Origin of the sequence: Cryobacterium sp. Hz7 (assembly GCF_004402815.1) — a bacterium.
In the GTDB taxonomy this organism is placed as follows: domain Bacteria; phylum Actinomycetota; class Actinomycetes; order Actinomycetales; family Microbacteriaceae; genus Cryobacterium; species Cryobacterium sandaracinum.
In genome coordinates, this window is the sequence record NZ_SOFB01000026.1 from 115,344 (window position 1) to 172,669 (window position 57,326).

General features: G+C 68.3%; 40 protein-coding genes (1 of these 40 only partly in view). 16 read left to right on the top strand and 24 right to left on the bottom strand.

Features of this window, described 5'->3' with window-relative positions; translation table 11 throughout:
• Positions 1 to 843: the 5' portion of an LLM class flavin-dependent oxidoreductase gene (locus E3N86_RS06490; protein ID WP_104099292.1), read on the bottom strand. 543 nt of this gene lie to the left of the window's left edge; 843 of the gene's 1,386 nt are visible here — the first part of the coding sequence; it begins with the start codon at positions 841 to 843; its stop codon lies off the left edge, out of view.
• A 291-nt stretch (positions 844 to 1,134) separates the two neighbouring features.
• Here E3N86_RS06490 and E3N86_RS06495 point away from each other — a divergent pair, with 291 nt between their 5' ends.
• The 3 genes from E3N86_RS06495 (at position 1,135) to E3N86_RS17070 (ending at position 4,844) form a co-directional block, all read left to right on the top strand.
• Positions 1,135 to 1,365 carry a hypothetical protein gene (locus E3N86_RS06495; protein WP_134511595.1) on the top strand — a complete coding sequence of 77 codons (231 nt, stop codon included), beginning with the start codon at positions 1,135 to 1,137 and terminating at the stop codon, positions 1,363 to 1,365.
• Positions 1,366 to 1,716: 351 nt separating this feature from the next.
• Complete coding sequence (locus tag E3N86_RS16990) at positions 1,717 to 2,646, top strand: hypothetical protein (protein WP_174776138.1); 930 nt, start codon at positions 1,717 to 1,719, stop codon at positions 2,644 to 2,646.
• Positions 2,647 to 2,861: 215 nt separating this feature from the next.
• Positions 2,862 to 4,844: a DUF2207 domain-containing protein gene (locus E3N86_RS17070; protein WP_194087814.1), complete on the top strand. Its 1,983-nt coding sequence runs from the start codon at positions 2,862 to 2,864 to the stop codon at positions 4,842 to 4,844.
• A gap of 159 nt (positions 4,845 to 5,003) precedes the next feature.
• On the opposite strand, the gene E3N86_RS06510 is transcribed toward E3N86_RS17070, so the two are convergent.
• Complete coding sequence (locus E3N86_RS06510) at positions 5,004 to 6,014, bottom strand: diacylglycerol kinase family protein (RefSeq protein ID WP_134511597.1); 1,011 nt, start codon at positions 6,012 to 6,014, stop codon at positions 5,004 to 5,006.
• A gap of 474 nt (positions 6,015 to 6,488) precedes the next feature.
• Between E3N86_RS06510 and E3N86_RS06515 the strand changes: the two genes are divergently transcribed.
• Positions 6,489 to 7,322 (top strand): alpha/beta fold hydrolase, encoded by an 834-nt coding sequence (locus tag E3N86_RS06515; RefSeq protein ID WP_166785036.1) that lies wholly within the window; start codon positions 6,489 to 6,491, stop codon positions 7,320 to 7,322.
• 175 nt (positions 7,323 to 7,497) lie between these two features.
• Here E3N86_RS06515 and heR read toward each other — a convergent pair whose 3' ends face one another.
• Positions 7,498 to 8,298 (bottom strand): heliorhodopsin HeR, encoded by an 801-nt coding sequence (gene heR, locus E3N86_RS06520; protein WP_134342833.1) that lies wholly within the window; start codon positions 8,296 to 8,298, stop codon positions 7,498 to 7,500.
• Positions 8,299 to 8,364: 66 nt separating this feature from the next.
• On the bottom strand, positions 8,365 to 8,943 hold the full coding sequence (locus E3N86_RS06525; RefSeq protein ID WP_241985965.1) for an MOSC domain-containing protein: 579 nt from the start codon (positions 8,941 to 8,943) through the stop codon (positions 8,365 to 8,367).
• Between the two features lie 118 nt (positions 8,944 to 9,061).
• Here E3N86_RS06525 and E3N86_RS06530 point away from each other — a divergent pair, with 118 nt between their 5' ends.
• Positions 9,062 to 9,808: an endonuclease/exonuclease/phosphatase family protein gene (locus tag E3N86_RS06530; protein ID WP_134342834.1), complete on the top strand. Its 747-nt coding sequence runs from the start codon at positions 9,062 to 9,064 to the stop codon at positions 9,806 to 9,808.
• A gap of 43 nt (positions 9,809 to 9,851) precedes the next feature.
• Here the strand turns inward: E3N86_RS06530 and E3N86_RS06535 are convergent, their stop codons facing one another.
• The 3 genes from E3N86_RS06535 to E3N86_RS06540 form a co-directional block, all read right to left on the bottom strand.
• The gene (locus tag E3N86_RS06535) at positions 9,852 to 10,052 is read right to left on the bottom strand and encodes a hypothetical protein (protein ID WP_134342835.1); all 201 of its coding nucleotides are present in this window, start codon (positions 10,050 to 10,052) and stop codon (positions 9,852 to 9,854) included.
• A 423-nt stretch (positions 10,053 to 10,475) separates the two neighbouring features.
• A complete protein-coding gene (locus tag E3N86_RS17620; protein ID WP_255408677.1) occupies positions 10,476 to 10,604 on the bottom strand; it encodes a hypothetical protein in 129 nt (42 codons plus the stop codon).
• Between the two features lie 82 nt (positions 10,605 to 10,686).
• Complete coding sequence (locus E3N86_RS06540; RefSeq protein WP_134374035.1) at positions 10,687 to 11,667, bottom strand: NAD(P)H-quinone oxidoreductase; 981 nt, start codon at positions 11,665 to 11,667, stop codon at positions 10,687 to 10,689.
• Between the two features lie 176 nt (positions 11,668 to 11,843).
• Between E3N86_RS06540 and E3N86_RS06545 the strand changes: the two genes are divergently transcribed.
• Entirely contained in the window at positions 11,844 to 16,709 is a 4,866-nt protein-coding gene (locus E3N86_RS06545) for an NAD-glutamate dehydrogenase (RefSeq protein ID WP_134511599.1), read from the top strand.
• Between the two features lie 452 nt (positions 16,710 to 17,161).
• Here E3N86_RS06545 and E3N86_RS06550 read toward each other — a convergent pair whose 3' ends face one another.
• On the bottom strand, positions 17,162 to 17,791 hold the full coding sequence (locus E3N86_RS06550; protein WP_104099246.1) for an MBL fold metallo-hydrolase: 630 nt from the start codon (positions 17,789 to 17,791) through the stop codon (positions 17,162 to 17,164).
• Positions 17,791 to 18,885, bottom strand: a complete 1,095-nt coding sequence (locus E3N86_RS06555; RefSeq protein ID WP_134374029.1) for an S-(hydroxymethyl)mycothiol dehydrogenase — start codon at positions 18,883 to 18,885, stop codon at positions 17,791 to 17,793. The genes E3N86_RS06550 and E3N86_RS06555 overlap by 1 nt, the downstream gene beginning before the upstream one ends.
• A gap of 543 nt (positions 18,886 to 19,428) precedes the next feature.
• On the opposite strand from E3N86_RS06555, the gene E3N86_RS06560 reads away from it, so the two are divergent.
• A complete protein-coding gene (locus E3N86_RS06560) occupies positions 19,429 to 19,707 on the top strand; it encodes a hypothetical protein (RefSeq protein ID WP_134511600.1) in 279 nt (92 codons plus the stop codon).
• Between the two features lie 138 nt (positions 19,708 to 19,845).
• On the opposite strand, the gene E3N86_RS06565 is transcribed toward E3N86_RS06560, so the two are convergent.
• Positions 19,846 to 22,128, bottom strand: coding sequence for an FdhF/YdeP family oxidoreductase (locus tag E3N86_RS06565; protein ID WP_134374025.1), 2,283 nt, complete (start codon positions 22,126 to 22,128; stop codon positions 19,846 to 19,848).
• Between the two features lie 187 nt (positions 22,129 to 22,315).
• Here E3N86_RS06565 and E3N86_RS06570 point away from each other — a divergent pair, with 187 nt between their 5' ends.
• On the top strand, positions 22,316 to 23,263 hold the full coding sequence (locus E3N86_RS06570) for a DarT ssDNA thymidine ADP-ribosyltransferase family protein (RefSeq protein WP_166785037.1): 948 nt from the start codon (positions 22,316 to 22,318) through the stop codon (positions 23,261 to 23,263).
• A 228-nt stretch (positions 23,264 to 23,491) separates the two neighbouring features.
• Positions 23,492 to 24,157, top strand: a complete 666-nt coding sequence (locus E3N86_RS06575; RefSeq protein ID WP_134511602.1) for a thermonuclease family protein — start codon at positions 23,492 to 23,494, stop codon at positions 24,155 to 24,157.
• A gap of 82 nt (positions 24,158 to 24,239) precedes the next feature.
• On the opposite strand, the gene E3N86_RS06580 is transcribed toward E3N86_RS06575, so the two are convergent.
• The 4 genes from E3N86_RS06580 to E3N86_RS06595 form a co-directional block, all read right to left on the bottom strand.
• Positions 24,240 to 24,740 carry a DUF6328 family protein gene (locus E3N86_RS06580; RefSeq protein WP_134374019.1) on the bottom strand — a complete coding sequence of 167 codons (501 nt, stop codon included), beginning with the start codon at positions 24,738 to 24,740 and terminating at the stop codon, positions 24,240 to 24,242.
• A 63-nt stretch (positions 24,741 to 24,803) separates the two neighbouring features.
• Positions 24,804 to 27,647 (bottom strand): cation-translocating P-type ATPase, encoded by a 2,844-nt coding sequence (locus E3N86_RS06585; protein ID WP_134511603.1) that lies wholly within the window; start codon positions 27,645 to 27,647, stop codon positions 24,804 to 24,806.
• Between the two features lie 541 nt (positions 27,648 to 28,188).
• Positions 28,189 to 30,528 carry a bifunctional diguanylate cyclase/phosphodiesterase gene (locus E3N86_RS06590; protein WP_166785038.1) on the bottom strand — a complete coding sequence of 780 codons (2,340 nt, stop codon included), beginning with the start codon at positions 30,526 to 30,528 and terminating at the stop codon, positions 28,189 to 28,191.
• A complete protein-coding gene (locus tag E3N86_RS06595; protein WP_134511604.1) occupies positions 30,489 to 32,711 on the bottom strand; it encodes a bifunctional diguanylate cyclase/phosphodiesterase in 2,223 nt (740 codons plus the stop codon). Before E3N86_RS06595 ends, E3N86_RS06590 begins: the two co-directional genes overlap by 40 nt.
• A 230-nt stretch (positions 32,712 to 32,941) precedes the next feature.
• Between E3N86_RS06595 and E3N86_RS06600 the strand changes: the two genes are divergently transcribed.
• Positions 32,942 to 33,466, top strand: coding sequence for a flavodoxin domain-containing protein (locus E3N86_RS06600; protein ID WP_104169664.1), 525 nt, complete (start codon positions 32,942 to 32,944; stop codon positions 33,464 to 33,466).
• Here the strand turns inward: E3N86_RS06600 and E3N86_RS17115 are convergent.
• Both E3N86_RS17115 and E3N86_RS06610 read right to left on the bottom strand, forming a co-directional pair.
• A complete protein-coding gene (locus tag E3N86_RS17115) occupies positions 33,463 to 36,612 on the bottom strand; it encodes a DEAD/DEAH box helicase (protein ID WP_198412887.1) in 3,150 nt (1,049 codons plus the stop codon). The two genes, E3N86_RS06600 and E3N86_RS17115, sit on opposite strands and share 4 nt — an antisense overlap.
• A gap of 199 nt (positions 36,613 to 36,811) precedes the next feature.
• On the bottom strand, positions 36,812 to 38,974 hold the full coding sequence (locus E3N86_RS06610; protein WP_134374009.1) for a S9 family peptidase: 2,163 nt from the start codon (positions 38,972 to 38,974) through the stop codon (positions 36,812 to 36,814).
• Positions 38,975 to 39,042: 68 nt separating this feature from the next.
• Here E3N86_RS06610 and E3N86_RS06615 point away from each other — a divergent pair, with 68 nt between their 5' ends.
• Entirely contained in the window at positions 39,043 to 39,741 is a 699-nt protein-coding gene (locus E3N86_RS06615) for an HAD-IA family hydrolase (protein WP_104099248.1), read from the top strand.
• 25 nt (positions 39,742 to 39,766) lie between these two features.
• Here the strand turns inward: E3N86_RS06615 and E3N86_RS06620 are convergent, their stop codons facing one another.
• A complete protein-coding gene (locus tag E3N86_RS06620) occupies positions 39,767 to 40,153 on the bottom strand; it encodes a VOC family protein (protein ID WP_104099249.1) in 387 nt (128 codons plus the stop codon).
• 85 nt (positions 40,154 to 40,238) lie between these two features.
• Between E3N86_RS06620 and E3N86_RS06625 the strand changes: the two genes are divergently transcribed.
• Positions 40,239 to 41,063, top strand: a complete 825-nt coding sequence (locus E3N86_RS06625) for a tryptophan-rich sensory protein (protein WP_134511605.1) — start codon at positions 40,239 to 40,241, stop codon at positions 41,061 to 41,063.
• The gene (locus E3N86_RS06630) at positions 41,060 to 42,739 is read left to right on the top strand and encodes an MFS transporter (RefSeq protein WP_241985966.1); all 1,680 of its coding nucleotides are present in this window, start codon (positions 41,060 to 41,062) and stop codon (positions 42,737 to 42,739) included. The genes E3N86_RS06625 and E3N86_RS06630 overlap by 4 nt, the downstream gene beginning before the upstream one ends.
• Before the next feature lie 628 nt (positions 42,740 to 43,367).
• On the opposite strand, the gene E3N86_RS06635 is transcribed toward E3N86_RS06630, so the two are convergent.
• Together E3N86_RS06635 and E3N86_RS06640 are read right to left on the bottom strand one after the other, a co-directional pair.
• Entirely contained in the window at positions 43,368 to 44,360 is a 993-nt protein-coding gene (locus E3N86_RS06635; protein WP_174721888.1) for an FHA domain-containing protein, read from the bottom strand.
• A gap of 2 nt (positions 44,361 to 44,362) precedes the next feature.
• Positions 44,363 to 44,626 (bottom strand): hypothetical protein, encoded by a 264-nt coding sequence (locus E3N86_RS06640; RefSeq protein WP_174720110.1) that lies wholly within the window; start codon positions 44,624 to 44,626, stop codon positions 44,363 to 44,365.
• 268 nt (positions 44,627 to 44,894) lie between these two features.
• Between E3N86_RS06640 and E3N86_RS17715 the strand changes: the two genes are divergently transcribed.
• Entirely contained in the window at positions 44,895 to 48,485 is a 3,591-nt protein-coding gene (locus E3N86_RS17715) for a TM0106 family RecB-like putative nuclease (protein ID WP_304990862.1), read from the top strand.
• A gap of 124 nt (positions 48,486 to 48,609) precedes the next feature.
• Here the strand turns inward: E3N86_RS17715 and E3N86_RS06650 are convergent, their stop codons facing one another.
• The 5 genes from E3N86_RS06650 to E3N86_RS06670 all read right to left on the bottom strand — a co-directional run bounded on the left by E3N86_RS06650 (position 48,610) and on the right by E3N86_RS06670 (position 54,505).
• Positions 48,610 to 48,888 (bottom strand): HPr family phosphocarrier protein, encoded by a 279-nt coding sequence (locus tag E3N86_RS06650; RefSeq protein WP_104099251.1) that lies wholly within the window; start codon positions 48,886 to 48,888, stop codon positions 48,610 to 48,612.
• A gap of 74 nt (positions 48,889 to 48,962) precedes the next feature.
• On the bottom strand, positions 48,963 to 50,648 hold the full coding sequence (gene ptsP, locus E3N86_RS06655) for a phosphoenolpyruvate--protein phosphotransferase (protein WP_104099252.1): 1,686 nt from the start codon (positions 50,646 to 50,648) through the stop codon (positions 48,963 to 48,965).
• Between the two features lie 91 nt (positions 50,649 to 50,739).
• The gene (locus E3N86_RS06660; protein WP_134511606.1) at positions 50,740 to 52,752 is read right to left on the bottom strand and encodes a fructose-specific PTS transporter subunit EIIC; all 2,013 of its coding nucleotides are present in this window, start codon (positions 52,750 to 52,752) and stop codon (positions 50,740 to 50,742) included.
• A complete protein-coding gene (locus E3N86_RS06665; RefSeq protein WP_134415534.1) occupies positions 52,749 to 53,720 on the bottom strand; it encodes a 1-phosphofructokinase family hexose kinase in 972 nt (323 codons plus the stop codon). The genes E3N86_RS06660 and E3N86_RS06665 overlap by 4 nt, the downstream gene beginning before the upstream one ends.
• Positions 53,717 to 54,505: a DeoR/GlpR family DNA-binding transcription regulator gene (locus E3N86_RS06670; RefSeq protein WP_104099255.1), complete on the bottom strand. Its 789-nt coding sequence runs from the start codon at positions 54,503 to 54,505 to the stop codon at positions 53,717 to 53,719. The genes E3N86_RS06665 and E3N86_RS06670 overlap by 4 nt, the downstream gene beginning before the upstream one ends.
• Positions 54,506 to 54,712: 207 nt before the next feature.
• Here E3N86_RS06670 and E3N86_RS06675 point away from each other — a divergent pair, with 207 nt between their 5' ends.
• The gene (locus E3N86_RS06675) at positions 54,713 to 55,888 is read left to right on the top strand and encodes an exonuclease SbcCD subunit D (protein WP_104099259.1); all 1,176 of its coding nucleotides are present in this window, start codon (positions 54,713 to 54,715) and stop codon (positions 55,886 to 55,888) included.
• Positions 55,885 to 57,326: AAA family ATPase (locus E3N86_RS06680; RefSeq protein ID WP_134511607.1), on the top strand; the 1,442-nt coding region annotated here is incomplete at its 3' end. The genes E3N86_RS06675 and E3N86_RS06680, both read left to right, overlap by 4 nt.

A 57,326-nucleotide genomic window follows, 5' to 3' on the forward strand; every position in this document is an offset into this window, starting at 1 on the left:
CAGCAGCGTGTAGATCTTCGCGGAGTACCGGTCTCGACCGGCCTGCTCGAGCGCATCCCGGATCTTGCTCACGGTCGCGGTGAGGCCGGACTTGGTCGAAGCGGCCACGAAGATCGCCTCGGCGTTGCCGGCGGCGAAGGCGATACCGCGCGGCGATGCCCCGGCCTGATAGATCACCGGCGTGCGCTGCAACGACGGCTCGGACAGGTGGATCCCCGGCACGGTGAAGTTCTTGCCGTAATGCCCGATCTCATGCACCTTGCTCGGATCGGTGAACACCCCGGTCTCCCGGTCGCGGATGACGGCATCGTCTTCCCACGAGCCCTCCCACAACTTGTACAGCACCTCGAGATATTCGTCGGCGACGTCGTAGCGGTCGTCATGCTCCAACTGGTCTTCATGCCCCATGTTGCGGGCGGCGCTCGGCAGATAACCGGTGACGACGTTCCAGCCGACGCGACCCTTCGTCAAATGGTCGAGCGTCGACATCCGTCGTGCGAACGGGTACGGATGCTCGTACGCTGTACCCGCGGTCACGCCGAACCCGAGGTTCTCGGTCACCGCCGCCATGGCGGAGACGAGCAGAATCGGGTCGTTCACGGGAACCTGGGCCCCGTGCCGGATCGCTGCTTCGTTCGAACCGCCATAGACGTCGTACGTTCCGAGCACATCGGCGATGAAAATGCCATCGAAAGTGCCTCGCTCGAGCAGCCTGGCCAGGTCGGTCCAATAGGAGAGGTCCTTGTATCGCCAGGACTGGTCAAGCGGATGCCGCCACATTCCTGAGGACTGGTGCGCGACGCAGTTCATGTCAAAAGCGTTGAAGCGAATTTGTCTGGGCATGCCACCCATCCTGCGGCGCGGTCGTTGACGGCGCCACAGCACTCGCCATTTGGCGTAACACACGGGGAGCGACGGGCTGAATCTCGCAGATCCGCCCGGAGCGGCGCGGTTTGAATCCCTCGCCGCGCACGAGACCGCAACGCTGCCGCCGACGCTGCTGGCCGCCTGGGTCGTACGGGCCACCGGCACGACGACCATATTCGCGCTGCTGTTGACCATCGTCTTCTCGGTCGCCCTTGTATCGGCTCCAGCAGTTCGGGCGCCATTCTCAGCGTGCTCGGCTGGCGCTAATTGTTCGACCTCGTGCTCCTGATCACCCTCAGCGTGCTCGTCGTGGGCGGCTTGGGGCTGAAGAACGTCACCACTCCGCGCAAGACGCCGATCGACGTGGTCTTGGTCATCCTCTCGCCGCCCGGCTTCGGCAAGCTCGTCTACGGCCTCAGCAACCTGAATGCGGAATCCGGTGGCATCGGCTCGGTTGCGGGCTGGCTGCCGACCGCTCCGGGCCCATTCGTCTGCTGATCGCGGGCTCCAGCCGCGTTCCTGTGCGGCGCCGTGATCTCGCTGTTCGCGATCCCCGCGGCGTTCTTCATTCGCCGCGCGGCAGCTGCGCCGTTCCGCGCGTGGCACGCCATCGGCGCAGCGGCGCAGCACGCGCGCAGCGAGACCAGGGCCGCCGCGCGGGGCCCGCCGAATCCGGTGTCCCGGCCCGGCTACCCATGACTTTCACAGAATACTGAGCGTTTGTTCAGAAACATGAGACAGAGTATAAGTTTCGTCTGCGCCGTCCCCCGAAAGCGCAGGCCCGATGCTCAGTAAGTTGGCGCGCGCACGCGTGCGAGCTTGCGTAACACGGAAGTCAAGCGCACATACATGCCCGAAACACCCGAAGAAATCCGCATCCGATTCGCTGCCCAAAATAAGCGAAGCAACAGCATTCCCAGCAGCAACAGCACCACCGGCCCCACCAAGATCAACCGCCCGCACCGCATCGTGCTCATCGCCACCAGTGTGCTCGCCGTCACCGGCCTCGCAGTCGGCGCCGGCTTCGCCGGTCAGTCCGCCTCCGCCACCCAGGACCGTGTCTCGGCCACAACCGAACTCGCCGACAGCACCGGCCTGCACCGTGAACAGCTCGGCGCCTACCGCGCGGTCGCCAAGGCGCACGTCGACAACTCGGCATCCATCACCCTGAACGAGGCCAATCAGGTCATCGCCGCCACCCAGGACAAGGTGGATGCCTCCAGCCTCGCCGCGGTCGCCAGCTCGCTCGCCAGCTACGAGATCCTCCCTCTCGACGAGATCACCTCGCTGACCGCCCAGACCAAGGCCGAGACTGCCGCCGTCACCGCGGCGTCGATCGAAGCCGATCGGGTCGCCGCCGAGGCCGCCGCCGCTGAGGCCGCCGCTGAGGCCGCCGCCGCCGCTGAGGCCGCTTCTCAGGCCGCCGCCGCTGAAGCCACCCGTGCCCAGTCGCTGGCCTCCGGCAACACTCCTGCCGGCGCGCGCGCCACGGCTCAGGCCATGGCCGCGTCCCAGTACGGCTGGGGCGCCGACCAGTTCTCCTGCCTGAACCAGCTGTGGCAGAAGGAATCGGAGTGGAAGTACGACGCCGTGAACTCCAACGGCGGTGCCACCGGCATCCCGCAGGCGTTGCCCGGCAACAAGATGGCGACGGCCGGCAGCGACTGGGCCACCAACGCGACCACGCAGATCGCATGGGGCCTCGGCTACATCAAGGCCTCCTCCTACGGCACCCCGTGCGCCGCCTGGTCTCACTCGCAGGCCAACAACTGGTACTGATGCCCTGATCACCCGCAGCAACAAGGCCGGTCGTCCCCTCGTGGAGGGGCCGACCGGTTTTCTCGTTGCCGGGCTCTCAGCTGTCGGTTCGCATGCACCGAAGGGACCCGTGCTGCACTAGCCTTCGAAGGGCGGATGTTGTGGGGACAGCACGGCTCGGCGCGGTCGACGCCGCATCGAGGCTCCCGGCTCCGGCAGAAACAGGGAGCGGCAACATGCACGGGATCGCACCGGCCAGACATCCGTTACGTCGATTCGTGCAGGTCGTGGCCGCGCTCGCGGTTTCGGCGGCGCTCGCGCTCGGGATGCCGGCCGTCGGGACGCCCCTGGCCGCGTCGGCAGACACCGGTGACTTCACATTCACCTCCTTCGAGGCCGACTACTACCTCTCCCGTGACGACGCCGGGCACTCCACCCTGCGCACGGTCGAGACGTTCGTGGCGCAGTTCCCGAACTTCGACCAGAACCGAGGCATGGTGCGCCTCCTCCCCAACGACTACAACGGGGTGCCGCTGAACACCACCGTCGAATCGGTCACCGACGCCACCGGAGCCCCCGTCTACTTCGAGACCTATGACCAGGGCTCCGTCACCGAGGTGCCGCTCGGCACCGATGAGTTCGTGCGCGGCCAGCAGACCTACACGATCACCTACACGCAGCAGAACGTGGTGCGCGCGTTCGCCGACACCGACGACGACGAGCTCTACTGGGACACCAACGGCACCGGGTTCGACCAGTCGTTCGGCTCCGTCACCGCGCGCGTGCACGTCGACCCGAGCGTCGCCGAGTTCCTCACCGGCGACACCGCCTGCTATTCCGGGGCCCAGGACGACGGCGCCCGGTGCGAGATCAGCCAGACCACGGATGCCGCAGTGCCCGGATCCACGGGCCAGCTGTTCACCTCGTCCGTGGAGGGTCTCGGTCCGCGGCAGAACCTGACCGTGGCCATCGGCTTTGCACCCGGCACCTTCGTGTCGGTGCCGGCCTCGGCCAGCTACAGTGCGAGCGATTCGGACAACGGCGGGGGAGAACCGGCGACCGGGCTGCTGTTCCTGGTGGCGGCTGTCGGCTTTCTCGGGGTCGTGCTCGCCTTCATCCGTCGCCGACTCGGCCAGCGCGACGCCCGCGGCCGAGGCACCATCATCGCCCAGTACAGCGTGCCGAAGGGTTACAACCTGCTGGAGGCGGGGGACCTTGCGAATCGGTCGAAGACGGCTATCGCCGCAGAGCTTGTGAGCCTGGCGGTGCGCGGCACGGTGCGCATCCTCGACTATCCGGTCAGCGCCGGCGGCGGCGACTACACGCTGCAGCTGCTGACCGTGGAAGGCGTGGACGCTCAGGAGCGAAAGCTGCTGGAGACGCTGTTCCCCCGCCTGACGATCGGAGCGACGCGGGAACTGGGGGTCGCCGACAGCACACTCGCCGCCAAACTGAGCGCGTTCCTCCCCGCCGCGACAGCGTCGGTCATCGAGCGCGGCTGGCGGGCCAAGGTGACCGGCTGCGGCGGCAGGTGGATCGCCATCGGAATGGCCGTCGTGCTGCTGCCGGCCCTGGCCATCCTCGGTGCGGTGGCGCTGATCGACGGCTCCCCGAAGTTCGGCGAGGTGATGACGGTCGCCGTCATCGCAGCGCTGTTCCTCTACCTGGCCCTCTACCTCGCCCAGGGCACGGTGCAGCTCACCGATTCCGGGGCCGATCAGCGCGACTACCTCAAGGGACTGAAGGTCTATCTAGAGCTCGCCGAGGAGGAGCGTTTCCGCATGCTGCAGAGCCCGGACGGCGCGCTGCGGGTCACGATGCCTGCCATGCCGGGTGTCGCTTCGGGGGCGCTGCCGAGCCCGGTGACGGATGCCGCCGGCGCACCCGACACCGTCGAACTGGTCAAGCTCTATGAGGAGCTGCTCCCCTTCGCGGTGCTCTGGGGCGTCGAACGGGACTGGGCGAAGGAGCTCGTCGTGCTCTACGAGCACGGGGCGCCGGCGCCGGGCTGGATCGTGTCGCAGGGAGGCTTCACCGCGAGCGGCTTCGGCGTCGCCATGAACGGTTGGGTCGCCTCGGTCCTCACCTCTGCCACGGTTCCCGTCAGCTCCAGCAGCGGCGGCGGATACTCCGGCGGCGGAGGAAGTTTCTCCGGCGGCTCCGGCGGCGGCGGGTTCTCCGGCGGTGGCGGTGGCGGAGGCGGTGGCGGCGGCCGCTGACGGCTGTGCAGCCGTCCCGCAGCCGTCCCGCAGCCGCTGCCCGTCGTGCCGGCGCGGGTGCCGCGCCGCTTCGCTGGTGGCATGCCATCCGCAGAGCGGCGCACCTCCCGCGCGTCGAGCAGAGTGGAACGGGAAAGGGCGACGGATGCCCCGCGCCGCCTACGCGGCGTCGCTCGGCACGCGCAGGGTGAGGCTACCGGCATCCACCCAGGTCTTGAAGGCCACGGCGGTGCCGAACCCGTCGCCGTCGAGTTCGATCTCTTCCGGACGGTTGAGCCGCAGCACGAGCTTCGTGCCGGTGGCGTAGTTGAGCGCGTCGACATCATTGGTGCGCAGTTTGCGGCCCAATACCGTTCGGCTGAGCACGCCGTTCTCCCACAGCACCTTAGACAGAATTTGCAGCCAGCCGCCGAAGCCCTCCGGCTTCAGTACGACCACGTCGAAGAGTCCGTCGTCGAGGGCGGCGTCGGGAATCAGCTCGATGCTGGCCGGAAGCGACCCGCAGTTGCCGACCATGATGGTGTGCGCGCGCATCGCCTGCTCGGGCTTCGCGTTGAGCCGGTACCGGAACCGTAGATCGCTGTCGTCCTTGCCGACGGCGATCATGGCTTTCACGTAGGCCAGCCAGCCGGCCTTCGCCTTGAGGTCGTCGTCGGTGTTCGCGAGCATCTTGGCATCGAGGCCGAGCCCGGCCATCACCAGGTAGGCGTGCCGGTCGACCGACCGGTCGGCCCGCTCGATGTCGATCAGGCACACGTCGATCACCTTGTCCTGGCCGGCGAACGCGGCTCGCAGGGCCAGCCCGGTGTCGGCGAGGGGCAGCTGCAGGTTGCGGGCGAGCAGGTTGCCGGTGCCCGACGGCAGCAGCGCCAGTGCGCACTCCGTGCCGTGGACGGCTTCCGCGACGGCGCGCACGGTGCCGTCGCCGCCGGCCACGATGATCATGGTGGCCCCGGCTTCGATCGCCTTCCGGGCCGGTCCCTGCCCCGGGTCCTCAGCTGACGTCTCGAACCACAGCGTCTCCGGCCAGCCGGCGGCCGATTGCTGGGCCTCGACGGCGTCCCGGAGCTCGTCGACGTCAACCTTTATGGGGTTGTAGACGACCGCGGCGAGCCGGGGTGCGCTCACGTCATCGGTCAGGTCGTCGTGGTGCAGATCGGTGCTCGTCATGTGGGGTCCGTTCGATGGTGGAAGCTGGTGCCTTCCGTCAATGGGTTCTCACTCATCTAGACGGATGCCGCTGCCCATTTGTCACGCGACCCCGCAGTCGGGCGCCCCTTCCCAGGCGCAGACCCACTCCTTATGCTGGCACCACTTCGCTCGAAAATCACGTTCCTCTCGTTCGCTTCAGGGTGGGAAGACTCTCCTGAACCCCGGCCGAATCTGCCGGGACGCTTTCGGGGGTCCCGCGGCGCGGGTAGTGTCACCAACGGTTCTGCCCAGCCGGCCACGCCAGAGCCGGTTGCTGCCGGGCCGATCGCTACCGCACCGCTCGCTGCCGCACCGCTCTCCGCGGAGCCGGCTGACGGCATCCGGAACCGTCGATGAAACGAAAGGGTCAATTCAATGCCCCCCGCGACACAAACACAGAATGTCACCGATGCGCGCACCATGGCTCGGCGAACGGGCACCCTCCTCGGAGGGATGCCCTATTTGAGGTTCGGCACGGGCTCGCCGCTGGTGGCCATCCCGGGCCTCACCCAGAACTTTGAACCGACGGTCGGCGTCGAGCGCATGCTTGTGACCCGGATGCTGGCTCCGGTGGCGGCCCGGCACCGCGTGCTCAGGCTGACCCCGCGCCCGGGCCTCGACCCGAACGCCAGCATGGCCGACATCGCCCGGGACTACGCCGACGCTCTGCGCCTGGAGTTTCCGGGGCCCATCGACGTGATCGGCACGTCGACCGGCGGGAGCATCGCCCTGCAACTCGCCGCCGACCATCCCGATGTGGTGCAGCGTCTCGTCGTGGTCTGCGCGGCCTACACCCTGGGGCCAAACGGCAAGCAGGTGCAGCGTCGGGTCGCTGAAGAGGTTCTTGCCGGGCGCCCGCGGCAGGCCGGCCGGAAGATGTTCAGTGTCCTCGGCGACAAGCCCCCGAGTCGGCTGGCAGCCGGCATGGGCTGGATGCTCGGACCCCGCACGTTCGGCAAGGCCAGCCCCGACCTGATCACCACCATTCGCGCCGAAGACGCCTTCAACCTGCGCGACCGGCTCGGCGAGATCGAAGCGCCCACCCTGCTGATCGGTGGTGACCGGGACGGTTTCTACACGCCCGAGCTGTTCCGCGAGACGGTGGCGCGCATCCCCAACGCCCGCCTCATCCTCTTCCCCGGCAAGGGGCACATGGCCGCGATCTCAGACCCACGCCTCCTGCCGGACGTCCTCGAGTTCCTCGACGGCTCCGACGCGGGCGGCCGCGCTACGGGTGCCCACTCCCCGAGTGCACGCTCTGCGGGCACTCGTCCGTCGACGCTGTAGCCGTCGCCTGGCGGGGTCGTTGTTGACCCGGAACGTCGGTGAGACGACAGCTGTCCCTGGCTTCGCCCGGGACGATTACGAGGTGGCGCTGCGGACCAGCTTCGAAGCACGGGGGTGGTGCTTCTGCCGTGCCCGGTACCAGCTTGGGCCCGAGCTGGTCGGCTAAACGATTGCCCTAGGTGAGTGCCGGGATGATCGCGCCGGAGAACACCTGCCAGGCCAGCGCGGTCTTGGCGACCAGGCTCAGCGTGATGTAGGCGCGCTCGCCGCGGAGGTAGTCGCGCCAGCCGCCGACCTGACGGTACTGCAGCACCTGGTTGACGGCGAACGTGTTGAAGAACAGGAAGAGGGAAATGATGATGCCGTAGACGAAAGCCGGCGGTGCGGCCTCGGTGTTCGAGCCGGGGGCGATGAAGTAGGTCAGGATGACGACCCACGGCACCACGCCCACCATCGACCCGAAGATGAAGGGCAGGAACTTGCCGTTGCCGGGTGTCTCGTACTTCTCCTGCAGTGCCCCGAACATGATCATGGCGGCGTTGGCGGCGAAGATCGCGAACAGGGCCGCGATGTCGGTGATGCCGGTGATCTGGGCGATCAGCCAGATCATGATCGAGGAGCTCAGGGAATATTCGACCCAGCGGAAGTAGTTTCGGTTGGCTTTGAGCCCCGCCGCGTAGCGGGGGAAGAATTTCGGCGACGAGATCAGGAAATGGAAGAAGGCCGAGAGCGCCAGGAACGAGACGACGCCGATGCCCACGTTGACGTCGAACAGGGTCACCCGCTCGGGTGGCAGCGGCACGCCGGGAGGAGCAGACAGATAGTCGGCGGTGACGGCAAAGGTGACCTGGGTGCTGAGCAGGGTGAGCACGTATGCGAAGCCCAGGGCCTGCACGAGGTGCAGTGAGCCGGCCACGATGTTGTAGACGCGGAGGCGGGAAATTTTCTGATCGGGGGTGTAGTTCTTGCGTGCCATCGGGGCTCCTCCACAGGTCAGGTGAGGCCGAGACTAGCAGGGTCGCCGACTGCCATTACCCAAGCGTCAGACCACGCCGAGCGGCAGGTGTTCCCCGGCCGGCAGCCGCACCCGAATCGGGTCCCCGGGAGCGACGCTTCCCCCGGTGACGACGATTCCCATGATCCCCGCTTTGCGGATCACCTGACCGGCATCATCCGTGTCGATCAGCGTCTTCATCAGCCCCTTCTGGTACCCGTTGATCAGTGAGCAGGGGTTGCGCAGCCCGGTGATCTCCACGACCGCGTCGGTGCCGAGCCGCAGCCGGGCACCCCGCGGAAGGCCGGACAGATCCAGCCCGCGGGTCGTGATATTCTCGCCCAGCTCGCCGGGGGAGACCTCGAAGCCGGCCCCCCGCAGCTCGTCGAAGAGCTCGGCGGGCATGAAGTGCACCTGGGTGAGGTTCGCCCTGGTCGGATCCTTCACGATCAGGTAGCGGTGCTGCGTCGTGGCTCCGGCGTGAGCGTCGCCCTCCACCCCGAATCCCGCGATCAAACGGATGTCCGGGACCGTCGGCTTGCTGAACGCGTGCCGTTCGTCTCGGCTGACCGACTCCACCGTGGCCGTCACCGTTGCCGTCACTGTGGCCGTCGCATCCTGCATCATGCCCCGAGTCTCGCATGAGGGCCGCCGAGAATTCACCCAGCCGATATAGCATTTCTGCGTCGCAAACGTAGGCTAGGTGGGTGTTCAGCGAGTCGAGTCGAGTCGAAAAAGGTCAGTCGTGAAAGTCATCAGCTATAACCTCCGCAAGAATCGTGCCAGTGGTGAGCTCATCGCCCTGGCCGAGAACTACGATCCCGACGTCCTCTGTCTGCAGGAATGCGACACCCTCGAGCTCCCCGAGGAGATCGGTCTCCTGCACCTCGCCGACTCCACTGTGCGCAACCGACTCGGCCTGGCGATTTACTATCGCATGGACCGGTTCACCAACGAGCGCACCCAGACCTTCGCGCTCAAGAAGTCACTGCACGACCGCGTGCTGACCCCCGCTCATGAGCGCCTGATCGGCACCCGATTGACCGACCTCGCCGCCCACCGCGAAATCGTCGTCGCTTCGTTCCACGCCGCGCCGCTCACCGCGCTCAACTCTCTGCGGCGCAACCAGATCCGCACCGCGCACGAAGAACTGCACGTGCTCGGGCCGGGCCTGCCGACCCTGATGGTGGGCGACTACAACTACCCGATCTTCAAGGGGCGCCTCGGCGACCACATCACCCAGTCCGGCTACGACCTCACCCTGAGCGACACCCGAACGTACACGCGCTACAAGTTCTTCCGCGGGCATTTCGACCTGGCAACCTCCATCGGGCTGACCATCGACAGTGTCGAGACGCTGCCCCTCGGCACCTCTGACCACCTGCCCATCCTGGTCACTTCCACCTACAGCGACGAGTCGGTGAACGCCACGAATGTGCCGGCCAGCCTCGCCGAGACGGAGCGCGCTCCGGGCGGCGAATTCGCGATCTAAGGGGGGGGGCCTCGACTACTGAGCGTCGAGGGCGGGGCCCCGTCTACTGGGTGTCGCCGCGCGTCCAGAGCAGGTGGGCACGCACCGACAGGGATCCGCCGATCAGGAGGGCCACGCCCGCCATCCAGAGCAGGACGGTGAGGAACGCGTTGGCTGTCACGGCGTTGAGAATGATCAGGGCCACCCCGAAGGCACTGAAACTGAACCCGGCGACGGCGCAGGTGGTGAAGGACCAGTTCTTCATGCGGGTGGTTCCAATCGGGTGGGGATTCGACAGCGTTTACGGTAGCAGGCCCGCGGGGCGCATACCGTGCCTTGCCTGCCCAGAACTAGTGAGTCCGAATCGGTTGGTTGCATCGCTCCCGGATTGGCAGAGCTGACTGCACCGCGCGGACGCTGTTCAGCACGGGCGAGCGCCGGGTTCGGCGTCGAACCAATTCGACGGAGATTTTGGGTGAAATCACCTTCCAGACTGGGTTTAGGGCAGATTTCGGCAGAATCTCCGTCGAATTCGTTCGGGACGGATGGCTGGCCGACCTCGTGTCGCCGGAGGTCGCCGACAGAGTGGAAGCCGACCAACGTGGAGCAGCTCTGGATCCACGGCGGCATCCTCACTCGGTGTCGGAACTAGCCGTGGCTACCCACTGGCTCTCGGTGTGCCAGTTTCTCAGGTGATGCCGGCCCGCCGGCGCGACTCCGTGTGCTCGCCCATGCGCGCGTTCGACTCCCTGGTGAACTGCTTCCAGGCGTCGAGCTTGCCGGGCAGGATCGGCACGAACAGACTGATGCTGTTCAAAACTCATCCTCTCTTCAGATTGTTTTTCCAGCGCATGTTTCAGTCCCGAGTCCCGAGTCCCGAGTCCCGAGTCCCGAAGGGCTCAATCACCGACCAGCAGAATCTTGCCCACGTGAACGGATGCCTCCAGCCGCCGGTGCGCCTCGGCGGCCTTCTCGAACGGGAAAATGCTGTCGATCACCGGGCGGAAGCGGCCGGATTCGAGCCAGGGCCAGACATCCGTCCTGAGGGCCCGCATGATGGCCGCCTTCTCCTCGAACGGGCGGGAGCGGAGGGTGGTACCCCAGTACCGGCCGCGCTTCTGCATCAGATGGAACGGATTGAAGTCGGCGTTCTCGCCGCTCTGGTTGGCGATCACCATGATGCGGCCGTCGACCGCCAGTGCCGCCACGTTGCGGGCCGCGTAGGAGCCACCGATGATGTCGAGGATCACGTCGGCGCCGCGCCCCTCTGTGGCGGCCTGGATTTCGGTGGGGAAATCCTGCTCGCGATAGTTGATCAGGATCTCCGCGCCCAGGCTGCGGCACACCGCCAGCTTCTCGGCTGAGCCGGCCGTCGCGGCCACCCGCGCGCCGGCGAGCACGCCCAGCTGGATCGCGGTGGTGCCGATGCCGCTGGCGCCGCCGTGCACGAGCAGCGTCTCCCCGGCGGCCAGCCCCGCACTCAGGAACACGTTCGACCACACGGTGGCCAGCGCCTCCGGCAGGCCCGCCGCCTCGACGAGGTCCACGGATTCGGGCACGGGCAGGGCCAGGTCTTCGTGCACCACGGCCTCGGTGGCGTAGCCGCCGCCGGCCAGCAGGGCACACACCCGGTCGCCGACCGCGAACCGCTTTGCCTCGGCGCCGACTTCATTGACGACTCCGGACACCTCCAGCCCGGGCCACTGCGGCGCCCCGGCCGGCGACGGGTAGCTGCCCAGCCGCTGCGCGACATCCGCCCGGTTCACGCCGGCCGCGGCGACCCGAATCCGGATGTCGCAGGCCCCGACGGGCAGGTCGCTCACCGTTGTGAGGGTGAGGGCATCGGGGCCGCCGGGGGTGTCTACGATGATCGCGCGCATCGGGTCAGCCTACGCGCGTGCACTTTGCGACGGATCCACGACTGCGCGGTGGTTCGGTCTGTGGAACCCGGCCACGGAATCTACGATGGTAGACAGGGGCGTGGCTGTTGCATGCCTTGGGTCGTACGCACGTGATCCGCAATGACGCGGAGATTTTCTGATGGAGGCTTATTTCAATGACGTCTGAGTCCACCCGCACCGGGAAATCACCGGCAGGCAGCACACTCGACGCTTTCCTGGGCGACTACTACGAGCACCTGGCCGGGGAAGACCGGCAGAACTCCGATGGGGGAACCCTCCGCGAGCGGGCCGTCCATCATTGGCAGGTCGCCCAGAGCCGCACCCCCAGCACCCCGAACATCGAGATCCGGAACGAAGCCGGCCGCAGCATCGTCTACATCGTCACCGACGACATGCCTTTCCTGGTTGACTCGGTGACCGCCGAGCTGGTGCGCCAGCACTCGGCCATCCACCTCGAAGTGCACCCGCTACTAGTCGTGACCCGCGACCGGAACACCAACGAGCTCCTCGGCGTCACCCGCGTGCACGGAGGCGACGGCGCCCGGCCCGGTGACGTCGACGAGACCGTCACCCAGGTCGAGTCGTGGATCGCGATCGAGATCGAAACCGCCAACGACGAGGCGCGGGCTGCTCTGGTCGCCGGGCTGGCCACGGTCCTCGGCGACGTTCGCGCCGCCAACGAGGACTGGCAGGCCATGCGAACGAAGGCCGTGGAGATCGCCGACGCGCTCGGCGACGTCGCCCACGCCGAGGGCATCCAGGAGATCAAGCAGGCGCAGGACTTGCTGCGCTGGCTCGACCGCGACAACTTCACCTTCCTCGGCTACCGGGAGTACGACCTGGAGACCGTCGACGGAGAGGACGTGCTGAGCATCCGTGACCGCAGCGGCCTGGGGCTGCTGCGCTCCACCGAAGACGGGCACCAGATTCAGCACCTGACGGATGCCGGCCGGCTCAAGGCGCGCGAGCGTAGCGCCCTGGTGATCACCAAGGCGAACTCGCGTTCCAGCGTGCATCGCCCGGCGTACTTCGATTACATCGGGATCAAGAGTTTCGATGCGGACGGCAACGTGCGGGGGGAGCAGCGCTTCATCGGCCTGTTCGCCGCCACGGCGTATACGAGCTCGGTGCGGGATGTGCCGATCCTGCGCGAAAAGGTCGACGCCGTGATGGACCAGGCCGGGTTCCCGCCAGGGTCGCACAGCGGCAAGGAGCTGCTCGGCATCCTGGAAACCTACCCCCGCGACGAGCTGTTCCAGATCGACGTGCCCACCCTGTTCACCACCACGCTGGCCATCCAGCGTCTGCAGGAGCGGCGGCGCACCCGGCTTTTCCTCCGCCCGGATGTCTACGGCCGGTTCATGACCGCGCTGGTCTACTTCCCCCGCGACCGGTACACCACGGCCGTGCGGCTGCGGATCGAGAAGGAGCTGCGGGACACCTTCCACGCCGAGTCCGTCGACTTCGAGGCCCGGATGACCGAGTCCGCGCTGGCCCGGCTGTTCTTCCGTATCCGGTTGCAGAAGAACGACACGGTCGGCGTCGTCGACGCCGTCGCGCTGGAGCACCGGCTGGTGATGGCGGTGCGGTCCTGGCCCGAGGGGATCGGCGAGAAACTGCGCGAGAGCCACCCGCTGGACGAGGCGGAGCGCCTCTCCGAACTCTGGTCGGAGGCGTTCCCCGCCAGCTACCGGGTGGATTACGAGCTCGAGGAGGCCGTGCAGGACATCGAGCGATTCGAGGCCGGCGCCGCGGCCGCCGCCGCGGCGGCGGCCGCCGGGACCGGGCCGATCCGGCCGGCGCTGAACGTGTATCTTCCGACCGGCACGGGCGCTGGTGACACGGTCATCGACGCCGACGACGGAAGCACCGCGGGACGCGGCGTCACGGCGGAGGATGCCCGGATCAAGCTCTACATGATGGAGCCCAAGAGCCTGAGCCAGATCCTGCCGTTCCTGCAGAACCTCGGCATCGAGGTGCTCGACGAGGTGCCCTTCGAGATCGAGACCGCCGACGGCCGCGCGTTCTACCTCTACGACCTGGGCTTGAGCTACCCCGAGGGCGTGGACCCGGTTGCGACCGGCGCACTCCTGGCCGACTCCTTCGGCGCCGCCGTCAGCGGGGCCATCGAATCGGACGGCCTCGACCGACTGGTGCTGCGGGAGGGCATGCCCTGGCACCGGGTCGTCATCCTGCGCAGCTACGCCAAGTACCTGCGCCAGGCCGGAAACACCAACTCCTACGGCTTCATCGCCGATACCCTGCTGGCAAATCCGGCCGTCACCCGAGGGCTGGTGGCGCTCTTCGAGGCCCGGTTCGATCCGGAATTGGCCGAGCCGGAGCGCATCCGTCGCAGCCTGCAGGTCAAGGATGAGCTGACGGCGGCCATGGAAGCGGTCACCACGCTCGACGCCGACCGGGTGCTGCGCACCCTGATCAACCTGATCGAGTCGTCGCTGCGCACGAACTTCTTCCAGGACAAGCCCTACCTGAGCATCAAGCTCGACCCGACCACGATCGAGCTGTTGCCGTTCCCGCGGCCGAAGTACGAGATCTGGGTGTACTCCCCGCGGGTGGAGGGCGTACACCTCCGCTTCGGCAAGGTGGCCCGCGGCGGGCTGCGCTGGTCGGACCGGCGGGAGGACTTCCGCACGGAGGTGCTCGGCCTGGTCAAGGCGCAGACGGTCAAGAACGCGGTGATCGTGCCGACCGGGGCCAAGGGCGGGTTCTTCGCCAAGCAGCTGCCCGATCCGGCGCTGGACCGCGCGGCCTGGATTGCCGAGGGCATCGGGAGCTACAAGACCTTCATCCGGGGGCTGCTCGACCTCACCGACAACCTGGTGACCACGGCGGAGGGGGAGCGGCTCGTGCCGCCTGCCCGGGTGGTGCGCCACGACGACGACGATTCCTACCTGGTCGTCGCGGCCGACAAGGGCACGGCCACCTTCTCCGACATCGCCAACGGCGTCGCCGCCGAATACGGTTTCTGGATGGGCGACGCGTTCGCCTCCGGCGGCTCGATCGGCTACGACCACAAGGCAATGGGCATCACCGCCCGCGGCGCATGGGAGTCGGTCAAGCGCCACTTCAGCGAACTGGGCGTCGACACGCAGGCCGAGGACTTCACGGTCGTCGGCGTGGGCGACATGTCCGGCGACGTCTTCGGCAACGGCATGCTGCTCTCGGAGCACATCCGTCTGCTGGCGGCCTTCGACCACCGGCACATTTTCCTGGACCCGAATCCGGATGCCGCGCGCTCCTTCCAGGAACGAGCGCGCCTCTTCGCCCTGCCGCGGTCGTCGTGGGCGGACTACGACACCAGCCTGATCAGTGCCGGCGGCGGGGTCTTCCCGCGCCAGGCCAAGGTGGTGCCGATCTCCGCCGAGGTGCGCACCGCACTCGGGCTGCCGGACGGGACGGTGCGGCTGAGCCCGCCGGAACTGCTCCGCGCCATCCTGGCCGCCCCGGCCGACCTGCTCTATAACGGCGGCATCGGCACCTATGTGAAGGCCAGCAGCGAGACGGCCGCGCAGGTCGGCGACAAAGCGAACGACGCCATCCGGGTCGACGGCCGGGATCTGCGGGTCAAGGTCGTCGGCGAGGGCGGCAACCTCGGGATGACCCAGCTCGGGCGCATCGAGGCGGCCCTCACCGGCGTGATCCTGAACACCGACGCGATCGACAATTCCGCCGGGGTGGACTGCTCCGACCACGAGGTCAACATCAAGATCTTCGTCGACCGGATGGTGGCCGCCGGCAAGTTGGCCGAGTCGGAGCGGTCGGAGTTCCTTGCTTCCATGTCCGACGAGGTGGCGCGGCTGGTGCTGGAAGACAATGTCGACCAGAACATCCTGCTGCTCAACGACCGGGCGAAGGTGACCACCTGGAGCCCCAGCTACGAACGGCTGATGGACTGGCAGGAGGCCTCGGGCGACCTCAAGCGCAAGTTGGAGGCGCTGCCCACCACGGCGACGCTGCGGGAGCGCCTTGAAACGGGCCAGGGCCTGACCTCACCCGAGCTGTCCGTGCTGGCGGCCTACGCCAAGATCGATCTGGCGACCACGCTGCGGGACAGTGACCTGCCCGACGACCCCTGGTTCGGCCGAACCCTGCGCCGGTACTTTCCGGTGCAGCTGTCCGAGCGCTTCGACGCCGAGCTCGACACGCATCCGCTGCGCCGCGAGATCATCGCCACCGTCGTCGCGAACAACATGATCAACCTCGGCGGCGTGACCTTCGCGTTCCGGGCTATGGAGGAAACCTCGGCGAACCAGGCCACGGTCGCGAAAGCCTTCGTCGCGCTGCGGGAGATCTTCGAAATCGACGTGCTCGTGGCCGAGGTCAACGCCCTGCCGTCGTCGTTCCCGACCAAGCACTGGACGTCGATCCACCTGGACATCCGTCGCCTGCTCGACCGGGCCGTGCGCTGGCAGGTCAACCAGGGGGCGTCGCGACCGGTGGGCGAGGTGGTGGCCCAGTACAAACCGCAGATGGACCTGATGCGCGCCCACCTGGAGGATTACCTCAAGGGCGGCGACCTCAAACGCGTGCAGTCCCTGCTGGAGACCGCCCAGGAGTGGGGCGTACCGGAGAACCTCGGTCGCCGGTGGGCCGAACTCTTCGAGGCCTTCGCCCTGCTGGACGTGGCGCAGATCTCCGCCCAGGTCGATGAGCCTCTGGCCGACGTCGCCGGCGTCTACTACACGGTCTACGACCGGTTCCGGGTGGACAACCTGCTGGAGCGCATCACCGTGCTGCCGCGCAAGGACCGCTGGCAGGCCCTGGCCCGCGCCGCCCTCCGCGACGACCTGTACTCGACGGTCGCCGATATGACGCGGGCGGTGCTGAAGGAAACACAGGCCGGCCACGCCGACGCCCGACTGCTCGCCTGGGAGGCGCTCAACGCGGAACAGTTGGGACGGGCTCGCAGCGTGTTCGAGGAGGTCAACGCCCTCGGTCAGGACGACATGGCGTCCCTGTCCGTGGTTGTGCGGCTGCTGCGCTCGATCGTGCGCCGCTGACCTGCCGGCTGCGGACATCCGTCGCTGCGCGCTGCTGCCCACTATTACTGCCTGCTGCCACCGGCCGTTTGGGGCTAACTCAGGAGAATGGCGAGCCTGATGAGTGTGGGCCGGCATCGGCCGCGGAATCACGAGGCGGGTGCCGGCCGGGCACGGGGATCTCCTGAATTAGCCACAGGGGATGGCCCGAACCGACGGATGCCTGGGCCCGGTCAGGGTCGCCCGCGGGCAGCCGGTGTCCCGAACCAGCCTCCGCCGCAGCGTGGCTGACTCAGGAGATCTGACAACGCAATGCCTCTTGGCCGCACACGTGCCGCGGAATCACGCGGTGGGCGTCCCCGGCGTGCGGGGATCTCCTGAGTTAGCCACAGTCCGTGCTGCCAAAAACGGATTCTGACCACATCGGCGGCGCCGCTCGACGGATTTCCGGGGCAGTCTTCCGGGGTCACGCTCTAGTGGCCGCGGGCGATCCATTCATCCAGGTGCCCGGCCTCGGCGCCGATTGTCGTCGACTCGCCATGGCCGGTGAGCACGACGGTGCTCGCCGGGAGCATCAGCAGCTTGCCTTTGATCGAGGCGAGGATCGTGGGGAAGTCGCTGAACGACCGGCCGGTCGCGCCGGGTCCGCCATGGAACAAGGTGTCGCCGCTAAAGACCGTGCCGAGCGCGGGCGCATAGAAGCAGACGGCGCCGGGAGAATGCCCCGGCGTGTGCAGCACCTCGAGTTCAATACCGGCCACCCGGATGCGCTGGCCGTTCTCGAGCGGACGGCTCGGCGGGGCATCCGGGTAGACCCGGTCCCACAGCATCATGTCGTCGGGGTGGAGGTAGGTCGGCGCGGTGTGCGCGGCCTGCACCCCGGCGACGGCACCGATGTGGTCGTCGTGCGCGTGCGTGCAGAGGATGCCCACCAGCTTGCGGTCGCCGACCGCGGCGAGGATGGCGTCGACGTCGTGGGCCGCGTCGACCACAACGCACTCGTCGTCGTCGCCGACGATCCAGACGTTGTTGTCCACGTCCCAGGTGCCGCCGTCGAGGCTGAAGCTGCCCGAGGTGACGAGGTGTTCGATCCGCGCCGTCATCAGAGCACGACCACGGAGCGCAGCACGTCGCCGCGGGCCATCTTCGCGAATGCCTCCTCGATATGCCCGATTCCGATTCGTTCACTGACGAACTCGTCCAGCGGCAGGCGGCCCTGCAGGTAGAGGTCGGTCAGCATCGGGAAGTCGCGCTCCGGCAGGCAGTCGCCGTACCAGGACGATTTCAGAGAACCGCCCCGGCCGAACACGTCGAGCAGCGGGATCTCCAGCATCATCTCGGGGGTCGGCACGCCCACCAGCACGACGGTGCCAGCCAGGTCGCGGGCGTAGAACGCCTGCCGCCAGGTCTCGGGACGCCCGACGGCGTCGATCACGACATCCGCGCCGAACCCGCCGGTCAGTGCCTGCACGGCCGCGACCACGCCGTCCTCGTCGAGGCCGGCTGAGTCGATGGTGTGGGTGGCGCCCAGTGTCTGGGCGGTCGCGAGCTTCTTCGCGTCGCGGTCGATCGCGATGATGACGGATGCCCCGGCGAGCCGGGCCCCGACGACCGCCGCGTTACCCACGCCGCCACATCCGATCACGGCGACCGAGTCGCCCCTGGTCACGTTGCCCGTGTTCATGGCGGCCCCGATGCCGGCCATGATGCCGCAGCCGAGCAGTCCGACGACCGCGGGGTCGGCGGCAGGGTCGACCTTGGTGCACTGTTTCTCGTGCACAAGAGTCTTTTCGGCGAAGGCGCCGATGCCGAGGGCGGGGCTGAGCTCGGTGCCGTCCGTGAGGGTCATTTTCTGGGTGGCGTTGAAGGTGTTGAAACAGTACCAGGGCTCGGCGCGCTTGCAAGCGCGGCAGTCGCCGCAGACGGCGCGCCAGTTCAGCACGACGAAGTCGCCCACGGCGACGTGGGTGACGCTCTCGCCGACGACGCTGACCCGGCCGGCGGCCTCGTGGCCGAGCAGGAATGGGAACTCGTCGTTGATGCCGCCCTCACGGTAGTGCACGTCGGTGTGGCAGACGCCGCAGGTCTCGATGTCGACGACGACCTCACCGGGCGCAGGGTCGGGGATGACGATGTCGACAAGCTCCACCGGCGCGCCCTTCGATCGAGCGATGACGCCTTTAACGGTGATCGACATGGGACTCCTCTGGGTTGGTGCCCGGACAGGCGGTGGTGGAACCCAACCACACTACCCAACCTCCCTGCCCTGCCCTATCCAACCAATTCGACGGAGATTTTGCCAGAGAGAACCCGTTTCGGCCCGAAACAGGCTCGTAGAGGCAAAATCTCCGTCGAATTCGTTAGGAGGTTCAGGGTGCGGATGCCGCGCGCGGAGCCACGCGACCGGCCGAGAACGCGACCGGCCGGAAGCACGCGACCGGTTACGCGAACTCCTGGCAGTGATCGCACCACCAGCCGCCACCGACCGGCGCCATCGGGTCGTAGCAGGAAGCGCAGGCCGGCGTGGGAAGCAAGTTGTCGTCGTTCATTCGGAGCTCAGTTTCGATTCTGAAAACGAGTTCCCCAGCCCAGAGAACGGCATTCGCGAGTTTTGAGTGTAGGCAGACCTCGACTCGGATGTCTAGGAAAATTGACTATTCTGCGTACTTTCTAGCGCGGCAACGGATGCGCTCAGCGCGGCAGCACGCGCTCCGACACCTCCCACAGAAAAATCTCCGCAATGGACGGTCCGATGCCGGTGAACGCCTCCTCTGATCGGTGGGCGCTCGGGCTGTCGTCGTCCGCGACTCTGCTGCAGGCCACGGCCGCCTCCCTGCCGCCGGAGCTGCTCAAGGTCAGCGGCGTGCTCGACTTCGGTGCCACGATCTTCACCTGGCAGCCGCTCGTGCTGCGCGCGGTGATGATGGCGCGCGCCGTGAGCGTCACGCACCTGTCGGCGCCCCGCGGCGGCGCCATCCGCCTCGCGTCGACATCCGCCTCGCGGCGGGACTCGAGGTGAGCCTCGACGACCAGCCCGAAAATCCTGCTCTATCGTGCACATCCCACGGCAATCTTCGATTTCGACGTGCGGCCCTCCGCCGCCGGGTCGCAGCGGATCGGGCGCCCTGCTTTCGTTCTGGTCAGGGTGTGTATCTGGTCAGCGCGAGGGTTCCAGCCGCACCAGCACCGCCTTGGAGACGGGGGTGTTGCTGCCCTCCGCGGTGGAATCCAGGGGCACCAGCACGTTGGCCTCGGGGAAGTAGGCGGCGGCGCAGCCGCGGGCGCTCGGGTAGGCGACGAGCCGGAACCGCCGCAGCACCCGGTCGACGTTGTCGCTGAACTCGCTGTGCACATCGACGAGCATGCCGCTGATCAAACCCAGCTCCGCGACATCCTCCGGGTTGACGAAGATGACCTGGCGGCCGTTCTTGATGCCCCGGTAGCGGTCGTTGGGGCTGTAGATCGTGGTGTTGAACTGGTCGTGCGAGCGCAGCGTCTGCAGGAGCAGGCGCCCCGGCGGCCGTTCGAGGGGCTCGAGTTCGTTGACCGTGAGCAGGGCCTTGCCGCTGGGGGTCGGGAAGGTGCGCAGGTCGCGCGGCGCATGGGGCAGGGAGAAACCTTCCTGCTGGCGGATGCGTTGGTTGAAGTCGGCGAAGCCCGGAATGACGTGCGAGATGTGGTCACGGATGATGTCGTAGTCGCTCTCGAAACCGGCCCAGTCGATCGAGGCGGTGCCGTCGAGGGCGGCCCGGGCGAGGCGCGACACGATGGCCACCTCGGAGAGCAGCTGATCCGACACCGGTGGGAGTAGGCCGGTGGACGAGTGCACCGCGGAGACCGTGTCCTCAACCGACACGAACTGCGGGCCGGTGGCCTGCAGGTCGATCTCGGTGCGGCCCAGGGTCGGCAGGATGAGCGCCTGGTCGCCGACCACAGCGTGGGACCGGTTCAGTTTGGTGGAGATCTGCACGCTCAGCACCGTCTTCTGGATTGCGGCCTCGGCGACGACGGTGTCGGAGATCGCGCCGACCAGGTTGCCGCCCAGGGCGATCCAGACCGTGACCAGGCCGTCGCGCATGGCGCGAATGGAGTCGACGCTGTCCAGGCCGTCCACGCGGGGCGGGTCGAACCCGAATTCTCGTTCCAGGGCGTCCAGGAACGCCGGTGGCATCTTCTCCCAGATGCCCATGGTGCGGTCGCCCTGCACATTGCTATGCCCGCGGATCGGGGACGCCCCCGCGCCGGGCTTGCCGATGTTGCCGCGCAGTAGGAGCAGATTGATGATCTCTCGGATTGTCGGAACGGCCTTCTTGTGCTGGGTGATGCCCATCGCCCAGGTGATGATGACCCGGTCCGCCCGCAGATACCGGTCGGCCAGCTCGTCGATCTCGGCCGCGCGCAACCCCGTGGCCGCCAGGACCGCACCGTCATCCTGGTGGGCGAGGTGCTCGCGCAACTCCTCCAGCCCGACACAATTCTCGCGCAGGAACGCATGGTCGAGCACGGTTCCGGGCCGGGCGGCCTCGGCGTCGAGCACCCGTCGGGAGAGGGCCTGCATGAGGGCCATGTCGCCGCCGAGCCGGATCTGCAGGTACTGGTCGGCCATCACGGTTCCGGCCCCGACGACGCCCCGCACCTTCTGCGGGTTCTTGTAGCGCATCAGCCCGGCCTCCAAGAGCGGGTTGACGGCGACGATGGCGGCGCCCGCCTCCTTCGCCTCTTCCAGCGCCGTGAGCATCCGCGGATGGTTGCTGCCCGGGTTCTGCCCCATGATGATGATCAGGTCCGCACGGGCGAAGTCGGCGTAGGTGACGGTGCTTTTGCCGATCCCGACGGTCTCCGCCATCGCGTGGCTGGTCGACTCGTGGCACATGTTCGAGCAGTCCGGCAGGTTGTTCGTGCCGAGCGCGCGCACGAACAGCTGGTAGAGGAAGGCCGCCTCGTTGGAGGTGCGACCGCTCGTATAGAACGTCGCCTGGTCGGGCGAGTCCAGTCCGCGGAGGGTGTCCCCGATCAGCTTGAACGCGTCGTCCCAGGTGATCGGCTGGTAGTGCTCGGACCCGGCCGGCTTGTGCACCGGCTGCACGAGGCGGCCTTGCATGCCGAGCCAGTACTCCGACTTCGTGAGCAGCTCGCTGATCGGGTTCTCGGCCCAGAATTCGGCCGGGATCCTGATCGGCGTTGCCTCCCAGGTCACCGCCTTGGCGCCGTTCTCGCAGAACTCGAACGTCTTGCGCCGATCGGGATCCGGCCAGGCGCAGCTCATGCAGTCGAAACCGTCCCGCTGGTTCATCGCAGTCAGTGCCTTCAGGCTGCGCGGCACACCCATCTGCCGGAAGGCCGGCCCCAGTGCATGGGTGACGCCTGGCACCCCCGCCGCCCATTCCCTGGGCTTGCCGACCTCGATCTTGTCCTCGTCGATATCGTCAACGCTGCTCATACGTCGGTAGTAGCACCCTTCGCCGGGGCCGACAAGGCATGTGCGACTCACCCTCAGGCCGAAATGCGCCGAACGGATCCCGCCATCGGTCACCACGAGGTCAGAAATGACCGTACCGTTGATATGTGGTCTTCAAGCATCGGACTTGAAGAGTGTGGGGGCCACGCACACGAAAGGTTTTTCTAGCTTGAGCGACGAATGCATCCATGGACTCGAAGGCGGCCTCTGCGCCAGCTGCTTCCCGAAGGCCGCTCCCGAAATCGTGCCCGGCGTGGCCACCCGCGCCAGCCGGAGCAAGTCGACGGGCCGCGCACCGTCGCTTCGCAGTTCGCCGTCACCGCGCACCGTCACCCTGGGCGGACCCAATCCCACCCTGAGCGCGAAGACCGCTACCGCGAAGCCGGCCACCGCCAAGGTCGCCAGCACCGTGAAGCCCGTCAGGAGCACGAAATCCTCCCACGACGACGTCGGTGAGCAGCGGATCTACCACGTCACCCACATCCGCAACCTCGCCGGCATCCTGAACAGCGGGCGCCTGCTTGCCGACGCGAGCGACGCCTGGACCGCCCGGCCGGTCGTCGACCTGTCGTCGGCACCGCAGCGCGCGGCCCGGCGTGCCGCGCTCGTCGCCGGAGACGACAGCGCGAGCGTCGCCTGCTACGTGCCGTTCTTCCTCTCGCCCAATGCGCGCCTGTGGGACAGCCTCCTCACCGAATCCAACGACCCGCGCCTGTCGCCGGAGGCGCACCGCTCTCCGACGTACGACTTCGTCATTCTGGTCAGCACGGTCAAGAAGCTCCTCGACGCCCAGGCCGGCGCTGAGGAAACCGTCGCAGCGAGCGTCGCGGTGGCCAACGGGGATGCCGCGGGGGCCCTGACCAGGTTCGGCTCTGCTCCCGAGACTGCCGACCGCATGCTGCGTTCGCTGCGCGCCGATCAGGAATCACAGAAGATCCGGGAGGCGGAACTGCTCGTCACCGAGTCGTTCCCGTTCGAGTTGGTCACGCTCGTCGGCGTCGCCAACGACAAGGTGCGCGACGCGGTGCGCAGCATTTTCGCCGCCGAGGCGCACAAGCCCAAGGTCGTCGTGTACCCGCCGTGGTTCCACGCCGTTGAGGAAACCGCAGCGCCCTAGCCGGTCAGACGTCCGGAGCGCCCTCTCGCCACGTGCCCGGCCTGCCCTGTCCGGCGTCGAACCAATTCGACGGAGATTCTCGTGAAAAGCAGCTTTTTCAGAGTTTTCGGGGCCGGTTCCGGCAAAATCTCCGCCGAATTCGTTCGCGACGGAGGTGCTCCCGGGCCTCGGACTCGTCAGACACGGCGGGTGGCGTGTGCCTGCCTGGCTCTGCCCTAGTCTCGGGGAATGGGTAGACGACAGGGCCGCTCGCGCGTGCCGATCGGTGTTCTCGTTCTCGGAGTACTCGGCTTCGCCTGGGTCCAGCAGTCGGGATTTCTGGTGACCGAGTTCGAGAGCATGCTGAGCTCGGCCAGCCAAGGCTCCGGCCAGAGTTCCGGCCAGAGTTCCGGCGAGAGCACCGGCCCGGTGGCGACCGCCGCGGACGGCACCGTCGAGACAGCCGTCGGCGGCATCCCCGCACGACCGAGCGGAGCCGTCCCGATGACCGTGGAGCATGTGCATGATGGCGACACGCTCTTTCTGCGAACGGACCAGCCGAACGCCCTGGTGGCGACGACGGATGCCGTCAAGGTGCGACTGCTCGGAATCGATACGCCGGAGGTGGGGGACAGCGCCGAATGCTTCGGCGATCAGGCCACGGAGCAGTTGCGGGAGCTCCTCCCCGATGGCAGCCGCACCTGGGTCACCGTCGACCAGGACTCGACTGACCGATACGGCCGTAGCCTGTTCTATCTCTGGACCGGGGACGGGCGATTCGTCAACTACGAGCTCGTCGCCGGCGGCGCCGCCGAGTCGCTGATGATCCCGCCGAACGACGCGCACTACCCGCTGCTGCGTACGGCCGAGGACGCCGCAACGACGGCAGGTGCGGGCCAGTGGGGCGCCTGCTGATGCGGCGAAGCCGTCCCACCGATATCCCCGCGCGTCGTCCCCCGCCAGGCGTCCGCCGCCAGTCGACCCCCGCGCGTCGTCCTCAGCGCTTCGCCCGGCGCGGCAGGACCAGCCAGACCGCCGCGATGACCAGCAGCACCGCGGCCCCGGCCACCTGACCGGCCGTTCGGCCCAGCACCACGTCGAAGACCAGCAGGGTGGTGCCGGCGAGGATCACGGCGACACCAACCAGTGTGGCCCGCACGAGCACGTCGGCGACCCGCACGATCTGCTTCATCGCATGCTTCCCGAAGAGCAGCCGGTGAAGGCTGACCGGCCCTAGCGCCAGAACGGTGGTGGTGGTGGCCGTGGCGACAAGAATCAGATACACGGTCAGTTGGTACAGGTCGAGTTCGGTGAACCGCGGTTGGAAGGCGAGGGCGAGCAGAAAACCACCCACGATCTGGGTGCCCGTCTGGGTGACTCTGAGCTCCTGCAACAGCGAGAGCCAATTGCGGTCGAGGCGCTGGACATCCGTTTCGTTGCGGCGGGGCGCGGATACCGGCTCCGTCGCCGTGGGTTCCGGTGGTCCTGACAGGCTCATGCCCCGATCGTAATGCGCTTTGCGGAAACGAGATCGCACGCGTCGAGCACGGAACGGGAGAGGTCAGGCGCGCACCCTCAGGATCCACTTGCGCAGTTCCTCGACCCACAGCACAACGGATGCCATGCCCACGCAGACGGCCCAGTGCAGAGGGTCCATCGAGGTGGTGCCGAACGCGGTCTGCAGGAGCGGGAGTTCGACCACGGCCACCTGCAACAGGATCGCGAGCAGGATCGCCCCCCACAGCCACGGGTTCACGAACAGCCGGTGGAACGCGGTGGTCAGCTCGGAGCGCGCGTTGAGTGTGTTGAAAAGCTGGGCGAAGACCAGGGTGGTGAACCCCGCGGTGCGGGCCACGGTGAGGCCGTCCGTGCCGGGTTCCAGCACCGGCAGCAGCCCGCCGGGCAGGAACAGGTCGATCGTGGCGAGGGTGACCACCGCCATCACCAGGCCGGTCGACATGATGCCCACCCACATGCGCAGGTCGATCATACGGTCGTTGATCCCGCGCGGGGGGCGGGCCATCACGTCGTCGATCTCCGGGTCGACGCCCATCGCCAGGGCCGGGCCGGAGTCGGTGATCAGGTTGATCCAGAGGATCTGGGTGACCAGCAGGGGCAGCACCACGGTCTCGCTGCTGGCGCCGGTCAGGCCCAGCGCCCCGGCGAGGAGCACGCCGAGGAACACGGTGAGCACCTCGCCCATGTTCGAGGACAGCAGGTACCGCAGGAACTTCTTGATGTTGTCGAGGATGACCCGGCCGGCCCGCACCGCGGCGACGATGGTGGCGAAGTTGTCGTCGACCAGGATCATCTTCGCGGCCTCCTTGGTCACCTCGGTGCCCGTGATGCCCATGGCCACGCCGATGTCGGCGGACTTCAGGGCCGGGGCGTCGTTGACGCCGTCGCCGGTCATCGCCACGATGTCGCCGTTGGCCTGCAGGGCGTCGACGATTCGCAGCTTGTGCCGCGGGGAGACGCGGGCGAACACGGATGTGTCGCGCACCGCCTCCCGCAGCCCCGGCTCGTCGAGGTGGTCGAGGTCTGCTCCCGCCAGCGCCGTCGCCCCCGGTTCGACGATCCCCAGGTCACTCGCGATCCGCGCGGCCGTGGCGGGGTGATCGCCCGTGATCATGATCACACGCACGCCCGCCCGGTGGGCTTCCTGGACGGCTGACGTCACCTCGGCGCGGGGTGGGTCGATGATGCCGACCACCCCGGCGTAGATCAGGCCCTGCTCGTCGGCCTCGTCGAGCGGCGCCGTGTTCTCGTCGGCGACTCGGTAGGCGACACCCAGGGTGCGGAAGGCCTGGGCCGAGAGCGCCTGGATGTCGGCAAGCATCCGTGGCCGCTGCTCGGCGGTCAGAGGTACGACCGTCTCGCCGACTTGCACGTAGGCGCAGCGCTCGAGGAGCACGTCGGGCGCGCCCTTGCTGAAGATGCGCAGGCTGTCGTCGCCGGTCTCCTGGTGCAGGGTGGACATCATCTTGCGTTCCGAGGTGAAGGGCATCTCACCCCGACGTTCGAACCGGGCCATGTGCCCGGTGGTGCCCTCGAGTTTGGCCGCGGCCACCAGGAACGCGGCCTCCGTGGGGTCACCCTGGATCTCCCACTCGCCGTCCTGCTCGGTCAGCTGGGCGTTGCCGGCGAGGGAACCGACGCCCAGCACCAGCTGGGCCTCAAAGCGGAGTGCCGGGTCTGTGAGCGGTTCGGTGCCCTGGCGCAGTTCGCCCTCGGGGCGGTAGCCCACCCCGGTCACATCTACCCGGCCGGAGGCGGTCAGCAACTGCTGGATCGTCATCTCGTTGCGGGTCAGTGTGCCGGTCTTATCGCAGCAGATCACGGATGCGGAGCCCAGGGTCTCCACGGATTTCAGGTTCTTGACAACGGCATTCTGCCGCGCCATCCGTTGTACCCCGATGGAGAGGATCACCGACAGGATTGCCGGCAGCCCCTCGGGAACGGCTGCGACCGCGAGGGATACCCCGAGCAGGAACACGGTCACGAAGTCGGCGGGTGTGGACACGCCCTGCGCGAGCACGATGGTGAGCATCACGACCGTGGCGATCGCGATCACGACGACGCTGAGCAGCTTGCCGATGTGGCCGATCTCGGTTTGCAGCGGGGTGGGGTGCGCCTCGGTGCGGTCAAGCATCGTGGCGATGGCGCCGACCTCGGTGTTCATGCCGGTTCCGGTGACGATGCAGCGGCCGACGCCCTGGCTGACGGCGGTGCCCTTGAAGACCATGTTCAGGCGATCGCCGAGGGCGGCCGCGGCGGGAAGGGTGCGCGGGTTCTTGGTGACGGCCTCGCTTTCGCCGGTGAGGGAGGCCTCCGCGATCCGCAGCGAACTCGCCTCGGTGAGGCGGGCATCCGCCCCCACGCTGTCGCCCTCACCCAGAACCAGCAGGTCGCCGCGCACCAGCTCGGTGCTGGGCACGGTGGCGAGCAGGCCGTCGCGCATGACGGTCGAGGATGCCGCTGTCATGGTGGACAGGGCGGCCACGGCGTTGTCGGCGCGCGCCTCCTGCACCAGGCCGAGCACGGCGTTGAGCACTACGATCACGGCGATCACGATGGCGTCCACGGGCAGGCCGGGTGCCCCCTCGATCAGCCAGGCGCCGAGCGACACCGCGGTGGCGACCAGCAGCAGGTAGATCAGAGGGTCGTTGAACTGGGCCAGGATCCGGCGCCAGAACGGCACCGGGCGCACGCTGCGCAGCTCGTTCGGGCCTTCGGCCGTGAGGCGACGCGCGGCTTCGGCGCCGGTGAGGCCCCGGGCGGCGTCGGTCTCGAGCCGGCGGGCGATCTCGGCAGCATCGGTAACGGCGGGATCGACTGCGAGACGGTCGACCGGGTCCGATATTTCCGATTGAGCTGATTTCTCCGATTGAGCAGACGCGTCCATCGGGTGGGTTCCTCGTTTCCGGGAGTGCCGGGTCGGTCTGGCCCGCGGCTCCACCCAGTGTAGAACCGAGCCGCGGCCGGCGCTGCGTCGGCGCTGCGTCGGTGCTGCGTCGGTGCCTTTCGACATCCCGTCCGTCCCGGCGTACCTTCCACAATGGGGGTTCGCGACGGCGGATGCCGATGGGTCGACTGCGACAGATCCCGCCTGAAGCGAAGCCCACCACATCAACGACTGGCTGAACGACAACGGCTACACCGACCTCGCCGACGGAGTGCTGCTCTGCCACCCACACCACCTGCTCCTGCACAACCAGCAATGGAGCATCATCCGAACCGAAACGGACTACTGGCTTCGACCACCAGTCGAAGTCAATCCGGACCAGACTCTGATCGCACTCCCCAGCAAGCGGGCGAACCCGTAATCAGGAGAAGAGGGACCACCAGCATCCGTCGCAGTGGTGAACGTCGCCGCGTCATGATGATCCCCAATCCGCGTCCCGGTGCTCTCCCCACGGGAACAGGGCGCACTTTGCAGGGGAGGTCTACACCTCGGCCGGCTCCGCGACAAGGTCACCGGGCGGCACGGCGGGTGCGACCTCACACGCGTGCGCCGACGCGGTATCTGCGACTCGTCGGTCGGCGAGCCAGGTGTCCAGCTCGGCGGCGGAAAGCGGCTGCGACAGGTGGAAGCCCTGCGCGAAGTCGCAGCCGAAGCCGACCAGCTGGTCGTAGGCGGCGCCACTGTCCACACCCTCGGCCACCATGCGCAGCCCCAGACTGTGGGCCAGCGCAATCGTCGAGGACACCAGGGTCGCGGCTCGGGCATCGCCGGCCATCGGGAAGACGAAGGATCGGTCGAGCTTGAGCTCGTCGATGGGCAGATCGCGCAGGTAGGCGAGCGAACTATAGCCGGTGCCGAAGTCGTCGACGGAGATGCGGATGTCTTGCTCGCGTAGCCGGGTGAGGATGCCTCGGGCCCGGCCCCGGTCATTGAGCAGGAATTCCTCGGTGATCTCCAGGGCCAGGATCGACGAGGGCAGATCGCGGGCGGCGATCATGGCACCGATCCGGTCCGGCAGTTCCGTGTCGACCAGTGAGCTGGCCGACAGGTTCACGGCGATGGTCAGCGGATGCCCCTGCGCCTGCCAGAGCACGGCCTGGTCCAGCGCCTGCCGCAGCACGACCTGCGTCAGGGTGTGCATCAGCCCGGCCTCCTCGATGATCGGCACGAACTGATCGGGCAGCAGCAGGCCGCGCTCGGGATGGTTCCAGCGCACAAGGGCCTCGACGTCCCGCACCGCCCCGCTGCCGAGGTCGACCTTGGGCTGATAGTGCAGCACCAGCTGCTCATCGGTGAGAGCGAGGCGCAGTTCGGCCAGGGTGCGCAGCCGGGTCTCGCCGTGGCTGTCGTCGTCGCTGTCGTATACGTGGTGGCCACCGCGGCTCGTTTTCGCCTTGTACATGGCCATGTCGGCCTTGCGGAGCAGCGCCGTCAGGTCTTTGCCCTGGTCGGGATAGAGGGAGATTCCGACACTGGCGCTGGTCTGCAGCGTGATGCCCTCCAGAATAAACGGCTCGGCCAGCGCGGCGCGCAGTTTGACGGCCACCGTCAGGGCATCCTCCCGCGCGGAGTCCGTGAGCAGGATCGCGAACTCGTCGCCGCCGAGGCGGGCCAGGAGGTCTCCGGCACGCAGCTGCCGGTTCAAACGGATGCCGACCTGGATCAGCAGCCGGTCACCCACGTCATGGCCGAGGCTGTCGTTGACCTCTTTGAACCGGTCAAGGTCCAGCAGCAGCAGGGCACTCGTCCGGCCCTCGACCGCTGCCAGGCGGGTGGGCACGTCCGCATTGAATGCGCGGCGGTTGCGCAGACCGGTGAGGTCGTCCGTTCGCGCCAGCAGGTTCAGAACCCGTTGCCGGCCGACCAGCGGCACCACCGCCAGCGCCATGGTTGCCCCGGCCAAGGCCACGGCGAGGTTTGACACCGTGACCTGGCTGGCGAGGATCAGAACCCCGAGTCCGGCGATCGTCGACACCATCGGCACGGCCAGAGCGGACACGGTTGTGGCCGTGGCCCTGCGATCTCGCACCGGGCGCGGGAGGGAGGTGCCGTCCACCCAGAGCGCAATCAGTACGACCCCGATGTTCCAGGTCGCGTCGAGCAGGGTGCCCACCGTGTACAGGTCACCCTGCAGCGCGAAGACGGTGTCGGCGCCGGCGAAGACCACCAGGCCGGCGACGAGGAGCATCCAGCGCTTCCCGGCATCCGGGCCGTGCGACGCCACGATCCCGGCGATCGCCGCCACCACCAGCAGGTCGAGCACCGGATAGGCGGCCGCGATGACGGCACCGAGGCTGAGCGGGTCCGCGGCGGCGGAATCGAAGACGGGGCTGAGGATGACGGCCAGCACTGCGGCGGCACCCAGGGAACCCACGGCGGTGTCCAGGAAGACGGACCAGGCCGATCCGCGCAGTTGCCGGTTCACGAGCACCGCCAGCGCCCAGAGCAGGAGCAGGTAGAACAGCAGATAGCCGATGTCGGCCGGCGAGGGAAACGGTGACGCACCGTCGGCATCCGCGCTGACGAGGTAGTAGGTGTCCGCCAGGGCGTTCATGGTCAGAGCGGCGGTGGCGAGGCCCACCTCGATCTGCCCGCGCCCGACCCGGTAGACGGCGGCGCAGCCCACGAGCACGGGTGCCCACACCGAGAGCATGGCGAGCCAGCCGTCGACCAGAGGGCTGAAGTCATCGCCCTTCAGGGCCAGGCCGAGGGTGTAGGCGATGACCAGTACCAGCATGAGCGTCAGCGCGCCGAAGCGGAACCGCTCACGGGTGCCGCCGGTCATGGCAGGGCCGCCGCGCTCTGCCTCGCGGTCAGCCACTCGTCGAGTGCCGCGGCGGAGAGGGGGCGTGACATGAAGTATCCCTGGGCGAAGTCGCATCCGTAGCGCACCAGCTCGTCGTAGGCGACGCTGTTCTCCACGCCCTCGGCGACCATTTTCAGGCCGAGGCCGTGCGCGAGGTCGATCGTGGAGGCCACCAGTGCGGCGGCCCGGGCGTCGTCGGCCATCGGGAAGATGAAGGACTGGTCCAGCTTGAGCTCGTCGATGGGCAGGTCACGAAGATAGGCGAGCGAACTGTAACCGGTGCCGAAGTCGTCGACGGAGATCCGGATACCACTGGCGCGCAACCGGGTCAGGATGTCCCGGGCTCGGTCGCGGTCGGCCATCAGGAAGTCCTCGGTGATCTCGAGCATCAGCGCGGTGGGCAGAAGACCGCGGGCCGACAGCATGGTGCCCACCCGTTCGGGCAGATCGGCGTCGATCAGTGAGCTGGCGGACAGGTTCACCGCAACCGTCAGGGTACGGGCCTGGGCCGCCCAGAGCACGGACTGGTCCAACGCCTTCCGCAGAACCTCCTGGGTCAGCGCGTGCATGAGACCGGCCTCTTCGACCAGAGTCAGGAACTGGTCGGGAAACAGCAGACCGCGCTCGGGGTGGTTCCAGCGCACGAGGGCCTCGACGCCTGAGACGAACCCGGTCTTCAGGCAGATCTTCGGCTGGTAGTGCAGAACCAGCTGGTCCTCGGTCAGGGCGAGGCGCAACTCCTGCAGGGTGCGCAGACGGGCGTCACCGTGGCGGTTGTCCGCGCTGCGGTAGACGTGGTGGCCGCTGTGGGTCGCCTTCGCCTTGTACATCGCCATGTCGGCCTTGCGCAGCAGCGCGGTCAGGTCATCGCCCTGGTCGGGGTAGAGCGCGATTCCGATGCTCGCGCTGGTCTGCAGGGAGATGCCTTCCAGGGTGAACGGCTGGGCCAGGGTGGCCCGGAGTTTGTTGGCCACCGCCTCGGCCTCCACCTGGTCGGTGCGCTCGAGTAGGACGGCGAACTCGTCGCCGCCCAACCGCGCGAGCAGGTCACCGGACTGCAGTCCTTCCAGCAGACGACGGCCGACCTGCACGAGCAACCGGTCGCCGGCGTCATGCCCGAGGCTGTCGTTGACCTCTTTGAAGCGGTCCAGGTCCAGCAGTAGCAGCGCCCGGTTCCGGCTCCTGTCGTCGGCCAGTCTCGACGAGACCTCGGCGTACAGCGCACGCCGGTTCGGCAGACCGGTCAGCTCGTCGGTCTTGGACTGGCGACGCAGGGCCACCTGCCGGGAGACCAGGGGAACGGCTGCGAGGGCCAGGGTCGCCGCCGCCAGCCCGATCGCGATGTGGGGAACCGGCGTCTGGCTGGCGAGGAGCAGCACACCCAGGCCGGCCGCGGTCGACACCGCCGGCAGCGCCAGGGCCGCCACGCCGTTGGAGGAGTTGTTCCGAACCAGATCGGGTCGCGACGAGGCATCCGCCCACACCGCGATCAGGGCCAGACCCACGGCCCAGCCGGCGTCCAGAGGAGTGCCGAGAACGTACCTGGTTTCGAGTAACGCGAAGACGAGACCGGTGGACGTGAACATCAGCAGGCCGAAGACGAGGAGGATCCAGCGGCGGCCGGCAACCGGGCCCTGCGAGGTGGTGAGTGCGACGACGACGGCAACCAGCAGCAGGTCGAACAGTGGGTAGGCGACGGCGGCGGCGATGGCCTTGTTCGCCCCGGCCGCGTCGACTGAGTTCGCCATCGGGCCGAGCAGCACGGCCAGCACCGAGGCCGCGCCGAGTGCACCGATGGCGCTGTCCAGCACCACCGACCAGACCATGCCGCGCAGCTGGCGGCGCACCATGATGACCAGCACGAATAGCATGAGGGCGAAGAACAGGAGGTAGCCGACCTCGCTCACGCGGGGGAACATCTCGGCACCCCAGATCAGTATCCACAGGGAATAGGAATCGACGATCGCGATGATGGTGACCGCCGCGGCCGTGAGCAGGAGTTCGGGATGCCGGAATCGCTCCAGACCGCTGGCCGCGATCCGCACTCGGCTCCGCGAGCGCTTGCGCGTCACGGCGGCCCAGCACACGACGACCATGGACAACTTCAGGAGGGACGCCAGCCAGCCGTCGACGAAGAGGTGGAATCCGTCGTCGGGCATCAGCAGGCCGATGACGTAGCTGCCCAGGAAAACGGCCATCAGCCAGGCGGACCAGGAGGCGCCCCTGGCAAAGAAACCTCGAACTAGGCGGCCGCAGGGCGCCCCTGAATTCAACTGCACGGAACCCCCACGTTATCTAATCTCAGATTAGCAGCGGCGGAAGACGGAGAACCAACCGACCCGCTCGATTGGGGGTGGGGAATCGTGGACGGGGCGCGGCGGCGCACCGCCCTACGATTGAGTGAACGACCGACGAGCTGGAGGCAATCATGACGACACTGGTGGGGTTTTCGAGCAAGTACGGAGCCACCGAGGGAATCGCCGAGCGCATCGCCCGCAAACTGCGGGAGGCCGGGCAGGATGCCGTGGCCCGGCCGGTCGCATCCGTTGACCAGGTGGACGAGTACGACGCCTTTGTGATCGGCAGTTCCGCCTACATGGGGTCGTGGCGCAAGGGCGCGACGGAGTTCGTGCGGCGCCACCAGGAACTGATCACGGCGCATCCGGTGTGGCTGTTCAGCAGCGGGCCGCTCGGCACCGCGGGGAAGGACGCCCAGGGGCGAGATCTGCTCAAGGAGAGTGAGCCGAAGCAGTTCGAGGAGTTCGGCCAGTCGCTCCAGCCGCGCGGAATGCGGGTGTTCTTCGGTGCGCTCGACCCGACCGTGCTCGGCCGCCGGGACAAACTTGTGCGGCGCATCCCGAGTGGGCGCGAGCTGCTGCCCGAGGGCGACTTCCGCAACTGGGTCGCGATCGACGAATGGGCGGCGGAGATCGCCCGGGAGCTGTCCGTCTAACTCTCCAGCAGGCTGCGGATGTCGTCGGCCGTGAGGTTCCCACTGAACCCCGGCGCATCCGCTGGGGCGTCGCCCAGCACCTGGTCGAAGAGCTCGGCCTTCTGTTTCTGCAGGGCCATGACCTTCTCCTCGATGGTGCCGGTGGCGACCATTCGGTAGACCATCACGTTCTTCGTCTGGCCGATGCGGTGGGTGCGGTCGATGGCCTGCGTCTCGGTGGCCGGGTTCCACCACGGGTCGAGCAGGAAGACGTAGTCCGCCTCGGTCAGGGTGAGGCCGAACCCGCCGGCCTTCAGACTGATCAGGAACACCGGCTCACTGCCGGTCTTGAACCGGTCGATCACCTCGGAGCGGCGCAGGGTGGACCCGTCGAGGTAGCAGTAGGGGATGCCCCGGGCCTCGAGCCGCGCGGCCGCCTTCTTCAGGAACGACGTGAACTGGCTGAAGACGAGCGCGCGGTGACCTTCGGCGACGACGTCGTCCAGCTGTTCGAAGAGGGCGTCGAGTTTGCTGGACGACACTCCGGCGTACTTCTCGTCGACCAGGGACGGGTCCAGGCTGAGCAGCCGCAGCAGGGTCAGCGAGCGGAACACGATGAACCGGTTTTTGTCGAGGTCGTCGATCAGGCCGAACAGCTTCTGCCGTTCCCGCTGCAGGAACGTGTCGTAGAGCGCGCGGTGCCGGGGGTTCAGCTCGATCTCAAGCACCTGCTCCTGTTTGGGCGGCAGCTCGGGCGCGACGACCGCCTTGGTGCGACGCAGCAACAGCGGTCGGATGCGCCGGCGCAGCCGCGTGAGCACCTCGGGGGTGTCGCCGCGGTCGATCGGGCGCACATACTCCTCCGTGAACCGCCGAAGGGAGGGGAACAGGCCCGGTGCCACGATCGCGAACAGGGCATGCAGCTCGAGCAGGCTGTTCTCCATCGGCGTGCCCGTGAGCGCGAGCTTGAACGGCGTCGTCAGGTCGCGGGCGCACAGGTGCACCCGGGTGGCACGATTCTTCAGGAATTGTGCCTCGTCCAGGATCAGCCCGGCCCAGCCGTGCGCCTGGTAGGCCTCGAAGTCGAGACGGAACAGCGTGTAGGAGGTGACGACGACGTCGGCGCCGGCCGCGGCATCCGTCAGCGGGATGCCGCCGGCCGCCTCGGTGGCTGTGATCACCCGAACGTCGAGGCCGGGCGTGAAGCGGGCGGCCTCGGAGCGCCAGGTGGCGACGACGGATGTCGGGGCGACGACCAGGAAAGGCCGCCGCTGGGCCGGGTCGGCCGGGTGGGCGTGCCCGACTGGGTGGGCCTGCTCGGCCGGCTGCGCGGTCGCGTGCGCCAGGAGTGCGAGCGTCTGCAGCGTCTTGCCGAGGCCCATGTCGTCGGCGAGGATTCCGCCCAGCTGGTGCTGCCAGAGGAAGGTCAGCCAGGTGAAGCCCTGCGCCTGGTATGGGCGCAGGGTGGCGTGCACGGCGGCCGGCAGCGGGGCGTGCTCGGCGTCGTCGGCGCCCTTGGACAAGCCGATCAGCCCGGACACGGCCGCCCGCCACGCCACGGCCTGCTCGGTGTCGTCGGCGAGGTCCTCGAAGTCGCTCCAGAGGGCAGCCTGGTAGCGGCTGATGCGCAGGCCGGTGTCCCATTCCTGCAGGGCGCGGGCCTCGGTGATCAGTTCGTGCAGGCGCTCGAAAGCCGGCTGCCGCAGCGACAGGTAGCTATTGTCGACCAGCAGGAGCTTCGCCTGCCCCTTCGCCAAAGCTTTAAACAGCGGGCCGAACGGCACGCTCTGACCATTGATCGTGACGATCACGCCCAGGTCGAACCAGTCCCGCTGGTCCGTCTCGACCGTGCTGATTGTGAGCTCAGGAGTCTCGGTCAGTTCGCGGTAGTCGGGCCGGCTGCCGCGGATGTCCACGCGCACGCCGGGCAGCGCTTCCAGCCGCGGGAGCGCACGTTCGGCCACCTCGGCCGCATCGATGCCGCGCAGGGTGAGGGATGTCGCGGCCGGGCCTGCGTCGGGGCGGCCGGCCTCCTCGAGGAGACGCCTGGCCCGCTCGTGGATGACCCGTTCGGTGGGCTCGTCGCGGCTTCCGTTCGAGGGAGACGTGGGCGTGGGCGTGGGCGTGGGCGTGGGCGTGGACGTGGACGTGGACGTGGACGTGGACGTGGACGACAGCACGGGCAGCTTCTTCAGCAGGGAACCCTCGCGGTACTCCCAATGCCAGGCCAGCTCCAGCGCCTGCCTCGGCCGGAACCAGGCGGTGAGCACGAGCAGAGGTGGGTTGGCCTGGGGGAAGCACACGGAGCCATCCGTGCTGATCACCGGCAGGGTGCGCCGCAGCGCCGGATAGAAGTCGCTCAGGAACTCGGCCGTCTCGTCGGCAGGCACGAGAACCGTGCCGGGCGCACCGAGCAGCCGGCGCTGCTCGAAGGTGAGCGGACCGTCGACGGTCGGGGCCAGGGTGAACACCGGGTGCGGCCCGAGGGCATAGCCGTAGATCCCGTGGCCGCCGATCGCCCCGGAATGCTCGGGGGGGTGCGGGGTGCCGTCAAATAGGAGCCGGGTGGTCAGGAGCAGACCCTGGGTGCCGGCGGCGCCTGTGTTGCTTAACGCGCCGGCGGCGTTCCGGCTTGCGTCGAGGCTCACGTGGGCCTCGCGGCCCACGCTGACCGTGGCATCCTTCGTGCTGCCCACGAGACGCAGCCCCAGGGTCTCGGCTTCGTCGAAGAGGGTCCAGAGCAGCGGGCTGACGAAGTCGTCGAGGTAGATCCAGTCCGTCTCCTGGCTGGTGTAGACGCCGCGCACGGCCCGGTGCAGGGCCAGGATCTGGCTCAGCCAGCGGTGGTGCTCGCGGTTGAGGTTGAGGCGGTTGCGGTGGAAGCCCAGTTGGTTCCACGCCACGTCCGTGCGCACCCAGTTGCCACGGGCGCTTCGGATGACCGGGCGCACCCCGAGCCGGATCTCGCCCTGCCCGGGGCGCACGTTCGTGAACGGCCGGGCCGTCGCACCACGCCAGCGGTCGTTCGTGCGGGGCGTCTGCTCTCGCAGCTCGAAACGGAGGCCCATCGGAACGGGCAGATCGGTGGTCCCACCCGGTTCGCCGGGCACGGGTCCCGCGATCCGCTTCCAGTCCGCCCGCGCCGGGGGAGACCCGGCATCAGACATGGCTCCATGCTCTCATGTGGGCAGCGCGGTCGGAGCGCAGTGTCCGCGGTTGAACCAATTCGACGGAGATTTTGCCGGAAAACTGCTTATGCGGGCTGTTTGGGGGTGTTTTGGGCAGAATCTCCGTCGAATTCGTTCGGGTCGGAGATGTCGCCAGGCCTCGGGCTCGGGGCTCGGGCCCTGGCTGAGACTCACTCAGCTACACCGCGATGACCGCCGCTTCCCTCGACGGATGCGCCCTGGCGGCATCGATGATCCAGGCGAAGTCGAACGCCGTTTCACGCCAGCGGCTGTACCGGCCGGACACCCCACCATGGCCGGCCGACATCTCGGTCTTCAGCAGAACATCCGCTCCCACCTCGCGCAGCCGGGCCACCCACTTGGCCGGCTCGACGTAGAGCACTCGGGTGTCGTTGAGACTGGTCACGGCGAGTATCCGCGGGTAGTGCGTGTCGCGCACGTTCTCCACGGGGGAGTAGCCGCGCATATAGGCGTACACCTCAGGGTCGTGCAGCGGGTCGCCCCACTCGTCCCACTCGATCACGGTCAGCGGAAGCGACGGGTCCAGGATCGACGTCAGCGCGTCCACGAACGGCACCCCGGCGAGGATGCCCGCGAACAGTTCCGGGGCCAGGTTCGCCACGGCGCCCATCAGCAGGCCGCCGGCGCTGCGGCCCTCGGCGACGAGCCGGTCGGGACTGGTGTAGCCCTGGTCGATCAGGTGCCGGGCGCTGTCGATGAAGTCCGTGAAGCTGTTGCGCTTGTGCAGCTTCTTGCCGTTCTCGTACCAGAGTCGACCCAGCTCGCCGCCGCCGCGCACGTGGGCGATCGCGAAGATCATGCCGCGGTCGAGCAGGCTGAGCCGGGCGATGCTGAACGACGGGTCGATGCTGATCTCGTAGGAGCCGTAGCCGTAGAGCAGGGTCGGGGCGGGAGTTCCCGGAGCGACGAGGTCACGCCGGTAGACGAGGGAGATCGGGATGCGCGTGCCGTCGGCGGCGGTAGCCCACTCGCGGCGCTGCTCGAACAGGGTCGGGTCGTAGCGGCCGAGCACGGGCTGCTGCTTCCGCAGCCGGCGCTCGCCGGTGGCGACCACGTGGTCGTAGACCGTCGACGGCGTGACGAAGCTGGTGTAATCGAGACGGATGGTCGGCGTGTCCCACTCGGGATTGGCCGAAGTGCCCACGGAGTACAGCGGTTCCTCGAAGCCGAGCTCGATGAAATCGAGTTCCTCGTCGGCTGCCTCGGCGCTCACGGCAACGCGGGTGAGTCCGTCCCGCCGGTATTCGGCCACCACGAAGTCGCGGAATGCGTCGACGCTCTCGAGGCGCACGGCCGTATCGTGGGGCAGCAGAATCCGTTTCTCACCCCGCGGGTCGGCGACGGAGACGCTGACCAGCTCGAAGTTGACCGCGTGGTGGTTGTGCACGATCAGCAGGCGGTCCTGGCCGTTCAGCACGGCGTGCTCCACGTCGTACTCGACGCCGTCCAGCCGCGGCCACACCAGGGCGAACTCGCCGGTCGGGTCGGCAGCGTCGAGCAGCCGGGTCTCGGTGGTCACGCTCGAGCCGGCCTCGATCAGCAGGAACCTGCGGCTGCGGGTGAGGCCGATGCCCACCCAGAAGCGCTCGTCGGGTTCGTGGAAGACCGACATGTCGGCGGCGACCGCGGTTCCCACCTCGTGTCGCCACACGGTGTCGGGCCGCCAGGCGTCGTCCACGGTCGTATAGAAGATGTAGCGGCCGCTCGGGTCGAACAGTGCACCCTCGCCGGTGTTCGGGATCTCGTCCGCGAGATTCTCGCCGGTCGCGATGTCGCGCACGCGCAGGGTGTACCGCTCGTCGCCCTCGGTGTCGACGGCGTAGAGCAGCCGGTTCTCGTCGCCGCTCACGTCGGTGCTGCCGAGCGAGTAGAACTCGTGGCCGGCTGCCTCGGCGTTGTCGTCGAGCACGATCTGCTCGCCCGGGAGACCGGCGGTCCCGCTCGCCTGCCCGCTGGTCTGTTCGGGGATCTGCTCGGGAAGCACCGGCGGGGTCCAGTCGTCCGGCGCGGAGATCGGCGCACGGCAGTGGATGCCGTATTCCTTCCCCTCCACCGTGCGGGTGTAGTACCACCAGTGGCCCTGTCGCACCGGAACGCTGAGGTCGGTCTCCTGGGTGCGGCCCCTGATCTCCTCGAAGACCTGCTCCTGCAGCAGGGCCAGGTGGGCGGTGCGGGCATCCGTGAAGGTGTTCTCGGCTTCGAGGTGCGCGATCACCTCGGGGCTGTCCTTGTCGCGCAGCCACTCGTAATTGTCGGTGAACACGTCGTCATGGAAACTGCGCTGCTGTGGCTTCTGCACCGCGCGGGGAGGAGTGGTCATGAGTCATAGCGTAGTTCCGTGAGGGCGCAGACTTGAGGGGTACCAGCCCAGAGACGAATGGAACCACAATGACGCAGCCCGGAATCGCCCCGCTCGAAACCTCCCGGGAGGAGGCCCTGCAGGGGCAGGTCTTCCAGGCGGTGCTCTTCGACATGGACGGCACCCTGGTCGACTCCACTCAGGCGGTCACCCGGTCCTGGCTGCGCTGGGGTGCCGAGGTCGGCCTCGGCCCGTCGTTCACCGGCCCCGAGCATGGGGTGCCGGCGCGTCAGATGATCGCGACCCTGGTGGCGGAGGAGCTGGTCGAGACATCCGTCACCCGGCTGACCGAGTTCGAACTGGCCGACACGGATGGCGTCAGGATTTTGGCCGGCGCGGCGGAACTCATGGCGAGCATCCCCGAGGCCCGCCGGGCGATCGTCACGTCCTGTGCCCGGCAGCTGTGCCTGGTGCGCCTGGACGCCGCCGGCTTCCCCGCGCCGCTCACGGTGGTGACCATCGACGACACCAGCCGCGGCAAGCCGTTCCCCGAGCCGTTCCTGCTGGCTGCCGAACGCCTCGGCGTCGACCCGGCCCGCTGCGTCGTGGTCGAAGATGCCCCAGCCGGCCTTGCCGCCGCCCGAGCCGCCGGCTGCGCCACGATCGGCGTCGTCGGCACCCATCGGGCCGCCGACCTGGAGGCCGACCTGGTGGTCTCCGGTCTCGACCGCCTGCGCGTGTCCGTGCAGGATGACGGAGTGGTCTTCCACCTGGTGACCGAGCAGTAGCAGCCCGGAGCAATAGCGTCCGGACTCAGCGCTCGTAGATTTCCAGCGGCAGCCCGTCGGGGTCGCGGAAGAAGAACATCGCTTTGCCGGTGTTCGGGTCCACCCTCAGTTCCTCAACCTCGACGTGCTTGCCGATCAGCTCGTCGCGCGCGGCCGGTACGTCGTCGACCTCGAACGCGAGGTGGCGCAGTCCGAGCGCTTCCGGGCCGCTCTTCCGGGGCGGGGTGTCGGAAAAAGAGAACAGTTCGATCAGGTAGTGGCCGTTCAGGGCAAGCTTGCCCATCCACGACCGGCGCGCGGCCCGGAAGTATTCCGCTTCGAGCGTGCAGCCGAGAACGTCGAGGTAGAAGGCCTTGGACACGTCGTAGTCGCTGGCGATAATGGCGATGTGGTGCACTCCGTTGATGCGCATGCGGCAGTTTCGCATACTCCAGGGGGCGGAAGAGGTCAGGATGAAACCGTCGACTATTAAGGTGGCAGATTGTTGGGAGACCGAGATGAATAAGAGCAGCGATCCACTGCGTCAAACGGTGGTGCTGGCGAGCGTGATCCTAGCCGCCGTCGGATCGTTCATCGGGTCCGGCGCCGCCGGCGGAACCCCGATCCAGAACGCGTCAGGCGGAGCGCTCGCCGCCGACGCCACCCCGATCGCCCCCGACGGGCCGGCCTTCGGCATCTGGACCGCGATCTACCTCGGCCTCATCGCCTACGCCCTGTGGCAGCTCCTGCCGGCGCAGAGAACGGATGACCGCCAACGCGCCCTGGGCTACCCGATCGCAGCGTCGCTCGTGCTGAACGCCGCCTGGATCCTGAGCATCCAGTTCGACCTGCTCTGGCTCAGTGTGCCCGTGATCGTGCTTCTGCTGGTCGTGCTGATCCGGGCGTTCCAGCTCACGCTCCGCACCCAGCCCAAAAACCTGATTGAGACGATCGTCGCCGACGGCACCGTGGGCCTGTACCTCGGCTGGGTGGCCATCGCGACCGCCGCCAACGTCACCGCGGTGCTCGTCGCCTCCGGCTTCGAAGGCTTCGGCCTCAGCGCGGACCTGTGGGCGGTGCTGGTCATCGCCGTCGCCGGGCTGGTCGGCGTAGTCCTCGCGATCTACGGCCACGGCCGCCTCGCCCCGGCCGCGTCGCTGTGCTGGGGCCTCGGCTGGGTGGCCGTGGCCCGGCTGGCCGGCACCCTGCTCTCCACTCCCACGGCGATCGCGGCGATCGTCGCCGTGGCCGCCATCCTGATCGTCACCATCACCGTGCGCGTGCGCACCTCCAGGTCCGTCACGTCCGCCACATCCGCCACGTCCCGATCGGTCACCGCGTGAGCGATCCGGCCACCCTGCCTGTCACCCCGGCGGGCGTCACCTCGGCGCGCCGGCGCTGGGCCGGTCTCGTCTTCATCAGCGTCGCCGTCGCCCTGATCATCGTCGATTCCACGATCATCAACGTGGCCATCCCCTCGATCGTCGACGACCTGGCGATCACCTCGACCCAGGTGCAGTGGGTGCAGGAGAGCTACACCCTGGTTTTCGCGGCCCTGCTGCTGGTGTTCGGAACGCTTGCCGACCGGTTCGGTCGACGGCGCATCCTGATTCTCGGCGTAATCGTCTTCGCCACATCATCCGTCTTCGCGGCGCTCGCGCAGACGGGCGAACTCCTGATCCTGGGTCGGCTGATCCAGGGCGTCGGCGGTGCGATGGTGCTGCCCACCACGCTCTCGATCATCAACGCCACGTTCCGCGGCCGTGACCGAGGCATCGCGTTCGCGATCTGGGGCTCGACCATCGGCGGCATGGTGGCCGTCGGCCCCCTGCTCGGCGGCTGGCTCACCACCTCCTTCTCCTGGCGCTGGGCATTCGGCATCAACGTGCCACTGGGCATCGTCATCGTCGTCGGCGTACTGGTCTTCGTGCTCGAATCGAAGGATGCCGGCGAGCCGCGCCGCATCGACGTCGTCGGCGCCGTGCTCTCGGTGATCACCAGCGCGTCGCTCGTCTTCGGGCTGATCGAGGGACGCACCTACGGCTGGTGGCTCACCGACAAAGCGCCGGTTGCGGGAGACTGGACCTGGCCGTACTCGCTGTCGATTATTCCATTTGTGTTCCTGATCACCGTCGTGTCCGGCGTGGCCTTCATCTACTGGGGGCTCTACCGCCAGCGGGCCGGCAAGACCACCCTGCTCGCCTTCTCCCTGTTCTCGATCCCGTCGTTCCGAAACGGCAACATCGCGGCCATGATCGTCTCCCTCGGTGAGTTCGGCATCATCCTGTCACTGCCGCTCTGGCTGCAGAATGTGCTCGGCTACGACGCCCTGCAGACCGGATTCGTGCTGCTCGCCCTCGCGCTGGGCTCGTTCGTGGCCAGCGGGGTGTCCGGGGCGTTCGGCAACAAGATCTCACCCGAGACGATCGTGCGGTTCGGGATCGTCGCCGAGATCATCGGCGTCGCCGGCCTCGGCCTGGTCATCACGGCCGAGTCCACCTGGCTCGTCGTGGTGCCGTTCCTGTTCGTCTACGGCATCGGCGTGGGGCTGGCCACCGCCCAGCTCACCGGCGTCGTGCTCAAGGATGTGCCGGTGGCGCAGAGCGGCCAAGGCTCCGGCACGTCCAGCACCGCCCGGCAGATCGGCTCGGCGCTCGGCATCGCGGTGCTGGGCACCGTGCTGTTCACTACGGTCGGTACGTCGCTCGATGCGAAGCTGGCCGAGGTGCCCGGGCTGACTGCCGAGACCCGGAGTCTGATCGTCGACGCGGTCGTCGACAGTGCGGGCTCGGTGATCCCGTCGTTCGAAGAGCAGAGCCCCGAGCTGGCGGATACCGCCCGCGAGGCGTTCAGCGACGGCACCCGCTACTCGGCGTACGCCGCAGCCGGGTTCCTCGTGCTCGGCTTCCTGGCGACGCTAGGGCTGTCCGGCACCGCGCCACACGCGGAGTCGCGCCGCGAGGATGCCGTCCCCGGCCAGAGTATCCCGGCGGCCGAGACCGCGGGGGAGCCCGTCTAGCTGCGTGTACCTGACGGCCAGGGGGTTTCGCGGGTGTGGGGATCCCGGGCTCCGCCGCGGGTCAGGCCCGGCCGAGCCTGCGCGTGTGGCCAACGCAGGAGACCTGCCGCGGGTCAGGCCCGGCCGAGCCTGCGCGTGTGGCCAACTCAGGACATCCGTCGCCCGCATTGCCCGGCTCCCACGGACCAGTGCGGAACCGGTGCGGATGTCCGTCCCGGCCGGACGGATCTCCTGAGTTGGCCACAACACCGGCCGGATTTGCAGCCGCACGGGTGCGCTCTGCATCCACCCGCGACCCCGTGCGCGACCCCGTGCGTCACCCCACCCGCCACCCCGTGCTCCACCGCGAATCCCGAACGAATTCGACGGAGATTTTGCCCACAATCATTCCAAACAGCCCGTAAACCCGCTTTTTCCTCAGAATCTCCGTCGAATTGGTGCAGGGCAGGGCAGGGCAGGGCAGCGCAGGGCAGCGTGGGGCAGCGCCGCGCGGCGCAGGGCGGCGCAGGGCTCGGCGGAATCCGTCGCGGCTCATACATGGGAAGCCGGCACACGTTCTACCGTGTGCCGGCTTCCACAGCGTGCGCCGCGAGTGGCGCAGCCAGGATCTGCCGACCCGGACCTGACCCTAGATCTCGGAGTCGTCCACCGGCCCCGGCCGCGCGGTCGTCGGCTCGGTGCCGCCGTTCGTGGTGCCGGCACCGGCGGCGTTGGCCTCGCGCTCCAACCGGGCTGCGCGGCGGCTCGGTTGCGGCTTTTGCACGGACAGTTCCCCGCCCACGCGACCGCCGTGGGGGCGGCCGTGGTCGGCATACTCCTCACGGAAGTAGGCCATGCGCCACGGACCCATTTCGATCCGGGCGCCGGTGCGCAGGACCTGCCCGTCGTTCTCGTCCTGCCGGTAATTCCGCTTGGCTCCGCCGGAAACGTCGCCGAGCGGATACAGAATGTACTCGTCGTTGTCGTCGTGGCGGATTTCGGCATGGAACGGTTGCAGACCGGCCAGCTGCAGGTCGGCATCCGGGGCCGAACCGATGGTGGTGACCGTCGGCAGCAGATCGAACTCGCGCGGCATCTGACCGTTCCAGTTCTTCGAGCCGATCACAAAAACCAGCCGGGGCCGGCCTGCCCCCGGTGTGTAGTGCGTCGTGGTCACCCGGCGACGGATGCGCCGGTCGAAGGTCGGCACCAACGGCAACAGGGTGGCCGGCGGCAACGGCAGGGACAGGCCCGCCTCCGGTGCAGCACTGCGCCGCCGCAGGAGCGGAACCAGCGCGGCCCGGCTGCCGAGCGTAATGTGCGACGAACCGGTCAGCAGCCGCTGGATGACGGGTGCCTTGACGGCTCCCAGCCGGATGATCAGGCCGTCGGGGCCGGACACGGAGACGGTCAGGCCGCGCTCGGCCAGGTCGCCGGCCAGGCCGCGGAGTTCCTTCAGCTTCATCGTGCTGGTACGCACGAACATCTCGGGCTTGCTGGAGAAGATCTCGACGTCGAGGCCGCTGGCCGTGATGGTTCCGCCCATCTGCTCGGCGCCGGTCGCCTCCGTGGTGTCGCCCGGTGTGCCCGGCTCCGCGAGGGAGAACTCCAGGTCGATGTCCAGGCGGGTGGTGGGGCTCATGACTACTTGGTGAGCGGTTCGGTGCCTGAACCCTCGCTCGTGGTGACACGCAGTGTGCCGTTCAGCTTCCAAGTGGCACGGGGGGCATCGGGGCCGATGTCGCGCGGCACCTCCACCGTCATGTCGATGAAGCTGTAGTTGATGGCGGCGCTCTTGCCGGTCAGGTAGGACCACATCTCCTTGCCGAGGTCGGTCCAGTCCTTGATGTTGTGGGCGTCGGGGCCGGTGGCGTTGGCAGTGGGTACGGGGTTCTGGCTGTCAGTCACGGTGTGTTCCTTCTCGCTTGGTTGCAGGGATACGGCACTCGGTCGTCGCACATCGGGCCCGCAATCGGCCAGAATCGGATCAACAGTGAACCGCCGCGCGGACAGCCATCAAAAACCTCGTCTGCCGCGTGTAGGCCAACCCTAGTTGAGCACGGCTGCAGGGGGAAGGGCGCGGCACCCCTGTTCTGGTCGGTGGTGTCGGCTAGCCTCGAAACCACCGTGACCAGCGCTTCCGGTGTGGTTGTGCGTGCGCAAAGAGGAGATCGACGTGTTCCTGCCAGGCCCTGCCACCGTTGTCTACTCGGCGAGCGACCTCAGCGCCGCGGCCGCGTGCGAGTGGGCACTGTTGCGCCGACTCGACGCGAAACTGGGACGCATCGACGCCGCCCCGGCAGCCGCTGACGCCATGCTCCAGCGCACCGCCGAGCTGGGCGACGCCCACGAACTGCGGATGCTCGAACAGCTGCGCGCGGCCCGCACCGTCGTCGAGATCGAACGTGGCGACCTCGCCGACATCGGTTCCGCCGTTGAAATGAGCGAGGCGGCCGTGCGCGCAGGGGCCGAGGTGGTGTTCCAGGCTGCGTTCTTCGACGGGCGATTCCTGGGCTATGCGGACTTCATCATCCGCACCGGGAGCGGCGACCCGAGCGACCCCGCCGACCATTCCGACCCCGCCGACCATTCCGACCCCGCCGACCCCGCCGACCCCGCCGACCATTCCGACCCCGCCGACCCTGCAGACCATGCCGCGACCTACGAGGTCTACGACACGAAGCTGGCACGCTCGGCGAAGATCACGGCGCTGCTGCAGTTGGCGGCGTATAGCGACCAGTTGCAGCGGATGGGCATCCCGACGGGGGAAAACGTGCACCTTCTGCTCGGCGACGGCCGCACGAGCTCGCACCGGTTGCAGGACATCCTGCCGGTCTACCGCGCCCGGCGCGCCCGCCTCGAGCGGCTGGTCGACGAACGCCTCGCCGACCCTGCACCTACCCCGTGGGGTGACCCTCGCTACGCCGCCTGCGGCCGCTGTGACCTGTGCGAGGAGCAGGTGCAGCAGCACCGGGACGTGCTCCTGGTCGCGAACCTGCGGCTCAGCCAGCGCGCCCGGCTGCGCTCCGCGGGCGTCCGCTCCATCGACGACCTCGCCGCGCGGCGCGAGCCCGTCCCCGGTTTGTCAGACGCCACGCTGGCGACCCTGCAGGGGCAGGCCCGGCTGCAGATCGCCCCCCGAGCCCCCGGCCGGCCACTGAACTGGGAGATCATCAACCCGGCCGCCCTCGCGGCGCTGCCCGCACCCGATGCGGGGGACATCTTCTTCGACTTCGAGGGTGACCCGCTCTACCAGGAGGCCGGCAACGGACAGTGGGGGCTGGACTATCTGTTCGGTCTGGCCCTGCCGGACGATACCTTCCGCACCTTCTGGGCGCACGACCGCGCCGAGGAACGTCAGGCCCTGATCGACTTCCTGGAGTATGTGCGGGAGCGCCGTTCGCGGCATCCGGGGCTCCACATCTACCACTACGCCCCCTACGAGCGCACCCACCTGCTCGGCCTTGCCGCCCGGCACGGGGTCGGCGAAGAAGCGGTCGACGACCTATTGCGCCGGAATGTGCTCGTTGACCTCTACCCGATCGTGCGGCAGGGCTTACGCATCGGCAGCCGCAGCTACTCGCTCAAGAAGCTCGAACCGCTCTACATGGGGCTCGAGGAACGCGAGGGCGTGGCCAACGCCGCCGATTCGATCACCGAATACGTGCGCTCGCGCACCCTGTTGGCCACCGGACAGACGGATGCCGCAGAGCAGATTCTCACGGACATCGCCCGCTACAACGCGTACGACTGCCGCTCCACCCTGCGCCTGCGCGACTGGCTGCTGGCCCGCGCCGCCGAGCAGCCGGGCGCCACCGCAGCGTCGCCGGCGACCCTGGCGGGCGTGCCCCTGCCGGTGCGGGAACCGGACCCGGTCTACCTGGAACTCTCCGCGCTGCTTGCCGACGTTCCGCCGGCCGAGCGCACCGCCGACCAGACCGCGCTCGCCCTCGCCTCGGCGGCGATCGACTACCACCGGCGGGAGCAGAAATCGTTCTGGTGGGACCACTACAGTCGCCTGGGCGCGCCCGTGGACGACTGGGCGGACACCAGGGACGTGCTCATCGTCGAAACAGCAGCCCTGCACCTGGGCTGGCACCGGGAAGGCCGCCAGTCGCTCGACCGCCGGGTACTGCGCCTGACCGGGGCACTCGCGCCGGGCAGTTCGCTCACGGTCGGGCAGCAGCCGTTCCTGCTCTACGACCTGCCCTACCCGCCGATCAGCCGCAGCGACGCCCCCGGAGCGCGCACCGCGCACAACAGGGCGACCATCATCGACGTGATCGACGAGTCGGTCTATTTGGTCGAGGAGGTGCTCGAACGCGATGCACCCGCCCACCGGGAAATGCCGATCGCCCTCACCCCCGGCACCCCGCCGCCAGCCGGTAGCCAGGTGACCGCGATCTCGGAGTGGGGCCGCGCCGTGCTCTCCCGGTGGCCGGAACCGCTGCCGGACGCGGCCTTCGACCTGCTGCGCCGACGCCCGCCCCGGTTGCTCGGGGCAAGTGGGCCGGCGCAGCCCCTGGTGCAGCCACCGGCGCGCCCCGGCGATGGTGCCGGTGCCGGGGACGGCGAGGGCGATGGTGCCGGCGACGGCGACGGTGAGGGAGATGTGCGCACCGCCATCCGGGACACCCTGCTCGTGCTCGACCGGTCCTACCTCGCGGTGCAGGGCCCGCCCGGAACCGGCAAGACCTTCGTCGGCTCGAGGGTGATCGCCGACCTCGTCGTGCGGCACGGCTGGCGCGTCGGCGTCGTCGCGCAGTCCCACGCCGCGGTCGAGAACATGCTCCGGGCCGTACTCGCCGCCGGAATCGAGGCGGGGCTGGAGCCCGGCCAGGTCGGGAAGAAAGCGAAAAAGGGCGACGAGAAAAAGCCGGTGCCGTGGACCCTCCTGGATACCAAGACCTTCGCCCGGTTCACCGGGCAGTCCGGCGGCTGGGTGCTCGGCGGCACCGCCTGGGACTTCAGCAACGCCGACCGGGTGCCGCGGGGCTCCCTCGACCTGCTCGTGATCGACGAGGCCGGCCAGTTTTCCCTCGCCAGCACCATCGCAGCAGCCGTCGCGGCCGAACGCCTGCTGCTGCTCGGCGACCCGCAACAGCTGCCGCAGGTCAGCCAGGGCACGCACCCCGAACCGGTCGACGGCTCGGCTCTGGGCTGGCTCAGCGACGGACACCAGGTGCTCCCGCCGGAATTCGGCTACTTTCTGAAGACCAGCTGGCGCATGCATCCGAGGATCTGCGCTCCGGTGTCGGCGCTGTCCTACGAGGGGCGGCTGCGCTCGCACCCCTCCGATCGCCGACTCGAGGCTGTGGAGCCGGGCCTGCACCCGGTGCCCGTGCCGCACCGGTTCAATTCCACCTCGTCGGTGGAGGAGGCCGAAGCCGTGGTCTCACTGGTGACCGGTCTGCTCGGCCGACCCTGGACATCCGGTGGCCGGAGCGCACCGCTGGCGCAGGGCGACGTGATCGTCGTGGCGCCCTACAACGCGCAGGTCGAGCTGCTGCGCCGCCACCTCGTGCAGGCCGGCCTGGGTGACGTGCCGGTGGGCACCGTCGACAAGTTCCAGGGCCGGGAGGCGGCGGTCGCCGTGGTCTCGCTTGCCGCCTCCGCGGCAGAGGACGTACCGCGCGGCCTCGAGTTCCTGCTCCTGGCAAACCGGCTCAACGTGGCCATCTCCCGTGCCCAGTGGGCGGCCTGGCTGGTCTACTCGCCGGCCCTGACCGAGACCTGCCCTCAAGTGTGGAGAGCCTGGCCCAGCTGAGCGCGTTCATCACCCTGGTCACGCCCGACCGGGCCTGACCTGCGGCGTCAAAGCCTGACCCACGAAAAGGCACCCTCACTCCGGCATGATTCGCGCGGACTGAGGGTGCCTTCGGTCGGGGGTGCTACTCGGCGTCGAGGTCCGTTTCGAGGAGCTTGACGAGGGATTCGAGAGCCTCATCGGCTCCGTCGCCCTCGGCGCGCAGCACGACGATGTCGCCGTTGGCGGCACCCAGGCTCATCAGCGACAGGATGCTCGAGGCATCCATCGCGTCCTCGGCCGGGTCGGCCTCGAGGGCGATGGTGACCTCGAGGGTCAGATCGCCGACGGCCGCCGCGAAGATGGATGCGGGGCGCGCGTGCAGGCCGACACGGCTCGCGATGGTGGCTTTACGTTCGGACATGGTTCCTCCTAATTGGTGCCCGGCGAAAGGGTGGCTCGCCGGCGATGATGCGATGCGACGTAAATCCGAAGCGGCTAGAGACCCAGCTCTTCAAGTATGGGCAATCCGGCGCGCACGCGGGTACGCGCTTCGTCCGAATTACGGGCCGAAACGGCGATCTGGGCAAGTTCCTGCGCCCGTTCGAGCGTCACGGACTTCAGCACGGCGCCCACGGCGGACATCGACCGGGCCGTCATGGACAGGGTGTTGACACCCAGCCCGACGAGTACGACGGCGAGAACCGGGTCGGCGGCGGCTTCGCCGCAGACGCCGACGGGCTTGTTGTGGCCCTCGTATATCGCCCCCGCGACGGTGAGCTGGATCAGCTGGAGCACGGCGGGCTGCCACGGCGAGTTCAGCGCGGCGAGGGTTCCGAGCTGACGGTCGGCGGCCATCGTGTACTGGGTGAGGTCGTTCGTGCCGAGGCTGACGAATTCGGCTTCGGTCAGGATGCTCGCGGAGCGGAGCGCCGCGGAGGGAACCTCCACCATGACGCCGGGGGTCTTCAGCCCGGCGACGCGGCACATGGCGGCGAAGTCGGCGGCCTCGTCGACCGTGGCGATCATCGGAGCCATCACCCAGACCACGGCGGAGGAGGCCTGCGCGGCGGTGGCGATGGCTGTGAGTTGGCGCTTGAGCACGCCGGGGCTGGTCAGGTCGGTGCGGTAGCCGCGCACGCCGAGCGACGGGTTGGGCTCCGTGCTGTCGGTGAGGAACGGCAGAGGCTTGTCGGCGCCGGCGTCGAGCGTGCGCACGACGACCTTCTTGCCTGGGAACGCGTCGAACACGCCGCGGTAGGCCACGACCTGCTCATCGATGGTGGGCTCGATGTCGCGCTCGAGGAAGCAGAACTCGGTGCGGAGCAGTCCGACGCCCTCCGCGCCGGCGGCCGCGGCCTTGACCGCGTCAGCGGCCCCGCCCACGTTGGCCAACAGCGGAACGAGGTGGCCGTCGGCGGTGGTGCCGGTGCCGTCGAACACGGACAGGCTGGCCGCGACGTGCTCCCACGCCGTGACGGCGGTGCGCTCGTCGTCGCCGGGGTCAACCTGGAGGGTTCCGGCGGCGCCGTCCACGTAGACCTCGGTGCCATCGGTGAGGGCGTCGACGCCGGCGGCGGCGACGACGGCCGGCAGGCCGAGGGCGCGGGCGATGATCGCGGTGTGCGACTGCGGTCCGCCGCCGCTGGTGACCAGGGCGAGGATCTTGTTCGGGTCGAGGGTGGCGGTGTCGGCCGGGGCGAGGTCCTCGGCTACGAGCACGAAGGGCTCGTCAGACTGGGGGATGCCGGGGGCGGTGACGCCGCGCAGCTCGGCGACGATCCGGGCCCGCACGTCGAGGACATCCGTGGCCCGCTCGGCCATGTAGCCACCGAGGTTGTGCAGCATCTCGGCGACTGATGCGCCGGACTCCCAGATCGCGCGTTCGGCGGATGTTCCGGTAACGATTAATTTCACTGCAGCTTTTATCAGCATCGGGTCGGTGGCCATCAGCGCGGTGGCTTCGAGAACCGACTTGCTGGCGCCCGTGGCGGCTTCGGCGCGACGCTGAAGCTCGGTTTGCACCACCTTGGAGGCTGTCCGCAGCTCTGCCGTTGCGACTTCGGGCGTAGTCGCCGCATCCAGGCGTTCACCTGCCGGGGGTTCGCTGATCGGTTTGGGCATCTGGCGAACGGATCCGATGATCCGGCCGGGGCTTACGCCTACACCAGTGAAATTCTGCACGGGACAACCTCTATTCTTGCGCAGCAGAAATACTGCGCTATTGATGCTACGCGTCGGCCGCCCCGAATTTCTCGGAGCGGCCGACGTGCGGTTAAGCGTTGACCAGGGCGGGCGCTGCTGCGTCCGCGGTGACCAACGGTGTCTTTCGAGCGTATCGCTTCAGCGCGATCACCAGGATGGCCGTTACGACGGTTCCGATCGCGATCGCCAGGGCGAAGAGCGCGAAGCTGTCGATGGCGAAGAAGACGAACATTCCGCCGTGCGGGGCCTTCGAGGTGACGCCCCAGGCCATCGAGAGAGCACCGGTCACGCCGGCGCCCACCATGGAGGCCGGGATCACGCGGAGCACGTCTGCGGCAGCGAACGGGATGGCGCCTTCGGAGATGAACGACGCACCCAGCAGCCAGGCGGCCTTGCCGTTTTCGCGCTCGGCGACAGTGAACAGTCGGCGGTCGAGCACCGTGGCCAGGGCCATGGCGAGCGGCGGAACCATGCCGGCGGCCATGACCGCGGCCATGATCTGCCACGGAGCCTGGTTGGCCATGGTTGCGGTGCCGAGACCGGCGACGGCGAAGGCGTAGGCAACCTTGTTGACCGGTCCGCCGAGGTCGAACCCCATCATGAGGCCCAGGATCAGGCCGAGCAGGATGGCGGAGGCGCCGGTCATGCCGGACAGCCACTCGTTCAGGGCGGTGGTCAGCAGCGCGATGGGGCCACCGAGCACCAGGAACATCAGGCCCGAGGCGACGATCGACGCGACCAGCGGGATGATGACGACGGGCATCAGGCTGCGCAGCCAGCGCGGCACGTCGAGCTTGGCGAAGCTGGCGGCTGCGACACCGGCCAGCAGACCACCGGCGATGCCGCCGAGGAAACCGGCACCCATGAACCCGGCGACGGCACCGGCGACGAAACCGGGGGCGATTCCGGGACGGTCGGCGATCGCGTAGGCGATGTAGCCGGCCAGGGCCGGAACCAGGAAGCCCATCGACAGCGCGCCGATCTTGAAGAAGACCGCTCCCAGATAGGTCAGCATGCCGCCTTCCGGCAGGTTGAACAGGTTGTTCTCCAGGGTGACCGTGTCGGCGACCTCGGTGATCTCGTAGCCTCCGAGGAGGAATCCGAGGGCGATCAGCAGACCTCCACCGGCGACGAACGGGATCATGTAGCTGACACCGGTGAGCAGGGCGCGCTTGACCTTCTGGCCGAAGTGCTCGCTGGTCTCCTCGGCCTCGGCCGCACCGACGGTGCCGCCGACGCGGCGGGCGTTAGGGTTCTGGGCCGCGGCCAGGGCATCGTGGATGAGCTTGGCCGGTTCGTCGATGCCGCGTTTGACGGGCACCTGGATGACGGGCTTACCGGCGAAGCGCTCGCGACCGCGAACGTCGACGTCGACGGCGAAGATGACCGCGTCGGCCGCGGCGATGACGGCCGGGTCGAGCATCGTGAGGCCGGCCGAGCCCTGGGTTTCGACCTGCAGGTCGACGCCGGCGGCCTTCGCCGCGGCAACGAGCGATTCGGCAGCCATGTAGGTGTGCGCGATGCCGGTCGGGCAGGCGGTCACAGCGACGATGCGCTTGACACCGGCGGATGCCGCGGGCGTGCTTCCGACGTTGGCGCCGGCGGCGGCGACGCCGCCGGCGGCCACGGGAGCCGGGGAGACGACGCTGGTGACCAGTTCGACGATTTCGGCCTGGGTCTTCGCGGCGCGCAGCGCGGCGGTGAAGGGGGCCTTCATCAGCGAGCGGGCGAGCTTGGCCAGGATCTTGAGGTGTTCCTGGTCCGCGCCCTCGGGAGCGGCGATCAGGAAGACGAGGTCCGCGGGGCCATCGGCGGCGCCGAAGTCGACCGGCGAAGTCAGTCGGGCCAACGCCAGCGTCGGCTCGGTAACGGCTGCCGAACGGCAATGCGGGATGGCCAGGCCGCCGGGGATGCCGGTTGCCGTCTTCGCTTCGCGAGCGAGGGCATCCGCGTAGAGGCTCTCGATCTCGGTGGCGCGGCCGGCGCCTACGACGAGCTCGGCAAGATGCCGGATTACGCTCGAGGGTGCGGCTCCGAGGTTCTTATCCAGAGCGACAAGCTCCGGGGTGATCAGTGCACTCACTGGACATCCTCCTTTGGATGGGTGTTGAGCGACGTCAGGGTGACGTCGCCCGGTCTGGTTTGGTGCAGTGCCGGAACGGTTGATCCGGGCAGGGACGCGGCTGCGGCCCCGTGGGCTGCGGCCTGGCGGAGAGAGTCGGGGGCGGAGCCGCCGGCGATGCTGCTGAGCAGGTAGCCGGCCAGGGATGAATCGCCGGCTCCGACGGTGCTGCGCGCGATGATCGGCGGCGTTTTCGCGAGCCAGGCGCCGTCTTCGGTCACCAGCACGGCACCCTGGGAACCGAGGGTGGCCAACACGGCGCCAACTCCGGTGGCGACGAGACGCTCGGCGGCGCGGGCCACGAGCACCGGATTGCCCTCGAGGCTCTCCGGGTCGGGGATGCCGGTGAGCTCGGCCAGTTCTTCCGCGTTGGGCTTGATCAGGTCCGGTCCGGCCGTGACGGCGGCGGCGAGGGGCGCGCCGGACGAGTCGACGGCCACCCGAGGGGCGCTCGCGCCGAACCGGCTGCGGAGCTCCCTGGTGATGTCGGCGTAGAAGTCGACGGGCACTCCAGGCGGCAGCGATCCGGCCAGCACGAGCCAGCTGGCACCCTCCGCCTTCTCCAGCACGAGTTCGATCAGGTCGCTCTGCTGCGCGGCGGTCAGCACCGGTCCGGGCACGTTCACCTTGGTGGTGGTGCCGTCGATCTCGGTCAGCGCGACGTTGCTCCGGAGTGTGGCGCCGATCGGCATGCCGAGGTGGGGCACCCCCGCGGCCCGGAGGGCCACCAGAACGGGGTCCAACTCGTCGCCGGGGAGAATGGCGAGGCTCAGGATGTCCGAGGCCTCGAGGGCGCGAACGATGTTCACGCCCTTGCCGCCCGGTTCTTCGCGGGATGAAGCGGCGCGCTGAACTTCGCCGCGGGCCAGCGGGGCGCGGAGTTCGATGGTGCGATCCAGGCTCGGATTCGGGGTAAGCGTGATGATCACGCGATCACAACCTCAACGTCGGCCGCGGCCAGGGCTGCGGCAAGTTCATCTGATGGGAGAGCGTCCGCGATCAGCACGTCGATGTCGCCCAGGGCCGCGAAGCGGATCAGGGTTTCCTTGTCGAGCTTGGACGAATCGGCCAGTGCGACAACACGACGGGCCGAACGGACGATGGCTGTCTTCACGGCGGATTCAACGGCATCCGGAGTGCTGAAACCGAATTCGGCGTGCACGCCGTTGGCGCCGACGAACGCGATGTCGGGCCGCAACGAATCGAGCTGGGCGATGGTGCTGGGACCGACGACGGCGCGGGTGAGGCCGCGCACGCGGCCGCCGAGGATATACAACGAGATGGCGTCGTTGCCGGCGAGTTTCGTGGCGATCGGCACCGCGTTGGTGATGACCAGGAGTTCGTCACCGGGGGCTGCCGGTGTCCAGTCGAGCAGGAGGTCGGCGAGCAGCTCGGTCGTGGTGCCGGCATCCAGCAGGACGGAGCCGGTCTGGCTCGAGGGAATCATGGTGAGGGCGGCGGCGGCGATGCGCTGCTTCTCGTCCTGCCGCTGCGTCTGGCGTTCTTCGAGGCTGAGCTCGGACATGCTCTGCCGGTCGAACGCGACCGCGCCGCCGTGCACCCGGCGCAGCTGGCGGGCGCCCTCGAGGCTGTCGAGGTCGCGGCGCACCGTTTCGGGGGTGACATCGAAGCGGGAGGCGAGATCGCTGACCGTGACCCGGTTCGAACTGGTGACCAGATCGACGATCAGGGCCTGACGTTCTTCGGCGAACATGGCGACCTCCTCGACGCTGAGTGGCCGAAACCACGAATTTGTAGAATACAAAAACTTTACCTGTGTTTGTTTTTGTTTGTCAAGAAAAACAAAGACAAACAAAGAACCCGCTGCGCGGTGCTGCCCGGTGCTGCCCGGTGCTGCCCGGTGCTGCCCGGCGCCGCCGGGTGCCGCCGGGTGTCGGCCGTCGGCGATAGCGTGAGCATCATGAAGATCCTGCACACTTCCGACTGGCACATCGGGCGAACCTTCCACACCCATTCGACCCTGGATGCCCTGCATCAGGTGCTGGATGCGCTGGTGGAGGTGGTGCGGCAGCGCCGGATCGACGTGGTGGCGGTGGCCGGCGACATCTTCGACTCGGCCATGCCGTCGGCCGAGAGCTACACGCTGCTCGCGGCGGTGCTGCGGGAAATCAAGCAGGCAGGGGCCACGGTGGTGATGACCAGCGGCAACCACGACTCCGCCACCCGCCTCGGCTTCCAGGCGGAGTGGGCCGCACTCGCGGGCGTCCATGTGCTGACCCGGCCGGAGCAGTTCCTCGAACCGGTCACCGTGCCGGACGAGCACGGGCCCGTGCACTTCTATGGCATCCCCTACCTGGAGCCGGCGCTGGTCCGGCACCTCAGCGTTTTTCACGGGCCGGCAGACGAACCGCTCAAGACCCACGAGCAGGTGCTCACCGTCGTGATGCAGCGCATCCGCGATGACCTGGCCGTGCGCGGCGGGCGATCGGTGGTGCTCAGCCACTGCTTCGCGGCGGGAGTGCCCGCGGCCGCGGCGACCGATACCGTGCGGGACATCACCGCGGGCGGCCTCGATCTGGTGCCCGTGTCGGTCTTCACAGGACCGGACTACGTCGCCCTCGGCCACATCCACGGGCGGGCCCACCTCACCGACCGCGTGCGCTACTCGGGAGCACCACTGCACTACTCCTTCTCGGAGGCCGGCAAACCGCGGGGCTGCTGGCTGGTCGAGCTCCAGGCCGGCCCTGCCGCCGACATCGAATGGATCGAGCTTCCGGTCCCGCGGCGACTCAGCGTGCTCACCGGCGAGATCGAACAGCTCCTGACCGATGACGCTTTGGCCGAGTTCGAGCCCGACTGGGTGTCGGCAATCCTGACCGACCAGGTGCGTCCCCTCGACGGCATCCGGCGCCTGCAGAAACGATTCCCGCACTGCGTCACGCTCGAGCACCGGCCCGCTGTCGTCGTCGACTCGGATGCCGTCAGCTACGGTGAGCGCATCGACCGCCAGAGTGACCGCGAGATTGTCGCCGGGTTCCTCGAGTTCGTGCGCAACGGGGTCGGCCAATCCGATTTCGAACGAGACCTGGTGGCGGAACTCCTCACCGAGGGTGACCTGAGGGAGCTGAGCCGATGAAGATCAAACGCCTGCGGATCGCCGGATTCGGCCCCTACAAGAACGAACAGGTGATCGACTTCGAGCGCTTCGATGCCGATGGAATCTTCCTGATCACCGGCAAGACCGGGGCCGGCAAGTCCAGCATCCTCGACGCCGTCTGCTTCGCCCTCTACGGCAGCGTGCCGCGCTATGAGGGAACGGAGTCCCAGCTGCGCAGTGACCACTGCGAACCGGATGACCCTACTTTCGTGGAGCTGGAATTCGCACTGAACGAGAACGACTACCGCATCTACCGCACACCCAGGTACGAGAAGAACAAGAAGCGTGGCCCGGGTACGACCATGTCACCGCCCGACGCGCGCCTCGACATCCGTGACCTGCACGACGACCGGGACACCCCTGAGGGCTGGCGCAGCGTGGCGACCCGTCCGGTCGACGTCGGGCACGAGCTCAGCCGCATCCTGCCGCTCAAGCAGGACCAGTTTCTGCAGGTGATCCTGCTGGCCCAGAACCGGTTCCAGCGGTTCCTGCTGGCCAAGACCGATGACCGGCGAGGGGTGCTGCGCACCCTCTTCGGCACCGCCCGGTTCGAGCAGCTCGAACTCGGGCTGATCAGCCGGCGCAAGTCGCTCGATGATGGGCTGGAATCCGTGCGCCAGCGCCTGGCCGGCCTGGCGGCCACCGCGTCCCGGCACTTGCAGCGCGAAGACCTGCCCGGCGACGACTCCGATGACGCGCCCGGCAGTCGCGACCGGGCCTGGTTCGACGCCGCCCTGGCGGAGCTGGACGAGCTGCTGGCCGAGGCGTCGGCGGGGGCCGAACGGGCCACGTCGGCGCTGGAGTTGGCCGCCGCCGACGTGCAGGCCCAGGAAGACCTGCGCAGCCGGCAGGACCGCCGCAACGAAGCCCACTCGGCCCTGGCCGTTCTCGAGGCCCGGCAGGTGGCGGTCGCCCTCGACCGGGCGGCCGTGCTGGCCGCGAACCGGGCGTCCCGCGTGTGGCCGGCGCTCCGCACGCGTCGAGAGGCGGAGGAAGCGCTCGAACGTGCCCTGGTCGGCGAATCGTACGCGCACGGCGCCTGGCGTGAGTACCAGGACGACCCAGGTCTGGTGGAAACGACTGAGAGCCTCAAGGCCGTCATCGAGAATCTCCTGGGCCGGCTCGGATCGTTGAAGGACGTTCTCGACGTCGAACGGCTGCTGCCCGGCATCGAGGCCAAGATTGTGACGCTGCAGGAGGAGCTCGCCCTGCACGTGGCATCCGTCGAGCAGACCCAGGCGCTCCTGGACGAGCTACCGGACCGGATGGATGACGTCAACGAGGCCCTGGCGGCGGCCGCGCTGGCGGCGGCAAGCGAGCCCGAGGCGCGCGCCCAGGCGGAGCGGCTGCGGGCGGCCGAGGGCGCGGCCGGCCAGGTGCGGCGTCTCGACGCGGAGCTGGAGGTGGCGCACCGGGC

Coding starts and splice junctions, on each gene's coding strand:
- E3N86_RS06585 (WP_134511603.1), bottom strand. CDS start 27,647: ATGGACGCGTCTGCTCAATCGGAGAAATCAGCTCAATCGGAAATATCG.
- E3N86_RS06525 (WP_241985965.1), bottom strand. CDS start 8,943: ATGATGCAGGATGCGACGGCCACAGTGACGGCAACGGTGACGGCCACG.
- E3N86_RS06635 (WP_174721888.1), bottom strand. CDS start 44,360: ATGAGCCCCACCACCCGCCTGGACATCGACCTGGAGTTCTCCCTCGCG.
- E3N86_RS06615 (WP_104099248.1), top strand. CDS start 39,043: ATGACGCAGCCCGGAATCGCCCCGCTCGAAACCTCCCGGGAGGAGGCC.
- E3N86_RS06670 (WP_104099255.1), bottom strand. CDS start 54,505: ATGTTCGCCGAAGAACGTCAGGCCCTGATCGTCGATCTGGTCACCAGT.
- E3N86_RS06610 (WP_134374009.1), bottom strand. CDS start 38,974: ATGACCACTCCTCCCCGCGCGGTGCAGAAGCCACAGCAGCGCAGTTTC.
- E3N86_RS06580 (WP_134374019.1), bottom strand. CDS start 24,740: ATGAGCCTGTCAGGACCACCGGAACCCACGGCGACGGAGCCGGTATCC.
- E3N86_RS06550 (WP_104099246.1), bottom strand. CDS start 17,791: ATGACGGCGCGGATCGAACACCTCGTCACCTCGGGCAGCTTCAGCCTC.
- E3N86_RS06565 (WP_134374025.1), bottom strand. CDS start 22,128: ATGAGCAGCGTTGACGATATCGACGAGGACAAGATCGAGGTCGGCAAG.
- E3N86_RS06515 (WP_166785036.1), top strand. CDS start 6,489: ATGCCCTATTTGAGGTTCGGCACGGGCTCGCCGCTGGTGGCCATCCCG.
- E3N86_RS06595 (WP_134511604.1), bottom strand. CDS start 32,711: ATGGCCGTTTTCCTGGGCAGCTACGTCATCGGCCTGCTGATGCCCGAC.
- E3N86_RS06620 (WP_104099249.1), bottom strand. CDS start 40,153: ATGCGCATCAACGGAGTGCACCACATCGCCATTATCGCCAGCGACTAC.
- heR (WP_134342833.1), bottom strand. CDS start 8,298: ATGGCACGCAAGAACTACACCCCCGATCAGAAAATTTCCCGCCTCCGC.
- E3N86_RS06535 (WP_134342835.1), bottom strand. CDS start 10,052: ATGAAGAACTGGTCCTTCACCACCTGCGCCGTCGCCGGGTTCAGTTTC.
- E3N86_RS06575 (WP_134511602.1), top strand. CDS start 23,492: ATGGGTAGACGACAGGGCCGCTCGCGCGTGCCGATCGGTGTTCTCGTT.
- E3N86_RS16990 (WP_174776138.1), top strand. CDS start 1,717: ATGCCCGAAACACCCGAAGAAATCCGCATCCGATTCGCTGCCCAAAAT.
- E3N86_RS06510 (WP_134511597.1), bottom strand. CDS start 6,014: ATGACGAGCACCGATCTGCACCACGACGACCTGACCGATGACGTGAGC.
- E3N86_RS06625 (WP_134511605.1), top strand. CDS start 40,239: ATGAATAAGAGCAGCGATCCACTGCGTCAAACGGTGGTGCTGGCGAGC.
- E3N86_RS17070 (WP_194087814.1), top strand. CDS start 2,862: ATGCACGGGATCGCACCGGCCAGACATCCGTTACGTCGATTCGTGCAG.
- E3N86_RS06545 (WP_134511599.1), top strand. CDS start 11,844: ATGACGTCTGAGTCCACCCGCACCGGGAAATCACCGGCAGGCAGCACA.
- E3N86_RS17115 (WP_198412887.1), bottom strand. CDS start 36,612: ATGTCTGATGCCGGGTCTCCCCCGGCGCGGGCGGACTGGAAGCGGATC.
- E3N86_RS06600 (WP_104169664.1), top strand. CDS start 32,942: ATGACGACACTGGTGGGGTTTTCGAGCAAGTACGGAGCCACCGAGGGA.
- E3N86_RS06650 (WP_104099251.1), bottom strand. CDS start 48,888: ATGTCCGAACGTAAAGCCACCATCGCGAGCCGTGTCGGCCTGCACGCG.
- E3N86_RS06560 (WP_134511600.1), top strand. CDS start 19,429: ATGGACGGTCCGATGCCGGTGAACGCCTCCTCTGATCGGTGGGCGCTC.
- E3N86_RS06540 (WP_134374035.1), bottom strand. CDS start 11,667: ATGCGCGCGATCATCGTAGACACCCCCGGCGGCCCCGATGCCCTCACC.
- E3N86_RS06675 (WP_104099259.1), top strand. CDS start 54,713: ATGAAGATCCTGCACACTTCCGACTGGCACATCGGGCGAACCTTCCAC.
- E3N86_RS06555 (WP_134374029.1), bottom strand. CDS start 18,885: ATGTCGATCACCGTTAAAGGCGTCATCGCTCGATCGAAGGGCGCGCCG.